The organism is Lederbergia citri (assembly GCF_018343625.1).
In the GTDB taxonomy this organism is placed as follows: domain Bacteria; phylum Bacillota; class Bacilli; order Bacillales; family Bacillaceae_C; genus Lederbergia; species Lederbergia citri.
Genome location: NZ_JAGYPG010000002.1, coordinates 818,980 through 876,650, shown reverse-complemented (window position 1 = coordinate 876,650; position 57,671 = coordinate 818,980). Strand labels below are relative to the sequence as shown.

The 57,671-nt window shown below is 37.0% G+C and carries 67 protein-coding genes (2 of these 67 only partly in view); 46 read left to right on the top strand and 21 right to left on the bottom strand.

All coding sequences use genetic code 11. From position 1 onward, the window contains the following. The 3 genes in view from KHA97_RS12900 to KHA97_RS12890 are tightly spaced (at most 40 nt apart) and all read left to right on the top strand, a layout consistent with a single transcriptional unit that may run on beyond the window. Positions 1-512, top strand: partial view of a LysR family transcriptional regulator gene (locus KHA97_RS12900; protein ID WP_213125127.1) — the 3' portion only. It extends 364 nt beyond the left edge of the window; the window shows 512 of its 876 coding nt (coding positions 365-876); its start codon lies off the left edge, out of view; the stop codon is at positions 510-512. Between the two features lie 32 nt (positions 513-544). Beyond that, positions 545-1,030 carry a GNAT family N-acetyltransferase gene (locus KHA97_RS12895; protein WP_213125773.1) on the top strand — a complete coding sequence of 162 codons (486 nt, stop codon included), beginning with the start codon at positions 545-547 and terminating at the stop codon, positions 1,028-1,030. 40 nt (positions 1,031-1,070) lie between these two features. Beyond that, positions 1,071-1,634, top strand: coding sequence for an AAA family ATPase (locus tag KHA97_RS12890; RefSeq protein ID WP_213125126.1), 564 nt, complete (start codon positions 1,071-1,073; stop codon positions 1,632-1,634). Between the two features lie 120 nt (positions 1,635-1,754). Here the strand turns inward: KHA97_RS12890 and KHA97_RS12885 are convergent, their stop codons facing one another. Further along, positions 1,755-3,032 (bottom strand): YjiH family protein, encoded by a 1,278-nt coding sequence (locus tag KHA97_RS12885; protein WP_213125772.1) that lies wholly within the window; start codon positions 3,030-3,032, stop codon positions 1,755-1,757. Between the two features lie 293 nt (positions 3,033-3,325). Here KHA97_RS12885 and KHA97_RS12880 point away from each other — a divergent pair, with 293 nt between their 5' ends. Both KHA97_RS12880 and KHA97_RS12875 read left to right on the top strand, forming a co-directional pair. Further along, positions 3,326-4,201, top strand: coding sequence for a Cof-type HAD-IIB family hydrolase (locus tag KHA97_RS12880; protein WP_213125125.1), 876 nt, complete (start codon positions 3,326-3,328; stop codon positions 4,199-4,201). 78 nt (positions 4,202-4,279) lie between these two features. Beyond that, positions 4,280-4,693 carry a GNAT family N-acetyltransferase gene (locus KHA97_RS12875; protein WP_213125771.1) on the top strand — a complete coding sequence of 138 codons (414 nt, stop codon included), beginning with the start codon at positions 4,280-4,282 and terminating at the stop codon, positions 4,691-4,693. A gap of 181 nt (positions 4,694-4,874) precedes the next feature. Here the strand turns inward: KHA97_RS12875 and KHA97_RS12870 are convergent, their stop codons facing one another. The 4 genes from KHA97_RS12870 to KHA97_RS24035 form a co-directional block, all read right to left on the bottom strand. Then, positions 4,875-5,168 (bottom strand): hypothetical protein, encoded by a 294-nt coding sequence (locus KHA97_RS12870; protein ID WP_213125124.1) that lies wholly within the window; start codon positions 5,166-5,168, stop codon positions 4,875-4,877. A gap of 149 nt (positions 5,169-5,317) precedes the next feature. Then, positions 5,318-5,974: a GNAT family N-acetyltransferase gene (locus KHA97_RS12865; protein ID WP_233713471.1), complete on the bottom strand. Its 657-nt coding sequence runs from the start codon at positions 5,972-5,974 to the stop codon at positions 5,318-5,320. 81 nt (positions 5,975-6,055) lie between these two features. Next, positions 6,056-6,622 (bottom strand): nucleotidyltransferase family protein, encoded by a 567-nt coding sequence (locus KHA97_RS12860; protein WP_213125123.1) that lies wholly within the window; start codon positions 6,620-6,622, stop codon positions 6,056-6,058. A 358-nt stretch (positions 6,623-6,980) separates the two neighbouring features. Next, a complete protein-coding gene (locus tag KHA97_RS24035; RefSeq protein WP_267912430.1) occupies positions 6,981-7,124 on the bottom strand; it encodes a putative holin-like toxin in 144 nt (47 codons plus the stop codon). 247 nt (positions 7,125-7,371) lie between these two features. On the opposite strand from KHA97_RS24035, the gene KHA97_RS12855 reads away from it, so the two are divergent. The 6 genes from KHA97_RS12855 to KHA97_RS12835 all read left to right on the top strand — a co-directional run bounded on the left by KHA97_RS12855 (position 7,372) and on the right by KHA97_RS12835 (position 14,070). Beyond that, positions 7,372-8,055 (top strand): response regulator transcription factor, encoded by a 684-nt coding sequence (locus KHA97_RS12855; protein WP_213125122.1) that lies wholly within the window; start codon positions 7,372-7,374, stop codon positions 8,053-8,055. A gap of 1 nt (position 8,056) precedes the next feature. Further along, complete coding sequence (locus tag KHA97_RS12850; protein ID WP_213125121.1) at positions 8,057-9,058, top strand: sensor histidine kinase; 1,002 nt, start codon at positions 8,057-8,059, stop codon at positions 9,056-9,058. 91 nt (positions 9,059-9,149) lie between these two features. Then, on the top strand, positions 9,150-9,245 hold the full coding sequence (locus KHA97_RS24640) for a putative holin-like toxin (protein WP_407658021.1): 96 nt from the start codon (positions 9,150-9,152) through the stop codon (positions 9,243-9,245). A gap of 282 nt (positions 9,246-9,527) precedes the next feature. Beyond that, positions 9,528-10,211 carry an ABC transporter ATP-binding protein gene (locus KHA97_RS12845; RefSeq protein ID WP_213125120.1) on the top strand — a complete coding sequence of 228 codons (684 nt, stop codon included), beginning with the start codon at positions 9,528-9,530 and terminating at the stop codon, positions 10,209-10,211. Next, on the top strand, positions 10,208-12,787 hold the full coding sequence (locus KHA97_RS12840) for an ABC transporter permease (RefSeq protein WP_213125119.1): 2,580 nt from the start codon (positions 10,208-10,210) through the stop codon (positions 12,785-12,787). The genes KHA97_RS12845 and KHA97_RS12840 overlap by 4 nt, the downstream gene beginning before the upstream one ends. 56 nt (positions 12,788-12,843) lie before the next feature. Further along, positions 12,844-14,070 (top strand): hypothetical protein, encoded by a 1,227-nt coding sequence (locus KHA97_RS12835; protein WP_213125118.1) that lies wholly within the window; start codon positions 12,844-12,846, stop codon positions 14,068-14,070. Between the two features lie 357 nt (positions 14,071-14,427). Here the strand turns inward: KHA97_RS12835 and bshB2 are convergent, their stop codons facing one another. From bshB2 to pdxK, 3 genes are all read right to left on the bottom strand, one after another. Then, complete coding sequence (gene bshB2 / locus KHA97_RS12830) at positions 14,428-15,111, bottom strand: bacillithiol biosynthesis deacetylase BshB2 (protein ID WP_213125117.1); 684 nt, start codon at positions 15,109-15,111, stop codon at positions 14,428-14,430. A gap of 23 nt (positions 15,112-15,134) precedes the next feature. Further along, positions 15,135-15,482: a YojF family protein gene (locus KHA97_RS12825; RefSeq protein ID WP_213125116.1), complete on the bottom strand. Its 348-nt coding sequence runs from the start codon at positions 15,480-15,482 to the stop codon at positions 15,135-15,137. Positions 15,483-15,593: 111 nt separating this feature from the next. Then, positions 15,594-16,400 carry a pyridoxine/pyridoxal/pyridoxamine kinase gene (gene pdxK, locus KHA97_RS12820; RefSeq protein ID WP_213125115.1) on the bottom strand — a complete coding sequence of 269 codons (807 nt, stop codon included), beginning with the start codon at positions 16,398-16,400 and terminating at the stop codon, positions 15,594-15,596. Positions 16,401-16,773: 373 nt separating this feature from the next. On the opposite strand from pdxK, the gene rsgA reads away from it, so the two are divergent. The 6 genes from rsgA (at position 16,774) to KHA97_RS12790 (ending at position 20,680) form a co-directional block, all read left to right on the top strand. Then, complete coding sequence (gene rsgA / locus KHA97_RS12815; protein ID WP_213125114.1) at positions 16,774-17,829, top strand: ribosome small subunit-dependent GTPase A; 1,056 nt, start codon at positions 16,774-16,776, stop codon at positions 17,827-17,829. 2 nt (positions 17,830-17,831) lie between these two features. After that, complete coding sequence (locus tag KHA97_RS12810) at positions 17,832-18,278, top strand: GNAT family N-acetyltransferase (RefSeq protein WP_233713470.1); 447 nt, start codon at positions 17,832-17,834, stop codon at positions 18,276-18,278. Positions 18,279-18,311: 33 nt separating this feature from the next. Next, complete coding sequence (locus tag KHA97_RS12805) at positions 18,312-19,076, top strand: class I SAM-dependent methyltransferase (RefSeq protein WP_213125113.1); 765 nt, start codon at positions 18,312-18,314, stop codon at positions 19,074-19,076. 152 nt (positions 19,077-19,228) lie between these two features. After that, complete coding sequence (locus tag KHA97_RS12800) at positions 19,229-19,738, top strand: GrpB family protein (protein ID WP_213125112.1); 510 nt, start codon at positions 19,229-19,231, stop codon at positions 19,736-19,738. A gap of 36 nt (positions 19,739-19,774) precedes the next feature. After that, complete coding sequence (locus KHA97_RS12795) at positions 19,775-19,978, top strand: hypothetical protein (RefSeq protein ID WP_213125111.1); 204 nt, start codon at positions 19,775-19,777, stop codon at positions 19,976-19,978. Positions 19,979-20,008: 30 nt separating this feature from the next. Further along, positions 20,009-20,680 (top strand): hypothetical protein, encoded by a 672-nt coding sequence (locus KHA97_RS12790; RefSeq protein WP_213125110.1) that lies wholly within the window; start codon positions 20,009-20,011, stop codon positions 20,678-20,680. 114 nt (positions 20,681-20,794) lie between these two features. Here KHA97_RS12790 and KHA97_RS12785 read toward each other — a convergent pair whose 3' ends face one another. From KHA97_RS12785 to KHA97_RS12770, 4 genes are all read right to left on the bottom strand, one after another. Next, a complete protein-coding gene (locus KHA97_RS12785) occupies positions 20,795-21,184 on the bottom strand; it encodes a tautomerase family protein (RefSeq protein ID WP_213125109.1) in 390 nt (129 codons plus the stop codon). An 82-nt stretch (positions 21,185-21,266) separates the two neighbouring features. Then, positions 21,267-22,049, bottom strand: coding sequence for an ABC transporter permease (locus KHA97_RS12780; RefSeq protein ID WP_213125108.1), 783 nt, complete (start codon positions 22,047-22,049; stop codon positions 21,267-21,269). Between the two features lie 5 nt (positions 22,050-22,054). Next, on the bottom strand, positions 22,055-22,858 hold the full coding sequence (locus tag KHA97_RS12775; protein ID WP_213125107.1) for an ABC transporter permease: 804 nt from the start codon (positions 22,856-22,858) through the stop codon (positions 22,055-22,057). Further along, complete coding sequence (locus KHA97_RS12770) at positions 22,855-23,832, bottom strand: ABC transporter ATP-binding protein (protein ID WP_233713469.1); 978 nt, start codon at positions 23,830-23,832, stop codon at positions 22,855-22,857. Before KHA97_RS12770 ends, KHA97_RS12775 begins: the two co-directional genes overlap by 4 nt. 129 nt (positions 23,833-23,961) lie before the next feature. Between KHA97_RS12770 and KHA97_RS12765 the strand changes: the two genes are divergently transcribed. Beyond that, positions 23,962-24,531: a Uma2 family endonuclease gene (locus KHA97_RS12765; RefSeq protein WP_213125106.1), complete on the top strand. Its 570-nt coding sequence runs from the start codon at positions 23,962-23,964 to the stop codon at positions 24,529-24,531. 40 nt (positions 24,532-24,571) lie between these two features. Here the strand turns inward: KHA97_RS12765 and KHA97_RS12760 are convergent, their stop codons facing one another. Next, positions 24,572-25,147, bottom strand: coding sequence for a YdcF family protein (locus KHA97_RS12760; protein WP_233713468.1), 576 nt, complete (start codon positions 25,145-25,147; stop codon positions 24,572-24,574). 74 nt (positions 25,148-25,221) lie between these two features. Here KHA97_RS12760 and mobA point away from each other — a divergent pair, with 74 nt between their 5' ends. The 5 genes from mobA to KHA97_RS12735 are packed head-to-tail and all read left to right on the top strand — an operon-like array spanning position 25,222 to position 28,327. Next, entirely contained in the window at positions 25,222-25,806 is a 585-nt protein-coding gene (gene mobA / locus KHA97_RS12755) for a molybdenum cofactor guanylyltransferase (protein WP_213125105.1), read from the top strand. Further along, positions 25,803-26,267, top strand: coding sequence for a molybdenum cofactor biosynthesis protein MoaE (locus KHA97_RS12750; RefSeq protein WP_213125104.1), 465 nt, complete (start codon positions 25,803-25,805; stop codon positions 26,265-26,267). Before mobA ends, KHA97_RS12750 begins: the two co-directional genes overlap by 4 nt. Beyond that, positions 26,260-26,493 (top strand): molybdopterin converting factor subunit 1, encoded by a 234-nt coding sequence (gene moaD / locus KHA97_RS12745; RefSeq protein WP_213125103.1) that lies wholly within the window; start codon positions 26,260-26,262, stop codon positions 26,491-26,493. The genes KHA97_RS12750 and moaD overlap by 8 nt, the downstream gene beginning before the upstream one ends. Before the next feature lie 5 nt (positions 26,494-26,498). Further along, positions 26,499-27,515, top strand: coding sequence for a ThiF family adenylyltransferase (locus tag KHA97_RS12740; RefSeq protein ID WP_213125102.1), 1,017 nt, complete (start codon positions 26,499-26,501; stop codon positions 27,513-27,515). A 14-nt stretch (positions 27,516-27,529) separates the two neighbouring features. Then, on the top strand, positions 27,530-28,327 hold the full coding sequence (locus KHA97_RS12735; protein WP_213125101.1) for a YhfC family intramembrane metalloprotease: 798 nt from the start codon (positions 27,530-27,532) through the stop codon (positions 28,325-28,327). 22 nt (positions 28,328-28,349) lie between these two features. On the opposite strand, the gene KHA97_RS12730 is transcribed toward KHA97_RS12735, so the two are convergent. Then, a complete protein-coding gene (locus tag KHA97_RS12730; protein ID WP_213125100.1) occupies positions 28,350-28,676 on the bottom strand; it encodes a general stress protein in 327 nt (108 codons plus the stop codon). A 318-nt stretch (positions 28,677-28,994) separates the two neighbouring features. On the opposite strand from KHA97_RS12730, the gene KHA97_RS12725 reads away from it, so the two are divergent. The 10 genes from KHA97_RS12725 (at position 28,995) to KHA97_RS12680 (ending at position 41,532) form a co-directional block, all read left to right on the top strand. After that, on the top strand, positions 28,995-29,351 hold the full coding sequence (locus tag KHA97_RS12725) for an MFS transporter (RefSeq protein ID WP_213125099.1): 357 nt from the start codon (positions 28,995-28,997) through the stop codon (positions 29,349-29,351). 123 nt (positions 29,352-29,474) lie between these two features. After that, a complete protein-coding gene (locus tag KHA97_RS12720; RefSeq protein WP_213125098.1) occupies positions 29,475-30,638 on the top strand; it encodes a Gfo/Idh/MocA family protein in 1,164 nt (387 codons plus the stop codon). 425 nt (positions 30,639-31,063) lie between these two features. Next, on the top strand, positions 31,064-32,206 hold the full coding sequence (locus tag KHA97_RS12715) for a Gfo/Idh/MocA family protein (RefSeq protein WP_213125097.1): 1,143 nt from the start codon (positions 31,064-31,066) through the stop codon (positions 32,204-32,206). 25 nt (positions 32,207-32,231) lie between these two features. After that, complete coding sequence (locus KHA97_RS12710) at positions 32,232-33,092, top strand: sugar phosphate isomerase/epimerase family protein (protein WP_213125096.1); 861 nt, start codon at positions 32,232-32,234, stop codon at positions 33,090-33,092. A gap of 49 nt (positions 33,093-33,141) precedes the next feature. Then, on the top strand, positions 33,142-34,218 hold the full coding sequence (locus KHA97_RS12705) for a Gfo/Idh/MocA family protein (protein ID WP_213125095.1): 1,077 nt from the start codon (positions 33,142-33,144) through the stop codon (positions 34,216-34,218). A gap of 259 nt (positions 34,219-34,477) precedes the next feature. After that, entirely contained in the window at positions 34,478-35,800 is a 1,323-nt protein-coding gene (locus tag KHA97_RS12700) for an ABC transporter substrate-binding protein (RefSeq protein ID WP_213125094.1), read from the top strand. A 316-nt stretch (positions 35,801-36,116) separates the two neighbouring features. Further along, a complete protein-coding gene (locus KHA97_RS12695; protein WP_233713467.1) occupies positions 36,117-37,085 on the top strand; it encodes a carbohydrate ABC transporter permease in 969 nt (322 codons plus the stop codon). A gap of 18 nt (positions 37,086-37,103) precedes the next feature. Then, positions 37,104-37,937, top strand: coding sequence for a carbohydrate ABC transporter permease (locus KHA97_RS12690; RefSeq protein ID WP_213125093.1), 834 nt, complete (start codon positions 37,104-37,106; stop codon positions 37,935-37,937). Between the two features lie 174 nt (positions 37,938-38,111). Continuing rightward, a complete protein-coding gene (locus KHA97_RS12685; RefSeq protein ID WP_213125092.1) occupies positions 38,112-39,917 on the top strand; it encodes a sensor histidine kinase in 1,806 nt (601 codons plus the stop codon). Continuing rightward, a complete protein-coding gene (locus KHA97_RS12680) occupies positions 39,910-41,532 on the top strand; it encodes a response regulator transcription factor (protein ID WP_213125091.1) in 1,623 nt (540 codons plus the stop codon). Before KHA97_RS12685 ends, KHA97_RS12680 begins: the two co-directional genes overlap by 8 nt. A gap of 99 nt (positions 41,533-41,631) precedes the next feature. Here the strand turns inward: KHA97_RS12680 and KHA97_RS24030 are convergent, their stop codons facing one another. Further along, positions 41,632-41,739 carry a general stress protein gene (locus KHA97_RS24030; RefSeq protein ID WP_233713466.1) on the bottom strand — a complete coding sequence of 36 codons (108 nt, stop codon included), beginning with the start codon at positions 41,737-41,739 and terminating at the stop codon, positions 41,632-41,634. Between the two features lie 319 nt (positions 41,740-42,058). On the opposite strand from KHA97_RS24030, the gene KHA97_RS12670 reads away from it, so the two are divergent. Then, on the top strand, positions 42,059-42,736 hold the full coding sequence (locus tag KHA97_RS12670; protein ID WP_213125090.1) for a uracil-DNA glycosylase: 678 nt from the start codon (positions 42,059-42,061) through the stop codon (positions 42,734-42,736). On the opposite strand, the gene speE is transcribed toward KHA97_RS12670, so the two are convergent. Then, positions 42,726-43,574, bottom strand: coding sequence for a polyamine aminopropyltransferase (speE, locus tag KHA97_RS12665; protein WP_213125089.1), 849 nt, complete (start codon positions 43,572-43,574; stop codon positions 42,726-42,728). The two genes, KHA97_RS12670 and speE, sit on opposite strands and share 11 nt — an antisense overlap. Positions 43,575-43,717: 143 nt before the next feature. Here speE and KHA97_RS12660 point away from each other — a divergent pair, with 143 nt between their 5' ends. The 3 genes from KHA97_RS12660 (at position 43,718) to KHA97_RS12650 (ending at position 45,349) form a co-directional block, all read left to right on the top strand. Continuing rightward, positions 43,718-43,981: a YwdI family protein gene (locus KHA97_RS12660; protein ID WP_213125088.1), complete on the top strand. Its 264-nt coding sequence runs from the start codon at positions 43,718-43,720 to the stop codon at positions 43,979-43,981. Positions 43,982-44,001: 20 nt separating this feature from the next. Further along, complete coding sequence (locus KHA97_RS12655; RefSeq protein ID WP_213125087.1) at positions 44,002-44,373, top strand: DUF423 domain-containing protein; 372 nt, start codon at positions 44,002-44,004, stop codon at positions 44,371-44,373. Between the two features lie 115 nt (positions 44,374-44,488). Continuing rightward, on the top strand, positions 44,489-45,349 hold the full coding sequence (locus tag KHA97_RS12650; RefSeq protein WP_213125086.1) for a sugar phosphate isomerase/epimerase family protein: 861 nt from the start codon (positions 44,489-44,491) through the stop codon (positions 45,347-45,349). 217 nt (positions 45,350-45,566) lie between these two features. Here the strand turns inward: KHA97_RS12650 and gerQ are convergent, their stop codons facing one another. Together gerQ and hemQ are read right to left on the bottom strand one after the other, a co-directional pair. Further along, a complete protein-coding gene (gene gerQ / locus KHA97_RS12645; protein WP_407658036.1) occupies positions 45,567-45,953 on the bottom strand; it encodes a spore coat protein GerQ in 387 nt (128 codons plus the stop codon). A 349-nt stretch (positions 45,954-46,302) separates the two neighbouring features. Then, on the bottom strand, positions 46,303-47,055 hold the full coding sequence (gene hemQ, locus KHA97_RS12640; protein ID WP_213125085.1) for a hydrogen peroxide-dependent heme synthase: 753 nt from the start codon (positions 47,053-47,055) through the stop codon (positions 46,303-46,305). A gap of 230 nt (positions 47,056-47,285) precedes the next feature. On the opposite strand from hemQ, the gene pta reads away from it, so the two are divergent. After that, complete coding sequence (gene pta / locus KHA97_RS12635) at positions 47,286-48,278, top strand: phosphate acetyltransferase (RefSeq protein WP_213125084.1); 993 nt, start codon at positions 47,286-47,288, stop codon at positions 48,276-48,278. Between the two features lie 29 nt (positions 48,279-48,307). After that, entirely contained in the window at positions 48,308-49,144 is an 837-nt protein-coding gene (locus KHA97_RS12630) for a lipoate--protein ligase family protein (protein WP_213125083.1), read from the top strand. A 180-nt stretch (positions 49,145-49,324) separates the two neighbouring features. Here the strand turns inward: KHA97_RS12630 and KHA97_RS12625 are convergent, their stop codons facing one another. Then, entirely contained in the window at positions 49,325-50,062 is a 738-nt protein-coding gene (locus KHA97_RS12625; RefSeq protein ID WP_213125082.1) for an RsfA family transcriptional regulator, read from the bottom strand. Positions 50,063-50,229: 167 nt separating this feature from the next. Here KHA97_RS12625 and KHA97_RS12620 point away from each other — a divergent pair, with 167 nt between their 5' ends. Together KHA97_RS12620 and KHA97_RS12615 are read left to right on the top strand one after the other, a co-directional pair. Further along, positions 50,230-51,534, top strand: a complete 1,305-nt coding sequence (locus tag KHA97_RS12620) for an HD domain-containing protein (RefSeq protein WP_213125081.1) — start codon at positions 50,230-50,232, stop codon at positions 51,532-51,534. 39 nt (positions 51,535-51,573) lie between these two features. After that, positions 51,574-52,083 (top strand): YwgA family protein, encoded by a 510-nt coding sequence (locus KHA97_RS12615; protein ID WP_213125080.1) that lies wholly within the window; start codon positions 51,574-51,576, stop codon positions 52,081-52,083. A 93-nt stretch (positions 52,084-52,176) separates the two neighbouring features. Here the strand turns inward: KHA97_RS12615 and KHA97_RS12610 are convergent, their stop codons facing one another. Next, entirely contained in the window at positions 52,177-52,428 is a 252-nt protein-coding gene (locus KHA97_RS12610; RefSeq protein WP_267912427.1) for a 2-hydroxymuconate tautomerase, read from the bottom strand. A gap of 54 nt (positions 52,429-52,482) precedes the next feature. Between KHA97_RS12610 and KHA97_RS12605 the strand changes: the two genes are divergently transcribed. The 5 genes from KHA97_RS12605 (at position 52,483) to KHA97_RS12585 (ending at position 56,574) form a co-directional block, all read left to right on the top strand. Beyond that, the gene (locus tag KHA97_RS12605; RefSeq protein WP_213125079.1) at positions 52,483-53,136 is read left to right on the top strand and encodes a site-2 protease family protein; all 654 of its coding nucleotides are present in this window, start codon (positions 52,483-52,485) and stop codon (positions 53,134-53,136) included. 29 nt (positions 53,137-53,165) lie between these two features. Then, the gene (locus KHA97_RS12600) at positions 53,166-53,687 is read left to right on the top strand and encodes a YwhD family protein (protein WP_213125078.1); all 522 of its coding nucleotides are present in this window, start codon (positions 53,166-53,168) and stop codon (positions 53,685-53,687) included. Positions 53,688-53,890: 203 nt separating this feature from the next. Then, on the top strand, positions 53,891-54,577 hold the full coding sequence (locus KHA97_RS12595; RefSeq protein ID WP_213125077.1) for a response regulator transcription factor: 687 nt from the start codon (positions 53,891-53,893) through the stop codon (positions 54,575-54,577). Further along, a complete protein-coding gene (locus tag KHA97_RS12590) occupies positions 54,570-55,667 on the top strand; it encodes a sensor histidine kinase (RefSeq protein ID WP_213125076.1) in 1,098 nt (365 codons plus the stop codon). Before KHA97_RS12595 ends, KHA97_RS12590 begins: the two co-directional genes overlap by 8 nt. Positions 55,668-55,737: 70 nt before the next feature. Continuing rightward, on the top strand, positions 55,738-56,574 hold the full coding sequence (locus KHA97_RS12585; RefSeq protein WP_213125764.1) for a M15 family metallopeptidase: 837 nt from the start codon (positions 55,738-55,740) through the stop codon (positions 56,572-56,574). Between the two features lie 137 nt (positions 56,575-56,711). Here the strand turns inward: KHA97_RS12585 and KHA97_RS12580 are convergent, their stop codons facing one another. Beyond that, on the bottom strand, positions 56,712-57,671 hold the final stretch of the coding sequence (locus KHA97_RS12580) for a transglycosylase domain-containing protein (protein WP_213125075.1). 1,041 nt of this gene lie beyond the right edge of the window; the window shows 960 of its 2,001 coding nt (coding positions 1,042-2,001); the start codon falls outside the window, past its right edge; the stop codon is at positions 56,712-56,714.

Sequence of the window (57,671 nt, the reverse complement as noted above, 5' to 3'; positions counted from 1 at the left end):
TATTGATCAACATTGTAAAATCATACGAAATTGGTGATGAAATTAGTTCGGGAAGAGCAGACCTAGGATTAACAAGGATAAAGCCGATGCAAACAAATATTAATTTCCAGATTATACACGAAGAGCCTGTTTTTCTTGTTGGACCAAGCATTCCCACACTAGAATCCAAATATGATGAGATGACTGCACTCCAAAAATACACGTTAATTACACATAATCACCCTGCCTATTGGGATGATCTATTGAATGCTGTAAAAAGGTATTACCCATCAATTCGTACAATGAAAGTGAATCAAATAGAAATTACAAAACAATTTATCGAGCAAGGACTCGGTATATCCTACTTACCAGCTACGATGGTGAAGGAAGAAATAAAAACGAAACGACTATTAGAAATAAAGGCTGATAAAATTTCACCTCCCACTTCATCGACTTATTTTTTAACTAAAGTAGTAACCGAGGAAACGAATGAATTCTTAGGTTTCTTAAAAGAAGCCATTTTAAGGTTTTAATAAATATTTTAGGATCTGAAAGGATGAAAGAAATGGAATATATCATTCGCAAAATGAATGAGGAAGATATAAAGGAAGTTCAAAAGGTTGCAGGAACTAGTTGGAATCATACTTACAAAGACATTATCCCAATCGAGGTTCAGGAAAAGTTCTTGAGATCCGCTTATAGCGATGAAATGATGCAGAGACGTTTAAAACATACTCTTATGTATGTGGTCGTAGTCGATGGGAAAATTGTCGGTTTTGCTAATTTTTCTCGAGTCGACGACAGTGGAATAGCCGAACTTTTTGCAATTTACATATATCCCGAGTACCAAGGAAAGGGAATCGGAACTTCTTTATTAAAAGAGGGGATTAATAACTTAGAAAATGTTAAGGAGATTTATATGAACGTAGAAAAAGATAATAATAACGGAAAAACTTTTTATAACTCAAAAGGTTTTGAAGTTGTCTCGCACGTTGATGAAGATTTTGATGGATATATCCTGAAAACGATTAGGATGGTTTTGAGAGTATAAGTTAAAATGAAAAATTTTGCCCGTGAATGGAGGCATGCCTATGAATCGGTTCGTAATAAACACTGTCGGTAAAACCCATAGCGGAAAAACTACTTTTGCAAAAGCATTAGAACAACAATTACAAAACTCAATTGTCATTGACCAAGATAACCATGCTGAGTTCATAAATACTTATTACAAATCCCTACTACCTAAGAAAGGACCTAATGCAATCAAATCCGCCATCACACAAACAATTGTGGATTATGCTGTTAATAATTCTGATTTTCATATCATTCTTTGTAACTCAAATCGCTCACGTAAAGCTCGTTTAGATCTCCTTATACACTTCCAACACAAAGGTTTTTGTACCATCCTTGTTCATTTCGATATCCCAGAACATGTTCTTCAAGCCCGAGTTGCTAATAGTCAGCGTAGTAAAACTATATTTAGGACTGCTTCAACTTTTGAAGAAGTGCTTACCAGACAGCAGGCTGAGTCTCATAAAAGTGACCTGTCTGCACCAAAAGAAGGAGAAGCGGATTATTTATTCGTCATCCAAAACACGGATGAAGTTGAATTTGTTACTAGCAAGATTGTTGATATGGCTAAAAGTTTAAAGTAGTTCTATTTTTTAATGTCTTACATGATTAATAAAGAATCTTAGTTAAATATAGATAAAGAGATTAATTGAGAAACTAAAATAAACCGCACTCTATTTACAGGAGTGCGGTTAAAAATTAGTCTAAAATATTATATGCGCAATTAAAGTAATAATCGGCAATGTAATGAGTGTCCTTAACAAAAATAGTATAATTAAATCTTTCATTCCAACTGGAATTTTAGATCCGATCAACAAACCGCCAACTTCTGACATATATATTAACTGAGTGACAGATACAGCTGCAATAATGAATCGGGTCATATCCGACTCTATTCCTCCTGCCAAAATGGACGGCAAGAACATGTCGGCAAAACCAACAACCAATGTTTGGGAGGCTGCTCCAGCTTCAGGAATTCTTAACAATTCGAGCAAAGGAATAAAAGGAGTACCGAGCCATTGGAAGAGCGGAGTGTACTCAGCAATGACTAAAGCAATCGTCCCAAGAGCCATGACGATTGGAGCCACACCAATCCACATGTCTAAAATATTTTTACCACCGTCTATAAAAAATGCTTTTACACTACTACTCTTTCTGGCTTGTAGCTGCGCTTGTTCAATTCCATATCCTAATCTTGAATAACCTTCAGGAATCAACTCTGCTGTATTGTCATCTTCTTTTCCGTCTATATAAGTATTCGGCTTTTTTGATAACGGCCAAATCCTTGGAAGAATAATTGCCGCAATAATGCCCGAGAAGGTTACAGCAAAATAATAAGGCACAAAATAATGCATTAAGCCAACTTCTTTTATAACGACGATACTAAACGTAATAGACACAACTGAAAAGGTTGTCCCAACAATAGCCGCTTCTCTTTTCGTATAATGACCATCCTCATATTGCTTGCTCGTGAGCAATACGCCGATTGTTCCATCACCGAGCCAAGATGCAAGTGCATCTATTGAAGAACGACCTGGAAGTTTAAAAACAGGTCTCATAAATTTAGTCATTAACGCCCCGAAAAATTCCAATAATCCAAAATTCAATAATAAGGGTAATAGGAGACCCGCAAATAAAAACACACTGAAAAGAACAGGCAGAAGACTATATAGCAAAGTGCCTCCGGTGTCGTCTGACCAGATCGCCTCAGGACCTATTTTAAAGAATACTAAAATCGCAAAAACAAAGGCCAATATGCGTGCAATCACCCATATGATAGGGATATCAAATAGAGCAGTCAAAAATGGTGATTGTCTAATGAACTTTGGTTTCGCTAATTTCGCAATGATTGTTCCGACGAAGGCCAAAACAATGATGCAGGTCATAATTGCTGGAATTGCGGATCCGAGAATATTTTGCAACGTCTCAGATAAAACAGCGATTGGAATCGTAACCCCTTCTTTAGAAGGAATAGGAATCATAAATAAAAAAATGCCAATTAATGATGGTATCAAAAATAATAAAAAATCCTTTGGAATAATATTGAGTTTCTTCAATGATGTTCACCTTTCGTCTATAAAAATGCAACGTTTCTCATTTTAATACAATTGAGGAGAAATTCCAAATGTATTAAATGGCAATTTCCTAGGGACAGTTCCAAAGGGGACAGGTCTAATTGACCCCGTCCCCATTCTTTGCATTGATACCCTTTTTCAGTTAGAATTAATCGCAATAGAAGAGTACGTAGTTTAGCATAATGGAGGAGTCATGAAAATTGATTAAATGTATTGCAACTGATATGGATGGAACGTTACTAAATGCAAGGCAAGAGGTAAGTGAGGAGAATATTCGCGCCATTCGCGCTGCGGAGGAAAAGGGGATCGATGTCGTTGTCGTAACGGGAAGGGCATATAATGAAGTCCGTTATGTACTTGATAAGACGGGTCTTAAATTGCCGGCCATTTGCGTAAATGGTGGAGAAATCCGTGATGTGGAAGGCAAAGTCAGCTACTCTGTTGGATTGAATGGCCCGACTGCTGCTCAAGTTACTTCAGTATTTGAAGAGTTAAACATCTACTTTGAGCTATACACCGAGGGCGGAACGTACACAACTGATTACGAAAAAGGAATTCAAGTACTCGTTGATATATATCATACAGCGAACCCTTCCCAAGATGTTGAAAAAATCCGCGAATCTGCCGATGAACGATTTCATCAGCGACTCATTCATGTAATCGATGAATTTGAACCTATTTTTGATGCAAAAGACTGCCATGTCTATAAATTCCTTGCCTTTTCATTGGATGAAGAATTACTAATGGAAGCTAGTGAACGTTTGAAGAAAATAGGTGGGTTGGAAGTGACTTCTTCAGGACGAAACAACTTAGAAGTCATGCACCATGAGGCTCAAAAGGGAAGTGCTCTGAGAAGATATGTAGAAGATAAAGGCATATCATTAGAAGACACGATGGCTATGGGAGACAACTACAATGATTTATCAATGTTAAAAATTGTTGGCCATTCAGTAGCGATGGGGAATTCCGAGCAGGAAATAAAAAATATTTGTAGATATGAAACAGATACAAATGATGAAGATGGCGTTGCGAAAGCGATCATGAAGGCTCTTGAGCAAATGGAAACAACTCGATAAAAAGGCGGGGAAAAGTTTGCTGCTTTACAATTGATGTACATCAACTTCTTATAATTACAATATTGGAGTTGATATATGATGATATACAAAACCACTCTCGATGGAATTTCTTCAGATATGTTAAACGGTTTTTTTGTGGATTGGCCTAATCCGCCAAATCCGCAAACTCACCTTAAGCTATTAAAAAACAGTAGTAACGTGGTTATAGCGATAGACGATACTACTAATCAAGTAGTAGGATTTATTACAGCGATTAGTGATGGGGTCCTATCGGCATACATTCCATTTCTAGAAGTATTGCCGGAATACAAAAATAAAGGGATTGGCAAGGAGTTAGTAGGTAAGATGCTTAAAGAATTGAATCACATATATATGATAGATCTGTGTTGTGATGATGATTTAGTCCCCTACTACGAAAAGATTGGAATGTTTAGGACGAATGGTATGATTTTTAGGAATTATAGTAGGCAATCTGGAAGTATAGGTAAATAAAGATAAATATTTTAAAACAATGGTGTTTTAAGTGTTAAAAAGTAAAGAAATAGCTCTCTTATGTTAGTTCAAAGCTAGGGAGAGTTATTTCTTTTTGTTTATAGAAATAACTACGGCGACAACTGACATGATTAGACTTGACAGCATTATTATCAAGACCATTAATTCGTATAGTATATTCTTACTTAATTGATTGTCTATTGGCTTTCAGCTTAAATTCTATATATTCGAGAATGAAAAAGTTAATCCAGCTCAAAATAGGAATATAAAATATGATCAAATAGAACTCAGAATAGCCGAAAATCCTAGCTTCTTCGTCGACCATATAACTCACCCACATTGCTACTACGATAATGACAGTATTTATACTAAATCCAGCTAAATTACCTAACCACTTACGTGTAGTAATTTTAAAAATCCATATCGATATTAAGGAAGATATTAATAAAGAAGCGAAAAGTATGATATACATCAAATGAATCACGCCCTTATAAAGAGTGCTCACGCCATTGGAACTACTACTGCATTACAAGCCTTTTCATAAAACTCGATTGGACCTGCTTCTCCAATAATTGCATATTCATAGCCGATTTCCTTCATATCCTTTAAACAGTGATGTAATAACTAATATCCAATTCCTTTTGTTCGAAGTGAAGTATGTACACCCATTGGTCCAAAATAACCTTTTTTATTTTGATAGACATCAAAAGCTGCAAAACCAACAATAGTATTTCCCTCTTCAAAGGCAACGTAGATAGGAGGATCTTCTTTACACAATCCTTGTTCAATGGTTTGCACCCATTCTTTCGAAAAGTACTTCTTAACGAATTGAATTAGATTTTGATAATCGTCTTTCTTCACTTTTCTAATGAAAGTTGGTTGCATAATTTCGGGAAAGCTATAATGACCAAGGTGCGTAATCATGTCGCGTGATGTGGTTCCAAGAGCCATTATCGTTTTCTTGTCTTTGTCGGATAAATAGGCGTCAACTGTATTTGTAGTCAATAAGGCTTTTATTAGATGTCCCTCGTTAATATAAATTTGGTTGTATCTTTGCATAAAAGTAATTGCCTTATCTATTACCTTTTCAACTTCTTTTGTAACTGGCATTGTAAAAAGCTCACTTTTATTTGGAGGATTTTCAGAGTAAGTGGCTGATCTTAATAAACTTAAATTTATTTCGCATCTTAATGAAATTTCTCCAAGCACACCTGTTTTTTCAAGAAAACAAGCTAGTAATAAATGTTCGGGAGTTAAAGCAATACGATTTGCTTCTTCCATCTCTGCCTCAGCAATGCGAAAAATCCTTTTCACTCTATCCGTAAGTAAAATCTGTTCGCTCTTCAGCTTTATCAACCCCATTCAGAAATAAAATATCTTCAATTTCGTCCAAGTGGATTTCCAATCCTTTTTTCGGATACGTTCTTCATAAAGGGTAGTAAGTTGATTCTCCAAAAAATAAGGAGTGGGTCTAACCTCTAAATGAATCACATCATGAATTCCATGTGGTGCGGTTAATATCAAATGATCGTTAGAATCTAATTTTACTCCTAAAGCTGATGCAGTTTCCGGGAATTTAGATATAGCATCAGTGGAAGATTCATAAGCAAGTACGTTGTTTCCTATATGCATTCTTGCCTCGTTTTTGATCGACCACGGAATGGTTGGATAAAGTACTCGCAAACGCTCCTCGTATCTTTTTTCCGTTTCTTCATTTAGATCACTTGGATCATAATAAATGACATCAATATCTGGAATCTGCGTTCGAATAGTAAATCCATGTAGTTCATCCCAAACTTTTGAACGAACGAATCCTGCGCAAATCCACCAATCTGGTAAATCGAGTGATTTTGCATGATGTAAAATATCCATCATCCAACGATCGTGCTCAATGAGGCGAATGATATCTGATTCGTTGCGAATATACAATTATCCTGCACCTGCCTTATACTATGTTATCTTTACAATTGTTAAGGGTATGAATATAATATAGATATACAGTATAAATTAAACAGGGATGCCAGCTGCAACTGGCATCCCAACATACAGCTACACTGCATGAAGTGCAGCGACCCAAGGAAGAAATAACCCCCTATGCCGGGTCAAAGCAAGGGAGGGTTATTTCTTTTTATATTTGATTAAGAAACTATAGATTTGGAACTATGCGGACAACTTTTATTAAGCTCAATTTCCGTCTAGCTCCAGCGCCTATCGACTAGTAAACTTCCTGTCCTTCTCCCTACGATAAGTCAACATCGACTCGCGTTTTTGGCTCATCGTGTTTCCTTTATCTCAGTCGAAGGCCCTGAAGTTTGTACGTCGATGAACAGGCACTTCCGCTTTTGTTACGAGAAATAACTACGGCGACTACTGATACGATTAGACTTGAGAACATTATCATCAAGACTATTGCTTCGTATAGAGTTACCATCAGCGTCACCTCCTCTCTATGAGGAAGTGGTCGCTGCCCACCCTGCTTATGTAACTGTATTATTTTATTATATCATAGAATTGGAGAACGCTTCCAATTGCTATTTCTGTAGAATCTATCCTCATTAACTCCTTTAATTCAATTTACTTCTCGTCAATTTCACAGACACTGCAGTGATAGTTATTGCACAATCAAACCATATTCCTTACACTTTATACATAATGATTCACGAAAAGGTGATCTACATATGAAGATTTTACTTGTGGAAGATGATAAAACGATCGCATCTGGTCTTGAATATTCGCTTCAGCAGGATCATTTTTCTACAATTTTATGCCATGATGCCACTTCAGCAAAGAAGGTATTAGCTGAACAGCTTGATCAGATTGCTTTATGCTTATTTGATTTGTCTTTGCCAGATGGCAGTGGCTATGAATTGTGCAAAATTGTAAAAGAGAAGGGCGATATTCCGGTCATTTTTTTAACTGCTGTTGATGATGAAGTTAATGTCGTGATGGGACTGGATATGGGGGCGGATGATTATATTACGAAACCATTCCGTATTCGAGAGCTTTTATCGCGAATTAAATCTGTTTTACGGAGATATAACAAGCAAGCACAGTCGAAAACGCTGATTGAACTAGACAATATTAAAATCAATACGCTTGAAGGAAAGGTATATAAAAATGGAGTCGAAATAATTTTAACGGCGTTAGAATATCGTTTATTGCTAATCTTTGCGAACCATATTGGACAAGTTCTTTCCAGAAATCAATTGCTTGAGCAGATTTGGGATGTAGCAGGGGACTTTGTAAATGATAATACATTGACAGTGTACATTAAAAGACTGCGAGAAAAACTTGAGGACGAGCCACAAAATCCAACCATTATTAAAACGGTGCGCGGATTAGGCTATAAGGTTGGCGATTAACATGCTGCGGAATAAAGAAATTCAGATTCTATTATTTATTATGTGCTTAATTAGTGTGGCGGCGATGATTACGGCATTTTTTATATCAATTGCTACCGTTATTCTTGTTTTAGCTATATCCATCTTATTGATTGCTTCCTGTATTATTTTCACTCGTTGGAGATATCGCGAAATCGAAAAGTTGTCTAGTTACTTACGACAAATAAGCAGCGGCGACTATACTCTCGATGTACGGGACAATCACGAAGGTGAACTTAGTATTTTAAAAAGCGATATTTATAAAGTTACAATGATGCTTTCTGAGCAGAGTTCACTTTTACAACAAGATAAAATTCAACTGACCGATGCGATTTCGGACATATCCCATCAATTAAAAACACCATTAACTTCAATGATGGTGATGTCTGATTTATTGAGCGATGCCGAACTTCCAAACGGAAAAAGAATCGAATTCACACACAATATTCGAATTCAGCTCGAGCGAATTGAATGGCTTGTTACTTCATTATTAAAGCTATCGAAAATTGATGCGGGCACAGTTCAATTTAAAAAAGATAAAATCATCGTGTCAAATCTAATTCATGCTGCCATGCAATCGGTCCTCATTCCAATCGATATTAAAGAGCAGACCGTTTCAATAGAAGGTGAAGACTCAGTTTCATATATTGGGGATTTTAATTGGACAGTTGAAGCAATCATTAATATCTTAAAAAACTGTGTGGAACATACAGATCAAGGCGGGACAATTTCGATTTCTTTTACTGAAAATGCATTGTTTACGGAGCTGATGATTGCTGATAACGGAAAAGGAATACCTAAAGAAGATCTACCCCATATTTTTAAACGTTTTTACAAAGGAAAAAATGCAAGTGAAGATAGCGTAGGGATAGGGCTTGCGATGGCGTATAGCATCATTAAAAGTCAAAATGGGGATATCAGTGTTACGAGTGTAAAAGAAAAGGGCACACAGTTTAGAATAAAGTTTTACAAGCATGTCATTTAGTTAATATTTGAAAAATGATATGATTATAGTAGGTATAATATAGGGAAGTTAAGGGTGGAAGGCTTGTACCTCCTAGCAATATCGAAAGGGGGTGAGGCCGTTGACTACTTTTCAAACCATTTATCTCATGATTAGTTTTGCAACACTAATTGTTGCCATACTGTCATTTCATAAAAGGGAAAAGTAAAAACCACCCTTAGCCTACCAAGCTAACCAGGGTGGTTTTACTTCACCTTAGAAAAAGCCTTCCCTTTTAACAGGGAACTATATTGTGCCAGTCGGTAGGGTGTGTCAGCACCTTACCGTCTTTTTTTATTGTATGAGTATCTATTTATACTATACCATAATTTGTGGCAAATAAAACGAATAAATAACTTCTAATGTGACTAAATTGTCATATTCAAAGTCACTTGATAGTCATTTTAGACAGATACACTATAATCAACAGCAAATATATGGAGGGTTTACAATGGAAATTTTAAAAATAGAGAATCTGTCTAAAGTGTATGGAAAAGGTGAGACAGCCGTTAAAGCATTAGATGATGTTTCTTTTTCGGTTAAAAAAGGAGAGTTTGTCGCGATTATCGGTCCATCTGGATCTGGTAAGTCCACGCTTTTGCATTTGCTCGGAGGAGTTGATCGACCGTCGATTGGAAAAGTATTTGTGGAGAATACGGATATTTACAGTCTAAATGAGACGCAGTTAGCGATTTTTAGAAGACGACAAATTGGATTGATCTATCAATTTTACAATCTCATTCCAGTTTTGACGGTGGAAGAAAACATTAACTTACCGATGTTGCTGGACCAACATAAAGTGGATAAAAAGCAATTTGATGATATCGTGAAAAAATTAAATTTAGAAAACCGCTTAAATCATCTCCCGAATCAGCTTTCCGGTGGGCAGCAGCAAAGGGTTTCGATTGGCCGTGCATTAATAAGCAATCCAGCGATTATGCTTGCGGACGAACCGACAGGAAACTTGGACAGTAAAAATAGCGGTGAAATTATCGACTTGTTGAAAATGTTTAATAAAACATATAATCAAACTCTTATTGTTATTACTCATGACGAGAGAATTGCTCTTCAAGCAGACCGTATCATCGCCATTGAAGACGGGAAGGTCAAGAAGGACGAGGTGGTTCGTCCATGAACATTGTCAATAAACTGACGATTAGACATTTGCGGAAAAATAAAAGAAGGACGCTTGTCACGATCATTGGGGTTATCATTTCTGTAGCAATGCTCACAGCCGTTGCAACGATTGGCGTTTCTTTTATGGATTTGATGAAAAGACAGACGATTGCTGATGAAGGAGAATGGCATGTTCTTTATAAGGATATCGACCAAAACCAACTCCAAGCAATAAAAAAAGATGAAGATACGAAAAAGGTAGTCCTCTCAAAAGATCTAGGATATGCCATACTGAAAGGCAGTAAAAATGCAAATAAGCCTTATCTATACATTAAAGAATATAATCAATACGGATTTGAACAATTTCCTATAGAATTAAGCAGCGGGAGATTGCCACAAACAGAGAGTGAAATAGTCATTTCGGATGAGATTATTAATAACGCTAAAGTTGATTATAGAATTGGTGATATCATTACACTGGATGTGGGCAACAGGATTGCAAACGATCCGGAGATACATGGACCGATGGATCAAACTTTTTCATTAATGACAAATGAAAAAGGAGAAATAAATGAAGAGCTTAAAGATAGCTCAACAAAAGAGTTTACGATAGTTGGTACAATAAAACGCCCGACATGGGAAGTACCTTGGGCACCAGGTTATACAGTGATTTCTTATCTTGATGAAGGGCTTCTTAGTAAAGATGAACTTGTAAATGCAACGGTCGTCTTAAACAAAGTTAAAACTTCTTTATTCAAACGTGCAGAAAAATTAGCTGAGAAAAATCAGATAGGAAAAGTTGAATATAATTATAATTTACTTCGCTATTACGGTGTAATCAAAAGTGAAGGTATGCGTACAACGCTTTATTCATTGTCTGCCATCATCATGGTCATCATCATTATTGGATCAGTATCATTAATTTATAATGCTTTCGCGATTTCTGTTGCAGAACGCTCTCGTCATTTAGGGATGCTTTCGAGTGTAGGGGCAACCAAAAAACAAAAACAAAACTCGGTGTTTTTTGAAGGCTTTGTTATCGGGTTGATTAGTATTCCAATTGGGATTGTTTCTGGGCTAGGCGGAATGGGAGTAACGTTTTTATTTATCAATACCATTATTCAAGGGGCATTGGGAGTAAGTGAAAAGTTAAAAGTAACCGTAACGCCAGGTTCGATTCTAGTGGCAATCTTGGTTTCGATTATCACAATATTTATTTCCACGTATATCCCGGCGAGAAGAGCATCCAAAATTTCAGCGATTGACGCTATCCGTCAATCCACTGATGTAAAGCTAACGAGAAAAGCCGTAAAGACATCCAATTTTGTTCGGAAATTATTTGGGATCGAAGCTGAAATCGGTTTGAAAAATTTAAAAAGAAATAAGCGTAGATATCAAGCAACTGTTTTTTCACTCGTTATTAGCATTATGCTTTTCCTATCTGTAGCTTTTTTTACGGCTAATTTAAAAAAATCGTTATCCCTTTCTCAAGATGGACAAAACTATGACATCATGATGGAGGTAGAAAAGGGAAGAGACGACCAGCTAGTTAAATCAATTTTATCGATGGACGAAGTGACAAAATATAATTTGATGTCACCACAATATGGCTTAACATCAATGATAGATAAAGACGCAACGACAGATGTGCTGCGTAAAACTGAAAGTTTTAACGATCAGCTTGTCGATGGAAAATTTCCATATTATATTAATCTTTATTCGTTAGATGATGAAAGCTTAAAAACATATGCAAGAGAATTAGGAGCCGATTATAATGAGCTCCAAAATGGGTTAAATGCCATTGTAATAGATCAGATTAAGTATGAAGATGGTGATGCAGGAAAATATGTCGAAGCGAAAGCGATTCATACGAAGGTTGGGGAAAAGATTGATCTATATTCCAATGATGAAGAGCATGAGAAGCACCAGTATGTAGATAAGATTCAGGTAGCAGCTTTAACGGGTAAACTTCCGATGGGGGCTTATGGAGCGTATCCCGGTAGTTTGGATATAATCGTGTCTGAATCAACGTTAGAGAAATTGGGATTTGTCGGAGATAACTACCGTATGCTGTATTTGAATAGCACGGACCCACTTAAAACCCAGCAGAAAATAGAGGAAATCGAAGATGTAAGGCACTACATTCGAAACGTCTATCAAAGTCGCCAGCAGGATGAGCAAATGGTCATGATTATGTCCGTCTTTACGTATGGATTTATCGTATTGATTACAGCTATTTCGATTGCAAATATCTTGAATACCATTTCGACTAGTATTTCTTTAAGAAAAAGAGAGTTTGCCATGTTGAAATCTGTTGGAATGACACCAAAGGGCTTTAACAAAATGATAAATTACGAAAGTATCTTTTACGGAATAAAGGCATTGATTTATGGTCTCCCTCTGAGTGTCGTATGTATGTTCCTTATCTATAAGGCTTTAGCGAATTCGTTTAGTTATAGTTTTACACTACCGTGGTTAAGCATTTGTTATGTAGTTGTGGCGGTTTTCCTCATCGTCGGTACGTCAATGCTTTACTCAAGCGCCAAAGTTAAGAAGGAAAACATCATTGATGCTCTAAAACAGGAAAGTATATAATAAAGGAAAAGGCTTCTAGAAATAGAGGCCTTTTTTCTATACGAGGGGTGTGCTCATTGATTCATAAATGGGTTGCGGAAATTAAGAAAAATTGGGGATTGGAACATTTCGATTTGAAAAATACCTGGCTTAAAAGGGAAGCTTCGGTTATTAAAACAACGGAATATATATTAGAAATGGAATGGTTTCCTCCAGGTACCGAGATGGAAGATGATTCGAATCCACCTGGAACCGTTTATGCGGAAGTGAATTTGACATACGGATTTTTAACAACATTTATAGTTGTCATGGGTGAAGATTTTAGAGAGAGTCCGCCATTTCTAACTATCACTGGGTTAGATAATGTTGTGTCGTGGATCGAGTTAAATACCGGGTTGAAGTATGATATCGACTTTCGACTACAAAGGAAAGATAAAGATGGTGTCTGCAAGGAATATTTCTTTTCCTCTATTATGAATGGAAGAAAAGTATCGCCTGGAGGTTATATTGAAGTAAAAGTTAATGAACAAGGATGTATCATGTTTTATTCTTTGTCTGGTTTCTTTCATGGCCTTTATCCAGAAATAGAAATTTCTATAGAAATGCCTTTTCATGATTTGGATAAATTCAAGGAAAGACAAGTCATTCTTTTCGGAATGCCGGAAGAGGATGGATATCAGCTTTTATATGGTGTAGACGAAGCGTTTATAGATGCGGTCTCTGAGTCTCTCGTCCTCTATTGGAATAAAGAGGATTCACCTAAGGAAATTTGCATCTCAGATACAATAGTCGGCACAGTGTGGGAGCAATTTTACGAATCGCAGAAGATTTCTGAAGAGGAAATGTCATTAAATATTCCGCATTCGGATTGTCTTCCTATTTCTAAAGACGAAAAATATGAATTCGTAAAAGTAATTTCAAATTATTTAAGAGTACATCGTCCGAATGAAAGTGGAGAGTGGCAGATAGAAAACATTGAGCGCCAGAACGGCCTTTTACATGCAGATGCCGTTCCTATTAATTACGTCGATCGAATTCTGGATAAATTTAAATTTTTATATGATGCTAATGAACGTGTATTACTTCATGTTTTGGATAAACGTAAGATGTTAAGTAAAATGAACGAGATACCTGTATTTGATGTGAAAGTTACGAAAGAAGAAGCGTTGGAGCTGTTCGAAAAAGATCTCTTTTTCGAACCTTATTATTTATACGATTTTGAGAAGAAAGTTTTAATCCCAACTCAGCGGATTGATTGCCATGAATTTGTAAATGCGGTGACAGGGGAAAAGGTTCGGGAATAAAGGTATTAGACCATTCTTATTCGAAGTTTTGTTAAGTACTAAAAATGGCTAATAGACTCGGCGAAATAGCTAATAGAAATGAAAATCAGCTAATAGATTCAGTGAAACGGCTAATAGAAACGGAAATCGGCTAATAGGTTGGATGAAACGGCTAATAGAAACGGGAATCGGCTAATAGGATGGATGAAACAGCTAATAGAATTGGAAATCAGCTAATAGGCTCTCCGAAATGGCTAATAGAATAACCGAAACGTCTATTAGGGATACAAACAAAGACAAAACCCAAAGTATGGAACGAAAACCGTGCACCATTCGTCAATAAATTTTAAAAAACCTGGTTAGAATACCTAACCAGGTTCACAAAACTTTATCATTATCCCAATCGTACGTCCAAAAGCGCTCTTTTTGCCAATGGGCAAGTAAGGCTGGGTCATTGGCGGAAAGTTTTTCTTCCATATCAGCGAGCATCCAAGCGGTTTGGGAAATGTGGGCTTTTAATGCTCCGAGTTTTTGTTCCCAAACGGCACTTACATCATAATGAATGTCCGCTGGGCCGATTTCCGCTTCTGTATTTTTCGAAAAAGCAACGCAGTGCAATTTTGGACGGCTTTCTTTCGGGAGCCTTCTTACTGCACGAACGACGGCTCTTCCTGTCGCCTCATGATCGGGATGGACTGAATATCCTGGATAAAATGAAATCACAAGAGATGGCTTCAGCTCTTCAATTAGTTCGAATACCATATTGGCGAGCTTTTCATCGCTTTCAAACTCAAGCGTTTTATCTCGATATCCCATCATTCGTAAGTCCGTAAGCCCCATTGACTTTGCAGCCGCCTCAAGTTCTGCTTTTCGGATTTTCGGTAATGATTCCCTCGTCGTAAATGGGGGATTTCCTAGGTTCCTGCCCATTTCTCCAAGAGTTAAACACGCATATGTAACGGGTGATCCGTTTTTAATATAACTTGAGATAGTTCCAGAAACCCCAAATGCCTCATCATCTGGGTGCGGGAACACAACTAATACATGGCGTTCTTTCTCCATCGGCACAATCTCCTTTAAAAAACTTATTCGAATGGCTTCTTGCTGATTTCTAATGCCACAGCCAATTTTCCATCATATCCGTGGCCGGCAAGTAGCAGACGTCCTTGCTCATCCAGCTCAAAATGTGTAATTCCTTCCGCATAAATCCAACCTATTGGAAGCTTTAAACCTACACGATATGGGCCGTCTCCAACTATTTTTCCATGTTCGTAGCATACTTGCGCATTGCGAATATATGCTCCTGCTGAAAAAAATGATTCATTATTATGTGCAGCGTATGCGCCATTTGTTGTCTCTAAATGTATGTAAACACTTTCGCCTGCAAAATCGTTTATATGTTGTTGCACCTGTAGTAAATTAACTTTTTCCATTTTCTCGGCCTCCTTCCTTAAGGAACGATAAATATATTTTACTAATAAAATTGCGATTTGTCTCATAAAAAAACACCCTGAAAGAGACTAATTCTCTTCCCGGGCATCTGCTTAAGCTTTTTTATTGTAAGCCCCATGCATAACTGGGCCCACATATTGGTTTAGTTTCCAACCATGTTTAATTGCAGCTGTTACGAATTCCTTTGCAGCAGAAACGGCTTCTTTCACAGATTTTCCGTGCGCCAAGTTTGCTGTGATGGCAGCCGCAAATGTACAGCCTGCACCGTGGTTGTAAGTTGTTTCTAATTTTTCTTTTTCAAGAAGTACAAATTCGTTTCCGTCGTAGAAGAGATCGACCGCTTTATCGTGATTTAAGCCTTTTCCGCCTTTAATAACCACATTTTTTGCTCCAAGTTCATGGATTTTAGCGGCTGCTTCTTTCATATCATCGATCGTTTTAATCGGACCAGTTTTGGCAAGTTGCCATGCTTCGAAAAGGTTTGGCGTTACAACTGTAGCACGCGGTACGAGGAGTTCGCGTAATGCTTCCGTGTTCTCAGGTTGTAACACTTCATCTTCACCTTTACATACCATAACAGGGTCGATGACGACTTTTTCCAATTTGTGCTCATCAATTTTCCGTGCGCCTAGTTCAATAATGTCAACAGATCCGAGCATCCCTGTTTTCATTGCGTCAATGCCGACTGACAAAATAGTTTTCAATTGTTGTTCAACGACAGATACATCAATTGGATAAACACCGTGGCTCCAACCGTTATCTGGATCCATCGTTACGATAGAAGTTAATGCCGTCATCCCATAGACATCATGCTCTTGAAATGTTTTTAAGTCTGCTTGTATACCTGCACCGCCGCTGGAGTCAGAACCAGCGAGAGTCAAAACTTTTTTCATAGCCATAAAGTGTTCCTCCTAGTTTTCCTGGATGTTTATTTTTAGAATATACCAAATTTCATGATATGAAAAGATTTTTAACCTTTACAAAACTGGATGTTACATAGTAAACTAAAAATGTTAAATTACACATGATTTTCCAAGGGAGGAATGTAATATGTCAATTGTAATCAATAATATTCCAAGAAACTTCATAATGCCCGTGGATCATGGTGTCAATTTACGTTAATGATTAAAATCCATTGATTCATCCATTTTCCATGGGCACATATTAGCTCATGGTTTTATATTTTTTACGGGATACGTATGCCCGTTTTGAAAAAACTGAAACCGCGACTTGCGGTTATTTTTTATGCAAAAAATTGGAGGAATTTAAACGATGGATTTAAAAACATTAGGTTGGAATCAACAATTTGAAAATGAATTTGATACTTTTAAACAAGAAGGCTACTCAGTAGGAAGAGTTGCTTTAGAACATAAGCATATGTATAGAGTTTTAACAGAACACGGAGAAGTATTAGCTGAAGTGTCCGGAAAATTTCAATATAATGCTGCGGGTCGGGGAGCTTATCCTGCAGTAGGGGATTGGGTTGTTCTATCCATTAGAAAAGATGAAGGGAAAGCAACGATTCACCACGTTTTACAGAGAAAAAGTAAATTTTCCCGGAATATAGCGGGAGCTACAACAGAAGAACAGATTGTCGCAGCAAACGTCGATACCGTTTTTATCGTAGCTGCTCTGAATGCTGATTTTAATGTGCGAAGAATTGAACGGTATATGTTGATGGCTTGGGAAAGTGGAGCGAATCCAGTCATCATTTTAAGCAAAGCCGATCTTTGCCAAGATATCGACGAAAAAGTCCAAGAAACGGAATCAGTCGCCATCGGAGTTCCATTTCATGTTGTAAGTGCGGAGCGAAGCATTGGACTTGATGCTCTTTCTGATTATATAAAAGAAGGAAATACAGTTGCTCTGCTTGGATCATCCGGTGTTGGCAAATCGACACTTGTAAATGCATTTACTGGAAAAGAAACATTAAAGACTGGCGGTATTCGCGAGGATGATGATCGTGGGCGTCATACAACAACACATCGCGAACTTGTTGTCCTTGAACAAGGTGGTATATTGATCGATACCCCGGGAATGAGGGAATTGCAGCTTTGGGAATCAGATTCAGGACTTAGTCAAGGATTTTCCGACATCGAGGAGCTGGCATCACGTTGTAAATTCAGAGATTGCGGCCACAATGGTGAACCGGGCTGTGCAGTTCACGATGCAATTGAACAAGGGGATTTAGATGCAGAACGATATAAAAGCTATCTTAAACTGCAAAAAGAATTGGCTTATTTAGAAAGAAAAGAAGATAAACAACTTGCTCAAGCTCAAAAAGATAAATGGAAAAAGGTTACGATGGGGCAGAGGAAGAAAAAGTAAATATGATGAACTATAAAATAGAAGTTGTTTTGGAACATAACGTTAAATTTACCTCTTTTCTAAATACAATGATTAGAGATTTTAATAATGAACATTCTTTGCATCATAGAGAAGTAAGGAAAGAAGGTTCGAGACAACCAATAAATATTATTATAACGGACCATGTTGAAAAGTGGATTGGTGGCATAACAGCTGAAGTTTATTGGGGCTGGGTTGAAATAAACAAATTTTGGATTGATGAAGAGTTGAGAGGTAGAGGATTAGGCAAATTATTGCTTGAAGAAACCGAAAAAATTGCAATAAAAAAAGGTGCAAAGAAGGCACTTTTAACGACTTATGAATTTCAAGCACGGTCTTTTTATGAAAAAATGGGATACGAAGTGGTTGGAGAAATCAAAGACTATCCACCAGGAAGCAGTTATTATACATTAGTAAAATTGCTAATTTGAAGAATGAAAGATTTAATGAGACAGGAGAAATAAATGCTAAATAATTCCGAAGAATATAATGATCCATTTTTATACGATAAGGAAAATGATTCTTATAATGAAGATATTTCATTCTTATTAAAATGGGCTGCAAAAAAGCAAGGTCCAATCATTGATTTGGCTTGTGGAACAGGGAGAGCTACAATTCCGTTAGCCAAAGAAGGACACCAACTGATCGGAGTAGACATTCATCCTGGCATGTTGAACGAAGCGAAAAAGAAGGCATCTGAACAGAATCTGCCTATTAAATGGATTGAACAGGATTGTACCAAGTTTGAATTAGATGTTAAAAGTGGAATGATTTTTACAGTCGGGAACTCTTTTCAACATTTCCTTACAAATGAAGAGCAAGATGGACTACTGTCCTCTGTCCATAAGCATTTAGAAGATGAAGGGATCTTTATTTTTGGAACAAGGTTTCCGAGTACCGAGGAATTATTGCAGCCGATCTCGGAGGAGTATTGGAAATCGTATATCGACAGTGAAACCAGGAATAAAGTTGATGTTTATACAATCAGTAACTATGACAGTCTGAACCAGATTCAACGTTACGAAACGATTAGGAAATATAAAAACAGTAACGATGACATCGTAAATGAAAAGAGAACAAATATCAGTTTACGATACGTATTTCCAAAAGAAATGGAAAGAATGTTATCAGCTCATGGATTTAAAGTTCTACATCTTTATAAAGATTGGAACGAAACGCCGATTACGAACGATAGTTATCAAATGATTTATGTTTGTCAAAAAATATAAGATGTTTGTTAGGGAGCCGCTCGGAGTTTAGATAATCCGAGCGGTTTTTGCATTATTAATAATTTTTTGCTGAATGAAAGAAGGACTATACGAAAAAAAGAGGAATAGCTATTGAGAAAGAAGGCAAACGGTATTCCAAAGGGGAGATTTAAATGAAAGTACGACTCTCAGATTTTAGCGAAAATTGGGCTCAAATGTTTCGAGATGAAGTCCAATTCCTAAAATCAATATTTGGCGACGAAATAATTAAATACGAGCATTTTGGGAGTACATCGGTAAAGGGCTTAAAGGCTAAACCTGTAATCGACATGATGTGTATCGTAAAAGACATAGAAAAGATAGAATCGTTTAATGACCAAATGGCTTCCTTTGGATATAACGTCGCAGGAGAGTGGGGGATTCCGGGAAGAAGATTATTCCGGAAAGGCGAGGAAAATAGAACTCATCATATTCACTTTTATCAACAAGATAATCCACATATTAAACGACATTTAATTTTTCGTGATTATCTACGTTCTCATCCACAGGAAGCAGAAAAGTATAGTAATTTCAAAGAACAGTTGGCACGACAATTTGATGACACAAGAGAATATAGCCGGGCAAAAAAAAACTTTGTGAAAGAAATGGAAGAACGTGCTTTGATATGGTTCAATGAAATCTAAATCCATAACTCTCGTATAATTTCAGGAGGAGTTTTTTTGAAAAGATTGATTTGGATTATCCCTAATATTATTTGTTACTTAATGTTTGTGGGCTTGATTCTTTTTATAGTGAAAAATGAGGAAGGATTACTTGAAATTAACGAGTTGTTTATATGGGTCTTAATGAGCGTTGTTCTTTTGCTAATATCAATTTTTGGTAGCTTAAGAATACGGAGATGGATAACAGAAGGGAAAATATAGTGTAAATAAATGTAGGTCGGAGGAATTGGGTTGAAAACTCTCCTTATCAATATCCTTTTTCGTATTCTATTTTATCCTTTACCTAAAATATCGATTAATATGGATGAGGAAAAAGCGTTTAATCATTTATTCGAAACCTCGTGTAAAAAAGCTGATAAATTAATCGAGTACAACCTTGCTATCCCTAAATATAAATTTCTATATTATGTAACGAAAAATAAACGAGTCGTTCTGCATGGTTCTAATGAACAAGAAGTACATGCATTTGAACCCCGTAAACAAACATTGTATAACGGGGAAATGGCGACGGCAATTTTTGCTACTAAGGATCCAATGTGGCCTATTTTCTATGCGGTATTAGATAAAAATAAAATAATTGGAAATATAAGAAACGGATCTGTTTCAGCAAATGGTAATAGTTTTTTTCACTTTTACTCGTTAACCAAGCCTACATTCATAAATGAGCCGTGGACAACAGGAATGATATATTTATTGCCAGAGGGTAGTTTTACGAATGTTAGCAAAGGTGCTATTCAATTTAATGAATGGATTAGTGAAAAAGCCGTATCTCCAATTGCTAAAATGGAAGTTGAACCTAGCGATTTTTATTTTTTAAAGAAGGTGGCGTCTCATCGTTCGGATGAATCGGTCGTTAAAACATGGTTGCTGTATAAAGTCAGAACCTTGATAAAGGGTGCGTAACCCTGTTAAAGCTATTTTTAGGATGTCCAACGTCTTGCTACATCTTATATATATTACTAAAATTGAACATCATATTTTTTAGAAAAGGAGGTCAGTAAATAACCGCCCTATAGCTTACACATTTACCTCGTAATTTAATACTAACTCGTCGCCAGGTAATCCCCTTATCCCCCAATTATGTTTTGGGGTTTCAAAAATAGTAATCTCAAGATCTTGAGGGGATATTTCTAATTCAGTACTAATACGCTTAAATAGTAGCTTTATTAATCGTTTTTTTGCTTCAACCGTTCTACCTTCAAACATACTAATCTCGATTATGGTATATGCTTCAGTTCTTCCATTTGCAAAATAAAAGTCACTTTTATCCATAGGGAAAAAACGATGGAATTTCTTATCGGAAGGATATTCAAGTGCATCAACCATACAAGAATGAATAACACTTGATATGGTTTCCTTAATTGGATTTAGCTGGTCCTTAACCCCATAAATTTTAATTTGCCCCATATCTAAATCTCCTCCATTAATTAATCAATCTTTCATAAAATCAAGGTGAAGGTCACGGATCTGTAACTTTGATGCTATAAACTCACGAACCCGTCGACCTGTAATGCTTCACACCAAACCGCCAAATTAGTAAACAAGGGAGAATAAAAACAATCCCAGCAATAGGAGCCAACATATAGAGAATTGACTCGCCCTCGCTTCGCCCTAACACATACATTAAAGGCAAGTAGTTTACACATCCAAAGGGAATGACGAACGTAAAAAACTTTGTCACCCATTTATGGTAAATATTCAAAGGATATTGTGCCATTTCTCTTCCGCCATCTGTAAAGATATTTACAACTTCAAGCCCTTGAATTGTCCAAAAACAGAGAGTAGCCGCCAGCATGAAGATGCCTGTAAAAATAAATACACCGCTAACAATCATCAAAATAAGGATACAAGCCTTTACAAAACTCCATTCAATCGATAGATTGCTTAATGCCCACGATAGGACAATGACGCTTTGAATCAATCTTCCTAATCTCGTAAATTCAAATTGTGATCCCATGACTTGAATGATGGTCCCTCTAGGTCGTACAAGTAATCGATCAAAATTTCCATTCCTCACAAGGGAAGAAAACGAATCAAATCCTCGCGCGAAACACTCACTAATGGCAAATGCCATATGAATGACAGCAAAACATAAGGCTACTTCAAAAAATGTCCATCCCTTTATTTGTCCGAATCGTTCAAAGAGGAAATATAACCCGGCAAAGACTGATAAAGGAATGAAAAATTGTCCGAACGATAATAACCAAAATGATGTTCGATACTGCATTTGCGACTTAAATAATATATGAAGATACTTAAAATATAAGCTCACACGTCTCACCCTCCTTGAACGACGACTCTTTGCAATGCTTTTTGAAAAGCCAATCTTCCGAGTAAAACAAGAATAACGAGCCATATAATTTGAAATAGAATTCCAATCAAAGCTTCGTCTTGTTGTATATGACCAGAATAAACTCGAAACGGGAAATCAGCTGTAAAACGAAATGGGAGCATATAAGCGATATTTTGCATCCAAGTTGGCATTAATGGTATCGGAATCGTCAGTCCGGCGAAAAACTCTCCGATCACACTAAACATAAGTAAAGAGCCTACTGGTGACATCGTGATGAAGACAGAGATGTATATAAACATGGAGATGGCTACTAGCAGTAATAAACCTAGGATGATAGCTGATATAAATAATAGAAAGGTAGTGAAGTCTGCAGGCAACGTCATTTTATACGGCTGCGGCAATAAAAACGCAACAATGAGAATTGGAAAGCTGCGAAGAATGGCACTCGATAGACGTTGAGCCAACAATTTTGCATACCAAAAACCGTAGATTCCACAAGGTCTACAAAGCTCATAGGCGATATTTCCAGTTGTAATTAAATCAAATAACTCATTATCACGGAACCAAAGCATGATGAAGGCAAGAAATGCTTGCTGAAGCCAGAGGTATGTAATTAATTCTTTTAACGACATCGGCGGAGTTTGCAGAGCATGTTCGTAAAATGCCTCAAAGATCATAATGTACATAAATCCCCAGAAAAATTGAGTCGCTACACCAGCAAGAGCTGCCGTTCGATATTGCATACCGTTTAGAAGCCTTAACTTCAATACAGAGATATATGCACTCATATTTGGTACTCCTTATATAATTGGATAATAATTTCTTCAATTGGCTGCGAATCAATTGAAAGATCCACGATTTCTACCATGCTCGATAATGTAGAAATGACCTCTGAAACCATGGTTTTCTCCGTATCGACACTTAAAACCGCTCTATCGCTAGTTTGAGAGAGTACAGTTACTCCGTAAATGTCAAAAGGTTGTGATGCTTCTCGATAATCTACCGTCATCATTTTATTAGTTCCAAACTTTTTCCTCAGCTCATTCAGTTTTCCATTGTATAGTAAACTACCTTTTCCGATTAATATCACTCGATCGGCAAGCGCCTCAATATCATTCATATCATGGGTTGTAAGTATGACCGTTACACCTTTTTCTTTATTGATCGTTTTGATAAAATTTCTTACTGCAATTTTGGAAAGAGCATCGAGGCCAATGGTCGGTTCATCTAAAAACAATACACTTGGACTATGCAATAAAGAAGCCGCAATTTCACAACGCATTCGCTGTCCCAAGCTCAATTGTCTTACAGGTGTAGAAATAAGGCTTTGTAGTTCAAGTGTCTCGACAAGTAAATCAACATTTGCTTTATATTCTTGCTGCGGAATTTTATAAATATCACGTAAAAGTTCGAACGAATCCGCAACTGGAACATCCCACCAAAGCTGAGACCGCTGACCGAAAACAACTCCGATATTTTTTACATATGAAACTCGTTCTTTCCAAGGGGTATACCCCATAATTGTGCATCCACCGCTATCGGGTACTAAAATACCGCTCATTACCTTAATCGTCGTAGATTTCCCTGCGCCGTTTGGCCCAATGTAACCAACAATTTCCCCAGGTTCAATTGAAAATGAAATATCATTAAGCGCATGAACAATGGTATGCTCACGATAAAAAAGCGCTTTCAATGAATTTGCAAGTCCAGTTGAGCGCTTTGCAACCTTAAATGATTTACTTATGCCTTCAAGCTTAATCAAGAACGTCCCTCCCTTTAAAAACATAATCGGAAGGAAGATGTTACCACTATATAATATAGCTGTCAATCCATTTTTTAAAAATTTGAAAAATATATGATATAATTTTTTTAATAAGAGAGGAGGATAACCATGGCATTTTACCAAAAAAAACAGGTAACTTTAGATGAATATTTACAAATCCGCGAGAATACAGAAGAGTTATTGGAATACATTGATGGATTTATCTATATGTCACCATCCCCATCGACAAGACATCAACGAATATCTAGAAAGCTTCTAGTTCAATTGGACCGTTTTTTAGAAGGGAAATCTTGTGAAGTTTTTTCGGCACCGTTTGATATTGAACTGAAAAATAACAGAATAGATGGAACAAATATTGTGATACCAGATCTTAGCGTTATTTGTGACAAAAATGGATTAACGGATTCCAGATATATCGGAGTTCCAAATCTTATCATAGAAATCCTTAGTCCATCCAATCAATCACATGATCTAATCACCAAATTAAATATATACATGAATTATGGAGTGCAAGAATACTGGATCGTAAATCCAATGCTACAATCTATTACAGTGTACACCCTTAATGATGAAGGTATGTATGAACAGCATGATATGAAAACGGAGATAGGGCAAATTCAATCTGGGTTATTAGATGGATTTAGTGTTGAATTGAAAGAGATTTTTTCTGACATGTAAAAATCGAGTGTTAGTGATAGGCCAACGCTCGATTTTTTAATTACCTTCCAAAGACCGATGTTTTTAAAAGTGCTAGACGCTCACGAGTCGTTAATTTCCATTCTACGACCTTTGGTGTTTTAGCTGCCACTGCATCTGACTCTAAATCTAGTTGTCTAGCAATTTCTCGGGCGCGAGCAAGATGGTAATCGCTCGTAACGATCGTAACAGAATTAACGGAGGCAGGGAGCAATTTCCTAGAAAATTGAATATTTTCATAGGTTGAAGTCGATGCTGTTTCCAGAATCAAACGATCTTCCTCAATACCATTTTCCATGAGATATCGTTTCATTGCTTCCGCTTCAGTAATATCTTCATCAGGGCCTTGTCCCCCGGATAAAATGAATTTTACCTCAGGATGTTTTTTTGCATAATCTAAAGCGGCTTCGAGCCTATAACGCAACGAAAGTGATGGAATCTCTCCATTCACTTTGGCACCCAGAATAATGGCGTATTCATTTTCTCCATTTGCTGCCGGAAGCTTGCCGGCATACATCCAATTTCCAGTTTTGATCCACATCGTTATGCCAAGTATGGCGAAAGGAAGTATACATATTAAGACCCATTTAAATTTCAACGAAACTCACCTCATAATTAAAGAATATCGGACATTTGAATATTAGTAAATCTATTTTTGAAGGAGGCGAAGGAGTGAAAACGATTATTTTAGCTGGTGGGAAATCAAGCCGTATGGGTGAAAATAAAGCATTAATGATAATAGCAGGAAAACGTTTAATTGATAGGATGATAGAGGAGTTTACTCCTGTTTCAGAAAAAGTCTTCGTCATTGCGAATGATGAGCTTTCAAGAATAAATGATGGTGCGATAATTTTAGAAGATTTCGAGCCTTATAAAGGTGAAGGGCCATTAGCGGGAATTTTAACAGGCTTAACAGCTGCAAAAGAGGGCGCATGTTTCGTTGTTGCCTGTGATATGCCGTTTGCCTCCAGCAAATTAGTGAAGCAACTCGAACAAAAACTGACCGATAAGAAGCTTGATGCAGTTGTTCCAGTAGCCGATGGGCAAATCCATCCTCTATTTGCAGTATATAACGCTCGAATTCAGGACCAAGTGATTGCAACTCTTAAGGAGGGTAAAAGAGCAGTAAAATCATTGCTTGATCGTATAGATGTTGAGTATATTGAAATGGGAAAGTCATTGGAATTCTGGAATATGAACACGAAGGAAGATTACGTAGAAGCAAAAAAGATAATTGAAGGGAACGAGACTCATTGAATTGTGTAATTACGAGGGACCCTATCAAGATAGAGGAAATATACGAGAAAGTGGTGAGAAGGGAAGCAGGAGCTGTCACTACTTTTATCGGAACTGTCCGCGAGCTGACACATGGCCGAAAAACTCTTTATTTGGAATACGAAGCATATGAAGCGATGGCGTTAAAAAAGCTAGAGCAAATTGTAGCGGAAATGAAAGAACGCTGGCCAGAAGTGGAAGCAGCGATTTCACATAGAATTGGGCGCTTAGAAATAAGCGATATAGCTGTTGCAATCGCAGTTTCTTCACCCCATCGCCCTGAAGCATATGAAGCAAATCGCTATGCTATTGAGAGAATCAAAGAAATTGTCCCAATTTGGAAAAAGGAACATTGGGAAGATGGAGAGCAGTGGATCGGTAATCAGCAAGGAACGAAAGAGTATGTTGGTGGAAAACCGGAGGAGGCGGATGTAATTGAATAGCATTTTATTGTTTGCCCATTTAAAGGAGCAAGCTGGGAGTGATTCTCTAGCTTTAGATGTTACCGGTAAAACAGTAAAAGATCTTCGTGAGTATTTAGAGACTGAGGCGAAACTAGGTAGCATGGCCGGAATTATGATTGCCATCAATGAAGAATTTGCCACGGACGAAACGGTCATTAACACTGGGGATGTCATTGCACTCATTCCTCCGGTAAGCGGGGGCTAATTAGGATGGATCGATACTCACGGCAAATTTTATTTAAGAAAATTGGGGAATCTGGACAAAAAGAAATTGCCAAAAAGCATGCTCTTATTCTTGGAGTGGGCGCTCTAGGGACCCATACTTCAGAGACACTTGCTCGAGCTGGTATAAAAAAGCTGACAATTATCGACCGGGATTACGTTGAAATGAGCAATCTTCAGCGACAGCATTTGTTTACAGAAGAAGATGCAATCCATAAATGGCCGAAAGCGGAAGCGGCAAAAAATAGATTGCAGCAAATCAATCATGAAGTTGAAATCGAAGCAATCGTCGCACACGCAGATAGTACTCTTTTAGATAATATCGTAGAGGATGTCGACTTGCTTATCGACGGCACTGATAATTTTGAATCACGCTTTTTATCAAACGATCTTGCGCATAAGTATAATATCCCTTATATTTTCGGTTCATGTGTCGGAAGCTACGGAATGGCCTTCACGATTATTCCAGGATCAACACCTTGTTTGCAGTGTTTGTTGAAAAAAATGCCATTACAAGGGCAGACATGTGATACAGTTGGAATTATTGCACCAACCGTTCAAATGGTTACAGCACATCAAAGTGCGGAAGCGTTGAAAATTTTATCTGGAAATAGTGAGGCAGTCCGAAAAACCTTCGTTTCATTCGATCTTTGGGAAAATGAATACGTTTCTTTTAAAGCGGGTGCACTCAAAAGTAAAGATTGTCTATCTTGTGGGGAAAAACGTACATATCCATTTTTACAAGCGGACTTCAATACGAAAGTGGCTGTTTTATGTGGAAGGGATACAGTACAAATTCGCCCTACAAACGGGGAGCTGCTTGTATTGGAACAACTTGCTGATAGGTGGGGTTCCGCCGGATTTGAAGTTGGAGGAAACCCTTTCTTACTTTCAATCGTAAAAGAAGAAACACGAGTTGTCTTTTTTAAAGATGGCCGCGCTCTTGTTCATGGAACAAAGAGCATCGAGGAGGCAAGAAAAATCTATCATTCTTTATTAGGTTAAGGAAGGGGTATCGTATGGTAAGTTCAGCAACCATTGTTTCAATGATTCTTTCTTTTATCATTGCAGTAGGAACACCGATATTTTTACTTATCTTTTTCAAAAAAAGATACAAGATTTCACTGATTGTATTATTGGTCGGAATGGTAACATTTTTTCTGTTCGCCAATGTTTTAGAAGGACTTCTACATAGTTATATCCTCGTTTGGAATAAATCAACGAAACAATTTTTCGAAAATCCTTGGCTTTTCATGCTGTATGGAGGATTAATGGCGGGGATTTTTGAGGAAACAGGAAGATACATTATGATGAAGTTTGCATTGAAAAAATATCGAAAGTGGAAAGATGGTCTGGCATTTGGACTTGGACATGGTGGGATGGAAGCCATTTTATTAGTCGGAATTAACAGCGTCATGATGATCGTTTTTGCTTTTATGATTAACAATGGAACGTTTGACTCATTGTTAATTAATGAACAAGCTCAAGAAGCATTGAGTCCAATTAAAGAACAATTGACAAGTGGGGCTTCTTTTATTATTTTGTTAGGCGGAATTGAACGCTTAAGTGCGCTAGCCATTCATTTAGGGCTTTCCATTCTCGTATTATATGGAATTCGCTGCCGTAAAATTATTTTTCTATTCTTGGCAATCCTTATTCACGCATACTTTGATTTCCCTGCGGCGCTTTATCAGGCAGGTGTAATTAAAAATATATATGTAGTAGAGTTATTGATAGCGATGATAGCTGCTGGTTCTATTTATTGGGTTGTGAAATCAAGAAAACTATTTACTGATGATAAAAGGGCTGCCGATTAAGTGGCAGCCCTTATGAATCGTATTAATGTTCAGTAGATGCGACTATGACTACTTGTCCTTGATCGAGAACTTTTTCATATTGTTCCGCTTCAGCTTCCGTTAAGCCGACTGCTTCGAATTTAGCCCGGAGCTCGTCCCCTCTCTTGCGGAAAACATTGCTCACCGTATCAAGAACACCTAATTCTCCCACTCCTACTGTTCCGGTATCTGTAACGTCCGTCAAATCCTTTGAACGTTCTTCATCATGGGCAAATAAATAAATATCATTGTGCTCAAAGCCCTGTGCAGTCAATTCATTGATGATGTTTTTTGCCTCTAGACCATTCTCGCAAACTCTGACGGTATTCATATATTACATCTCCTTTTCTAGTAAATGAATGGACATTATTTATATAACCGGATAGATTCTAAATGAAACATATAATCATTATCTCCCGTTCATTTTTGTACAGGGGTCAAAATAGCTTGCTTGTTGAATCTCTTCCATTGACTTTATGCCGAAGTGGAGGAAGGTCTTAAGTAAAGATTTCTGATTTTCTCTACACACGAGCTATTGATTTGGAAGAGGTAAAGTATTTTCTGTTTTAGTAAAAATTGTGCATTATTATAAAATGTTTTATACTCTATAATTTTAATATCTGCTGAAGGCCAAACTTTTGCAGTTAAAGTGAATAAAAAGTACCCAATTTTACTTTTCTTAATGATCATTCTTAATGCTAGGCTTATCGGAGTTATGATCGTTCTATTTTTTGCAGTCTCTAGTATAGGAATTGGTGGAACTACAAGCCTTTTATTGGCGATGCAAAATGGCTCACCGCTCGGATTAATCTCCTTTCTATTAGGGTCTATGACAGCTCCTCTAGTAGGATTAGGAAATGAAAATTCCGCTTTACCAATGGGGATAGTGATTGTTGTTTGCCAATTAATAGCACTTTCTTCTTACATATTTTTAATCCACCGGAAAATAAAGCATTCAACTTTTGCAAAAAGTGAAAACTTTTTAGCTTATTCAAGTATTTTATAATATATTTTTCAAGGCATTTTCAGTTAACTTTTTTAGTGAATATAATCATATTCAGGAAATGTTTTGTAAGGAATTAAGATTGTAGACTAGATATATAGTGGTAAATCCTAAGGGGGTTATATGATGAGTGAAGTGAAAATTGGCATTTTAGGAATGGGAAATATGGGATCAGGTCATGCGAAAAATATTTTGGAGAGTAACGCTACAGGAGCTGTACTAGCTGCTGTATGCGATGAAAGGGTTGAACGGCTAAAATGGGTAAAAGAGACATTTGGCGAGAAGATTCAGCTTTTTTCTTCAGTAGAAGACTTCTTTGCAAATGCTAATGTGGATGGAGTAATAATCGCTACTCCACATTTTAATCATCCGAAGCTTGCCATTAAAGCCTTTGAACGTGGTTTACATGTACTTTGTGAAAAACCAGCTGGTGTTTATACGAAAGATGTAAGACAAATGAACGAAGCAGCAAAGAAAAGTGGAAAAGTTTTTAGTATGATGTTTAATCAACGGACGAATCCTCTTTATCAAAAGGTAAGAGAGCTAATTTTGTCCGGCGAGCTTGGTGATATTAAGCGGACAAATTGGATTATTACCGATTGGTACCGTTCCCAAAGCTATTACAATTCTGGAGGCTGGCGTGCGACATGGGCAGGTGAAGGTGGAGGAGTAATGATTAACCAATCCCCACACCAGCTTGATCTTTGGCAATGGACAACCGGTTTAATGCCAAAGCGAGTTAGAGCATTTTGCGGCTTTGGAAAATACCATGACATTGAAGTTGAAGATGATGTAACGGCATACGTAGAATATGAAAATGGAGCAACAGGCTTGTTTATTACTTCTACTGGTGAAACTCCTGGAACAAATCGTTTTGAGATTACTGGTGACCGAGGAAAAATTGTTGTAGAAGATAATAAATTAACATTCTGGAAACTGCTTCAATCTGAACGTCAATTCAATCGTGAGTATCAAGGTGGGTTCGGTGAACCAGAATGTTGGAAAATTGATATCCCTGTAAAAGGTGAAGGAACCCATCATTTAGGTATTTTAAATAATTGGGTAGATGCGATTTTAAATGGTATAGAACTTCTAGCTCCTGGAGAAGAAGGTATTAATAGTCTAGCGATTACGAATGCCGTTTATCTATCGAGCTGGACAGATAACTGGGTCGAAATGCCAATTGATGAAGACCTATATTATCAAAAGCTTCAGGAAAAAATAAAGGAATCCACATTTGTAAAACCAGAAATAGAAATTAAAACATTGAATATGAGCGTGACTTTTTAATAAGACGGGAGCGAATTTTTTAAAAGATAATAAAGTATATTATTTGGGGTTTGCCACGGTCATTTGAGCCGTGGTATTTTCATTTAATGGAGACAAAAATTTTTAACGGTATTTTTTTAGACAAACACTAACATTGAGAAGCATTCAACGGTGCTAAAACTCACCTTAGAGTTAAAAATGGAGTTTAAAATAGAGAGTATAACTTAAGGAATCTTGATTTTTCCCAAGTGTGGTCTATTTATATGAAAGAGGTAAAATATTTTCTGTTTGAGTAAAAATTGTGCATTATTTTATAATGTTTTTTTTTCTATAATTTAAGTATCTATTGAAGGTGTATTCGTTATGCTAGTTTAGTTGAAAGCGCTTTATATTAGGAACCAGGAATTATAGCTACATTTTAAATAAAGATAGAGGAGTTGAGGTAAGTGGAGAAAGTAAAATTAGGGATTATCGGTCTTGGGCAACAAGGTGGTGCATATGCGGGTTTTATAAAAGAGGGACGTGTATCCAATATAGAAATTGGTGCTATTTGCGACAATCATCCAGAAAAGCGTCAAAAAGCGAAGGAAGAATATCCAGATATACCTTTTTACGAAGATTATGTCGAAATGTTGGAGAGTGGTGATGTAGATGCGATTGTCACATGTGTACCACATTATCTTCACCCTGAAATAGGAATAGAAGCATTAAAGCGCAATATACATACACTTCTTGAAAAACCTGCAGGCGTGTATGCTAAGCAGGTGAAAGAGATCAATGAATTTTCAAAAACAAAACCGGAATTAACTTACGCCATTATGTTTAATCAGAGAACAAATGAACTTTATCAAAAAATAAAAGAAATCATTGATAATGGAGAAATTGGTGCTATTCGCCGTACTAATTGGATTATTACTACGTGGTGGCGTCCGCAAGGTTACTATGACCAAGGATCTTGGAGAGCAACTTGGGATGGCGAAGGCGGGGGAGTACTAGTTAACCAGGCGCCACATCAAATCGATTTATTGCAATGGATATGCGGAATGCCGGAAAAAGTATATACGAAAGCACAATACGGATATCAACGCAATATTCCTGTGGAAGATGATGTCACAACCATTTTGGATTATGGAAATGGGGCAACAGGTGTATTTATCACTTGTACACATGATGTAATGGGGACAGATCGTTTAGAAATTCATGGGGACAAAGGAAAAATTGTTGTTGATGACAGTAAGAAAGTGACGATTAAACGACTACTCAAGCCAGAAAAAGAAATGAGCGCTACGATGACCATGCATGATGTCATGAAACTGTATCAGGGTGATGGACCGGGTGCGATCTATGAAGAAGAAGTGCTAGAATTTGCGAGTGTCTGGGGTGCACAGCATATAGCGGTACTTGAGAATTTTGCTGCGAATATCCTTAATGGAACTCCGTTAATTGCTCCAGGAACTGATGGAATATACGGCGTAGAATTAGCAAATGCGATGCATCTATCAAGCTGGTTAAATCGAGAAGTTACACTTCCAATTGACGAGGAATTGTATTTAGAAGAATTAAATAAAAGGAGACAACAGGAAAAATAAAATTCTAATAATGGAGGTTCTTACCGTGGTAAAAGGAAAAATAGGCGTTCAAATGATGATGTTGAAAGACAAAGTGGCCGAATTGGGTGCATACGAAACAATGCTCAAAGTTCATGAGCTCGGCTATCAATCAGTTGAAGTTTCGCAAATTCCGATGACTAAAGAAAATGTGAAAGAATTAAAACGTGCGAGTGACGATTTTAATATAGACATAACTGCTATCAGCGCGCCACTTGAACCGATGATGCCGGGGCAGCAACAAGAAAATTTAACAGATGATTTTGAAAAAATCGTTTCGGATTGCAGAGCATTAGATTGTCAATTTATCCGGATTGGAATGCTCCCATTCACAATCATGGGTGACAAGGAAAAAATCATGAATTTTATCCAGAGTGCAGAAGAGATGGCCCATAAATTACAAGAGTATGATATCGAATTATATTATCATACTCATCATATTGAGTTTCAACGCTATGACGGAAAATTTCTTTTAGATCTGATGAAAGAAAATACGATAAAGCTCGGTTTTGAGTTAGATGTTCACTGGATCCATCGTGCGGGAGTAGATCCAGTCGATTTTATTAAACAATATAAAGATCGCGTAAAGTTGATCCATTTGAAAGATTATCGAATTGGAGATTTACATTTAACAGACGAAGATTTCAAGGATATGAAAAACTTTTTCTTTAAGTTTACTAATCTCATAGAATTCGCTGAAGTCGGTGCAGGAAATCTAAATATGAAAGCAATTATTGAAGCGAGCATCATCGCCGGGGCAAAACATTTCTTAGTGGAACAAGATGATACGTACGGAAGGGATCCATTCGATTGTTTAAGAGACTCCGCAAATAATTTAAAAGAAATGGGATATGCTGATTGGTTTTGATACAATAAAGTTGTCAGAAAATAAATTACATGTGAGAGTGATTTAAACCATGAGTAATCGAGATGGAATGAATTACGCGCCAAAAGGAAAACCTAATCCAGTTGTAAAAGAAGGAGAATTTATTTTTGCAGCGATTGCTTTAGATCATGGACATATTTACGGCCAATGCAATGGATTGATTGAAGCAGGCGCAACATTGAAATGGGTATATGATCCTGATCAAGCTAAGGTAGAACAATTTTTAAAAACTTATCCACAAGCTAAACAGGCGAACAATATCGATGAGATTTTAGAAGATAAGGAAGTAAAACTTGTGGCAGCAGCGGCTGTACCATCTGAGAGAAGTCCTTTAGGTAATCGTGTCATGCGAGCGGGGAAAGACTATTTTACGGACAAAACTCCATTTACAACATTGGAGCAATTGAAAGAAACAAAAAGAGTTGTTCAGGAAACTGGAAAAAAATATATGGTTTATTACAGTGAGCGTCTTCATGTAGAAAGTGCCGTATTTGCTGGTCAACTAATTGAAAAAGGTGCCATAGGAAGAGTCATCCAAGTGACAGGCTTCGGTCCTCATCGGTTAAATGCGCCTAGTCGACCAGATTGGTTTTTCAAGAAAGAAAAGTACGGCGGTATTTTATGCGATATAGGGAGCCATCAGATCGAGCAGTTTCTGTTCTATTCGGGCGCTAAAGATGCGAAAGTATTACATAGTAAAGTCGCAAACTACGATAATCCGGAATATCCAGAACTTGAAGATTATGGAGATGCCACATTAGTAGGGGACAACGGGGCCACTCAATATTTCCGTGTCGATTGGTTTACACCTGATGGATTGAGCACATGGGGAGATGGGCGGACGTTTATCGTCGGTACAAAAGGAACAATTGAAATTAGAAAGTACGTTGATTTGACACGGGAAAATGGTGGCAATCATCTTTATCTCGTTAATCAAGAAGGGGAAAAATACTTTGATCTTAAAGGCAAAGTTGGATATCCATTCTTCGGGGAGTTGATCAAAGATTGCATCCATCGTACAGAAAACGCAATGACACAAGCGCATGCATTTAAAGCGGCGGAATTGTGTTTGGTGGCTCAGGAAAAAGCAATTAACGTTACGGAGTAGAATTTATTTTTTTTTAGGAGAGGCTGTTCACATTGACAGTTTTGAATAACTGTTTTTGGATAGCTTCTTTTTTATTTTTCTGTATCGAAATCTACCAATTCTAATAGAGAAGAGAACGAATTTTCAATAAAGGTAAAAATTTTTCTATTTGAGTAAAAATTGTGCATTACTCTGAAAAATAATTACAGCTATACTCAGATAAAGAATGTAAACGCATTCATTTACGACTTCTAAACAGAAAAAAAGGAGGAAAATATCGATGAAAAAATTCGGATTACTTTGTTTTATTGGGCTGATGATATTGGTGTTGGCAGCTTGTTCTGGTGGGGGAAGTAAAGAGGCCGAATCCGCTGGAAAAAAATCCGGGAAAAGCAAAGATGAAATCACTTTAAAATTTGTTCACTGGATTAATGAAGAAAATGGCAAGTGGGAAAAGGTCATTAAAAAATATGAAGAAGAACATCCAGGTATAAAAATTGAATCGATGCCCTTAGTAGAAAACATGACACACGCCGATTATGTCAAGCAGCTAGATTTAATGGCATCTGCAGGAGAGCAAATCGATATACTAATGTTTAGTAATATAAATGATTTAGTCAAACGTGTTGATGCTGGGTTGGTAGCCCCTATCGATCAGTTTCTTAATGATGAAGGAATCGACATTGATGAAGTCTATAATAATAGCTATCCGGCCATTGAAGGAAAATATTATGGATTACCGATGAAAAATGTTACGAACTTGGTCATGATGAATAAAAATCATTTAGATGAAGCGGGATTAGACATCCCAAAAGAATGGACATGGGAAGATTATGCGGAATATGCAAAAAAATTAACGACAGATGATCATTATGGTTCTTATTTGCACATATGGCATAATTTTCAATCCTCTTTAAAATTAATTAGCAAAGCGGATAATACGATTATTTTAAAAGAGGACGGTTCCTCCAATGCGGACGATCCAATGTTAAAGGCTTCTCTTGAACTGCGGAATCAATTAGAGAATATTGATAAGAGTTCAGTCCCTCTCAGTGAAATATTGTCACAGAATATGAATTATCGCCAACAATTTTTTAGTCAGTCTGTAAGTATGATACCCATTTCTAGTTTTATGATCACTGAATGGGGACAATTTACGCCTGATTTCGAGATTGCATGGGCACCTTGGCCACAAAATGAGCCAGGTGACAACTATGCGAATATGGGTGGGGATATAATTAGCATCGCAGAAAATTCAGAGTACAAACAAGAAGCATATGATTTTATTCGCTGGATGACAACAGAAGGTATAGTGGCGCAAGAGGTTTGGACACCATCATGGAAGAATGCCGATTTAGACAGTGTTCTTGAAACTTTGGTTAAAAATACTGCTAACCCAGAAGCTGTTGATCTTCCATCTTTATCGCATGCTTTAACATCTGTCCAGCCAAGTAAATCATTTGCGCCAGCAACATATATTACGGAAGTTCTAACTGAATTTGATGCACAAGTAGAACTTTATCTATTAGGTGAACAGGATATCGATACAACCATGAAAAATATCATAGATAAAACAGAGTCCATTGTGAAAGCCAACAAATAACTAAGAAAAGCGGAAGCGCCTTGCTCATCGACGTACAGGCCCACAGGATGTGGGTCCGTCTACGAAGACATAAGGACGTGGCGATTTTAGTCGACGTTCTTCTTCCGGTCTTTGACTTACGCAAAAGAAAAGGACAAGAAGTTTGCTAGTCGATAGGCGTTGGAGCTACAACGAGAGGCTTATTTTAGAAATTAATACTTTTAAACACTTATACTATTAATTTTCTAAGGGAAGTGTATGGATTAAATTCTATACACTTCTTCTCCTAAACAAACTAGAACGGCCAAAGGCTACTTACAAAAAAGAAGGTGAAAAAATGGCAAGCGAAATGAAAAGTCATATGACAGAAACTACCATCATGAAACATAAAGTGAAAAAAAAGGTTAAAAAACGAAATGGAGACCCCTTTAGTGGATGGAAAGAAAATGTATCTGGATATTTGTTTATTGCACCAATGTTTATAGGGACGTCCGTATTGGTTTTATTTCCAATCATTTCTTCACTTATTTTAAGTTTTACAGACTGGAATTTTGTTTCAGGGTATAAAAAAGCAAGTTGGATTGGTTTTGACAATTTTACTGCTTTATTAACCAACAGTATATTTTTAAAAGCATTACAGAATAATTTAATTTTAGTGTTGGCAATTCCCATTACACTGTTTATTTCGTTGTCATTAGCTGTTGTGATTAATAATTTCATATATTTTAAAGACGTATTTAAAGTCATTTTTTTTATGCCGTTTATCTCTAGTGTTGTTGCAGTAGCGGTGGTGTTTCAGGTTTTATTCCATCCAACAAAGGGGCCGATTAATCAAATATTAATGAAGTTAGGGGTGGAAAATCCGCCAGGGTGGATTGCGGATGTAACCTTTTCCCTACCATCGGTTATGATCATTATGATTTGGACAGGTATCGGCTTTAATTTAATTATTTATTTGGCTGGCTTGCAAAATATTCCACAGGAACTGTATGAGGCGGCAGAAATTGATGGAGCATCAGCATGGTATCAATTTACTAAAATAACGATTCCTTTAGTGTCGCCAACAACATTTTTATTACTAGTAACGGGAGTAATTTCTAGCTTTAAAGTGTTTGATTTAATTATTGTTTTAACAGGGGGTGGGCCTGCAAATTCAACAATAACCCCAGTTGTATATTTATATCAACAAGCATTTCTTGAGTTGAAAACAGGCTACGCATCAGCCATTGCATTAGTAATGTTTATTATTATTCTAGCAATCACTTACATTCAATTTTTAGGGCAGAAAAAATGGGTGAATTATTAAGAGGGAGGGAGAAGTACAATGACAGCAAGTTTAGATGTGAGAAAAATAATCATTACAGCCATCATGACAATTCTTGGGGTTGCGTTTTTGCTTCCTTTCCTATGGATGATATCCTCCTCCTTAAAAATCGAGAAAGAAGTATTAACTTTCCCAATCCAATGGATTCCGCACACATGGAATGCTATTGAAAATTATACAATCGTTTGGACTGGCTCGATGCCATTTCTCTTATTATATTGGAACTCGATTAAAGTAACCGTATTAACAACTTTAACCTCAGTCACGGTCTCTTGCCTTGCAGCCTACGGATTTGCAAAAATAAATTTTAAAGGTCGCGACTTGTTATTTTTCATCATATTGGCAACCTTTATGATTCCACCACAAACATTATTAGTTACTCAATTTTTATTGTATCGGTGGATTGGTTTATACGATACTCATTTAGGCTTAATTTTATTAAATAGCTTTAGTGTATTCGGTACGTTCATGCTACGCCAATTTTATTTAGGAATTAATAATGAAATTATCGAATCTGCAAGGATGGACGGAGCGGGACATTTTCGGATATTTGCATCTATTGCCTTACCACTTGTTCGGCCAGCAATAGCAACCTATGCGATTTTACGATTTATTTGGACTTGGAATGATTTTCAAAACCCATTAATTTTCTTAAGAACAAAAGCATTATATACAATTCAACTAGGAGTCAATAGTTTTGCTGATGAACATGGAAGTGTTTATTCTTTAATGATGGCAGCATCTGTATCAGCGATCGTTCCGCTATTAATCATTTTCATCATCGGCCAAAAGAATGTCATTGAAGGTATCCAGTTGGGGGGAGTGAAGGGGTAACAATAAACCGTTTGAATCTGTTATGTTGGCGGGCTGGCACATTACATTGCCATTAAACCCGCCTGCTTGCCTTGAAAATAGACTTTCCCAACTGCTATCTATGCTTCCCCTCTAATTTTTGAATTTTGTTATAATTAAGGTATTCTACCTGCCTTTTTGAAAGGGGATACATTTTTGCGGAAACTATTACATATGCTTCATAGTTTATCCCTACGTAGTCGCCTCATCATAGCCGTCATTATTTGTATATTATTACCTTGGATGGGTACCTATGTTGTATCCAATTACATCACGAAAGATCTTTTGGAAAAACGTGCGGTTGAAGAATCTCGGAATTCACTGCGAATGATTGAACTTAGTGTGAACAATATTTTGGACGATATTATGTATACTTCCAATTATATTCAGTTTAATACGGAGTTTAATCGGTTGTTAAAATCATATCAAGCGCTAAATCTTCACTCTTTCGAGAATAAAAACAAATTAGCTCTCCATCATACAGAAGTGACTAAGGCACTGGCCGGGATAACAGATTTACTATCTCCTACTTATATCACGATTCTTTTTGAGAATAACTTATTTTATACCAATTACTCAACCCTTGAATACGATCCTCGTGAATTTTACGAAGAACCATGGTTTGATCAATTAAAGGATTTAAACTTCTATAAATCTTTTTGGCTTGGAGCACATAAAAACTATATTGCTAAAGATAGTAATTTAACGCCATATTTAATCACGATTGGAAGAAAGATAGAAAGCTCTGGTGAATTAAAAGCTTATGTCATTATAAGTTTAGACGAAAGTCGAATTAGTCATTTATTTGAAGCTTTTCAATCTGAGATTCCTACTCATTTTTTCCTTACTGATGAAAATGGAGTTATTTTCTCAAGTGAGGATAAATCAAAAATTGGAGAAAAACTACCCTTTCAAGTAAAACAGAATCAATATAATGTTATTGATTTTAATAATGAACAACATTTATTAGTCACATATCCATTATCTTATGCAAATTGGCGCTTAGTCAGTTTAGTGCCTTATCACGACACCATTGGCGCAATTAACAATGTCAGTAGAACAACTATATTAATTCAAGGTGTTTTTTTATTAATCTTTCTTTTAGGTCTGATTGTGTTAGTGAGAGAAATTACAAAACCAGTTTTGAAACTAAATAAAGTGACAAAATCAGTAGAGGAAGGGGATTTAAGAGCGCGTGCCAATATATTTGGAAATAACGATTTGGCGCATTTAGGTCAATCATTTGACCATATGCTGGATACAGTAGAAACGATGATTGAACAAGTTCGAATTCAAGAAGAACAAAAGCGGAATGCCGAACTTGAGATGTTACAAGCGCAAATTAATCCACACTTTCTATTCAATACACTAAATGCCATTCGCCTAAAAATTAAACTGTCTGGAGATCAAGATAGTGCAGCCCTTATTTATTCTTTATCTGCGTTGCTGCGGATGACAATCAATCGAAACAACGCGTTTATCACTTTGGAAGATGAGCTGATGGTCGTCAAACATTATGTTGATTTAATGAATTTTAGACACAAGTATAATGCTGAACTAGATATCTTTATTGATGAGGAAGTAAAAAAATTAAAGGTACCGAGGTTTTTCTTGCAGCCAGTTATTGAAAATTCTATTATCCATGGGTACAAACAAAAAAATGGCATTATAAAAATAGCGGCAGAACAATCACAAGAATTGTTAACGCTTACTGTAGCTGATGATGGTGTTGGCATACCGCAAAAGAGGTTGCTAGAGTTACGAAAACGAATATATGAAAATCAAGCTTCGACTAGTAATAAATATAAAGCTTCCTTTACAGGGATTGGTGTGCAAAATGTGTATCAACGATTAAAACTCATCTATGGGGACGCTTTTCATCTGAATGTGAAGAGTGAACAACATATCGGAACATCCTTTACTTTCGAGATTCCAATAAGGAAGGAGAATGAACTTGTATAATGTCGTACTAGTAGATGATGATGTGATGGTGACGGAATTTTTACATGCGGCAATCCCTTGGAATGATTACAATTTTCAAGTGGTAGATAGCTTCCAAGATGGGACTGAAGCGCTGGAATTTTTAGAGGAAAATACTGTTGACCTGCTCATTACTGATATAGGGATGCCCTTTATGAATGGAATAGATCTGTTGGAAAATGTATCAAAAAGAAAGATAGATTCAATCAATGTCATTATCTCTTGTCATGATGAATTCCATTTAGCTCAGAAGGCTTTAAAGCTAGGAACCTACGATTATATTTTAAAAGAATCTATGGAAGAGGACATGATTATCAAGTTAATTAAAAGAATCAAAACAAAGCTGGACAATGAAAAAACCACTAAGCATCAACAAATCAAGGCGAAACAGTTATTGCAAGAGAATAATATGGCACTAAAATCCAAATTTATGGAAGAATTACTATTGGATAACTTGGGCCCGACTGCTGAATGGTGGGAAAAACAAGAAGAATTGCTGGATATGAATTTTTCAGGTGAGAGATATACTGCTGTATTATGCTTTATCGATCAATATCATAAAGCAATCAAAAAATATGAAAAAGAAACGTTGCTATATTTCAGCATTCAGAATATTTTAGAAGAAATTATTCTCCCCATGCCATTCCATGTAGAAGAATTTTATTTAAAAGGGAAATTCTTTTTATTATTTTCATCAAAAAAATTAGGTCAAACTGAAACGGAAAATTTGATTGAAAAAATACTGTTCGAATTTTATAACAAGCTCGAAACTTATTTAAAAATCACGCTTACTACATTAATTGGTGAAGGAAACCAGTTGCATGAGGGGTTAGTTAAGTCTATCCAAACATTATACAACCATATGGAGCAACGTTTTTATTATGAACATCACTCTTTTCAAAAGTTTGAATTGGTTTCATACACAGAGCAATCGATCTTTCATGGATATAATGAAACTCAAGATTATTTGAGGCAGTTAATTTTAAAAAAGGATCAAGAAGAAGCCAAAAAATATATCGGTGAAAAAATAAAAAAAATCAAACAGCACCAATATCACCCTTCCGTTGTAAAAGATTGGGCTACAAAATTAGTGCTAGATTTAAGACTATCCTTCAAGTCGTTAGGCCGACTTGAACATCAGGAAGATGTATCATCGACAAATAAATTAATACAACCAGTTGAAACATTTAAAGAATTAGAAATGGTCATGAATGAGATCGTCCTTAAAATGATTGAATATGCAGACATCATCGAATCCTCCCCTAAAAATGAAGAAGTATTTAAAGCACAGCGATTCGTACACGAACACATAAATAAAAAAATTTCCTTAACAGAAGTAGCTAACCATTTACACCTAAACGCCAGCTATTTTAGCAGAGTGTTCAAAAAAGAAACAGGCGAAAACTTCATCGAATTTGTAACCCGAATTAAAATGGAAAAGGCAAAAGAAATGTTAAACAATACAACAAAACCTGTAGAACAAATTGCCTACGATTTAGGTTTTGATAATAAAAGTTATTTTTTCAGGACTTTTAAGAAACAGTTTGGGGTAACACCGTGTGATTATAAGTATAGTGGGTCTGTTTTAATTAATTGACGCTTAATAAGTGGTAAGAACTATGTTCATTTTAAATGTTAAATACTTCCCATTTTATGCCTTATGAAAACATGAAAGCTGTTATACTTAGTCAAGACCCTAATCATGGTCATCGAGTACTTTTTTATATTGTTCCGCTTCTGCTTCGCTTAAGCCAACTGATTCGAATTTAGGGCGAAGCTCTTCCCCTTCTTTTTCTGAATACATTGGTTACCGCACCAAAAACTCCTAATTCTCCCATTCCTGCTGTTCCGGTACGTGAAACGTCCGTCAAATCCCTTCGCACTTTCTTCATCATGGACAAATAAATAAATATCATCGTGATTAAAGCCTTGGGCAGTATATTCATTGATTGTTTTTTGCCTCTAGACCATTCTCGTAAACTCTGACGGTATTCATATATTACATCTCCTTTTCTAGTAAATGAATGGACAGTATTTATATAACTGGATACATTTTAAATGAAACATGAATTACGAAAAAGTGGGTAAAGAAAAAGAGGAAACCACTGAAAGGAAGATACATCATGGGCATTGTCTTTAAAAATGATTGGGCTCCGCTATTAGAATCGGAGTTTCAAAAACCCTATTTTAAAAAACTACGTGAATTTTTAATGGAGGAGTATTTAAAACTAACTGTATATCCAGATCAGAACGATATCTTTAATGCTCTTCATTACACACCCTATGAACATGTGAAAGCTGTTATTCTTGGTCAAGATCCTTATCACGGGCCAGGTCAAGCGCACGGGCTTAGTTTTTCGGTTAAACCTGAAGTTCGAATTCCTCCGTCTTTGCGGAATATATTTAAAGAATTAAAAAATGATATGGGGTGCGATGTTCCAAATAACGGTTATTTAGTAAAGTGGGCAGAACAAGGTGTCCTCATGCTAAATACAATTTTGACTGTTAGAGCGGGGCAGGCATTTTCACATCGCGGAAAAGGATGGGAGACGTTTACCGATAAAGTCATATCCTTGCTCAATGAAAGAGAGAAGCCAGTCGTTTTTATTCTTTGGGGGCGTCCTGCGCAAGAGAAAATTGCGCTTATTAATACGAAAAAACATAAAATTATCCAATCCCCACATCCAAGTCCGTTTGCTGCAAGGAAGGGCTTCTTTGGCAGCTGTCCTTTTTCAAAAACGAATGAAATTTTGCAGGGATTAGGTGAAACGCCAATTGATTGGCAAATTCCTAATATATAATTTTCTTGGCAAGAAATTGTGGTAGCTTAAAACTGCTGACCATCATATCCTTATTGAAATATTTTGTATTTACGTCAACTAGCGACTCGCAGCTTATGTTAATTGGAGATTTTGAACCAATTGTAAAACTCCAAAAACCACCTGGATACGTAGGGACAACTGCATAATAAACATCTGCATGTGCAAATAACTCTTGAAAGTTATTGAATGTATTTCTAGTAATATTTGCTTGGAACAAGGGTGATTGGCTTTGACAAACTAAAATGCCATCATCCTTTAACTTCCTTTTAAGATGTTGATAAAATTCGAATTCAAATAATTGTTCAGCTGGACCTTCGGGGTCAGAAGAATCTACGATAATGACATCGTATGTTTGTTCAGTTTTTTTAACGAACTCAATTCCATCAGTAAAAATAAATGATACACGAGGGTCGGAAAGATTTCCTGAGACTTCTTGCAAATGCTTTCTACATGCATTGACGACAAGCTCATCAATTTCGACCATATGAATGTCTTTGACGGATACGTGCTTCGTTACTTCTTTCGCGGCACCGCAATCTCCTCCGCCAATAATCAATACTTTTTCAGGATTTTTATGTATAAAGAGAGGGACGTGGGTGATCATTTCATTATAAATATGACCATCTAGAGCAGTCGTTTGAACAACACCGTCCAAAACTAACATCCGCCCAAAATCATAGGAATCCGCAATCATGACATGCTGAAAGGTCGATTTTTCTGAAAAGATGATTTCTTTTAGACGATAGCTAACCGTTAAATTTCCTCGATCCTGCTCGATTAGCCAATAATCTGAATCTATTTTCTGAAGCCATTCCATGAATGATCACGCCTTTCCATATGTAATTTAATTTTTGATTTTTATCATAAAAATGCCTATGCTGTTATTGTAGCAAATGAAAAATGCTAAATCGAAAAAGTGAATGGCGTATCATTTGGAAATGGATGACTGGAGTGGGCGAAATGAATATTTCATATAAAACATTGCTTGAAAAAATGGAAATTGAAATAAAGAAAGCTCGTGAAGCGAATGGAGAGCAGGAGCTAAAAGGGCATTTATATGCAGTAAAAGCCCTCGCTGAATTAGCGTTAGAAGGAGAAGACAGCCGTGGCTATTCACCCCAAAAAAGCATTCCTCCAGAAAAAGTTCAAACTATTTCTATCCCTCGACAAGAACGAGTTAAAATGGATGACGGAGCGAATGGAGACTCTCTGTTTGATTTCTAAATACTATGAGGTGATTCATAATGAAAATTTTTATTATTATCGGAGCTATTAACGCTTTTTTAGCCGTAGCCTTAGGAGCTTTTGGTGCTCATGGATTGGAAGGGAAACTAGAACCAAAATATTTGGAAGTTTGGAAAACAGGGGTTACATACCAAATGTTCCATGCTCTTGGCTTAATAGCCATTGGAATAATCGGCAGAAATATACCCGTTTCCTCACTTTTATCTTGGTCCGGCTGGACGATGCTTATTGGAATTATCCTTTTTTCAGGAAGCTTATACATATTGAGTACGTCAGGAATAAAGATTTTAGGAGCGATTACACCGTTTGGCGGTATTGCTTTTCTTATATCATGGGTCCTTCTCATTGTTTTTGCGGTAAAGCATCTTTAATAATTAAAAATGAAGCACCATGCTCATAGAAAGAGCAGGGTGCTTTATTTATGAAGGGAATTCGCTCCCTTTTATAGAAATGATAAGTAAGACACTATAAAGCAGGTGATCCATTGTGGAAATTGGCATGTATACTATTGAAATACAGCGACCTACAACAAGGGAGTTGTTTACAGCGATTAAAGATGCAGGATTCTCACAAGTTCAATTCGATTTTTCTTCAGTTTGTGATGAACAGATGCCTTTGAGGTTTGAGCCGGGTCTATTACAAGAGATTCAAAGACAAGCTGAGCGGAATCGAGTAGAAATCGTCGCAGTGAATGGAACGTTCAATATGATTCATCCATCTGTACTGGAGAGAGAAGATGGATACAAACGATTCGCTTCTGTAGCCGAAGCCAGTCGGGAGTTAAATTGTGAATTTGTTACACTTTGTACTGGTAGCAGGAATACGAAAAGCATGTGGGCATGGCATGAAGATAACCTAAATCCTGAAGCGTGGGAGGATCTCTTAGCTTCCACTGATAAAGTATTAGAGCAAGCGGAGTGTTACAATTTAATTCTAGGGATCGAATGTGAGCCGAATAACTGTATCAATTCTCCCGTGTTGGCCCGTAAGCTATTGGATACGTTTAAGACACCACGTTTAAAAATCATAATGGATGTCGCAAATCTGTTTCAAAAAGGACAAGCGTATAAAGAAAATGTGAGACCTATTATGGATGAAGCATTTGATTTGCTTGGAAATGACATTTATCTTGCTCACGGAAAAGATATTAAGGAGGGTGAAGATCTAAATCCTACTTATGCCGGGAACGGGATTGTGGATTTCGAATATTTTTTAGAGAAGTTGGACGAAGTGAAATATACGGGTGGGATGCTTCTGCATGGAATTCCTAATGAACACTTTTTTTCCGACAGTGTGACTTTTATAAATGATATAATTTCAAAACATAAAAAGCGCCTTGATATTTAGAAATATTAAGGCGTTTTCGCATATATTTGTCCCGTTCCAGGGCCCATCGACTAGCAAACTTCTTGTTATCTTCCCTGCGATAAGTCAACATCGATTCGTTCTGTTGCACTCATCGTGTTTCCTTTATCTCAGTCAGAGACCGAAAAAGGAACGTCTACTAAAACGCCACGTCCTTTGGGCCTGTACGTCGTTAAACAGGCGCTTTCGCATTTCTCTATTATCTCGGAGGTGCAGATGCAAGAGGTCCGGCACCAAACGGATACTGATATTCAATCGGCTCGTCAAATGTTACATAATCGATATAAACCATTGGAATTAAGTATCTCTTTCCGGTTTGAGGATCACTTAAAATAAGGTGGTCTCTACCTGCAGCTTCAATGATTCCATTAAAAATTTTTGCATTCCATTCGGGATTATGTTCAAAAGTACTGTGAACATGAACAAGCTTGCCTTTGTTGAGACGAAGAATATTCTCAATGTAGGATTCCTCTATAGGCAGCATGCCCGGTACATTGACTCCGCCTTTTGCAGGAATGCCAGTTGGAACTTGCATCGGTTGCTGATAAAACCCTGCTGGAAATTGTGCTTGTTGCGGAAATGGCATTTGCTGCCTTTGATTTTGAGGTGGATAATATCCGGCCATATTTTGATATGGATTTGACAAATTACTCCCTCCTTAAAAATCCGGGTGCCTTTTCCTTATTGGCAACCTTGTAGCAGAAATATATGTAGGGTAGGAATAATGATAAAAGCACCAATTTTATTCACTCTTTCATAACTATGCAATTAAGAGGGCTAGTATGCAGTACTTCATTCTTGAAAATTTGTAGATAAAGAGAAGGTTCTACGGAGATTTATTGATCCTGTAACGGAAATCCACACATCTATGTTTAAGAATACGAAATAAAAAAACAGTCTTCTTTCCCTAATCAGAAAAGAAGACTGTGATGCTCTTATTTTACATATAAAAATTTCTCTAAATCATCATCTTCCAAGATATTTCCTACGAAGAAGGCGCCGAATTCCCCGTAACGGGCACTTACTTCGTCAAATCTCATTTCATATACAATCTTTTTAAACTGCAAAGCCTCATCTGAGAATAATGTAACGCCCCATTCATAGTCGTCAAATCCGACAGACCCACAAATCAACTGCTTAATGATTCCGGCATATTTTCGGCCAATCATTCCATGACTGTGCATTAACTCTTTTCTTTCTTCCATCGTAAGCATGTACCAGTTGTCATTTCCTTCACGACGCTTGTCCATTGGGTAAAAGCAAACATGCTTCGTTTTCGGTAAAATCGGATATAAACGTCCACGAACATAAGGATTTTGATATGGATCCTCATTTGATTCTTTTGCTAGATAATTGCTCAATTCCACAACGGAAACATAGGAATATGTAGGAATGGTATATTCAGCAATCGTTAATTTATTGAATTCATTTTCAAGTTCATTCAATTCTTCCAATGTCGGACGCAAAATCATTAGCATGAAATCAGCTTTTTGACCAACAATGGTATAGAGAGCATGACTGCCTTCTTTTCGATCTTGAACAGCATTAAGTTTATCTAGATATTGAGAAAATTCATGAATGGCCGCTTGGCGTTCATCGCTTGAAAGTCGTTTCCATGAAGCCCAATCCATCGTTCTAAAATCATGCAGTGTATACCAACCATCTAGTGTTTGTGCTGGTTCACTCATTTGGATCAACTCCTATTCTATTCGTTTGTGATTCATTCTAGCCTTCTAGCTACTAGAATAAACTATATCATAATTTACAGACAGCTTCTCTTATTAGGGCTCTATGTAAAAATATTGTCAGAAATACACACCATTTTATTATCTTTCTAGCGAGAATGGGTATATGCTTAGTGAGAGGATTATGATTGAAAGTCATATAGGATATACTACTTTATCAGGAGGAAAATTCCATGGCTGACTTGAATAATGACTTATTTGAAATTTTAAAGGAGAAGGCACGAGGATGGGATCGGAAAATTGTTTTTCCAGAAGCTTTGGACCCAAGAGTGCTTGCTGCTGCAGGTAGACTTGCTGCAGAAGAAGTATTGACTCCAGTTTTTATTGGAAACATGGAGAGGATTCAGGAAAAAGCAGATGAAATAAATGTTTCACTTGATCGTATGGAAATATATGATCCAGCTAAATATGTTGCAATTGATGAAATGGTAGCATCTTTTGTAGAAAGGCGAAAAGGAAAGGCGACCGAATCGGAAGCACAAAATTTACTACTTAGTGAAAATTACTTTGGAACAATGCTGGTGTATATGAATAAAGCACATGGATTAGTTAGTGGAGCTGTACATTCCACTGCAGATACAGTTCGCCCAGCCTTACAAATCATCAAAATGAAGCCTGGGCTAGGTAAAACTTCTGGTGTGTTTATTATGGTAAAAGGTGATGAGCGGTATGTGTTTGCTGATTGTGCCATCAATATTGCCCCAGATGCCCAAGATTTAGCAGAAATAGCAGTCGAAAGTGCAAAAACAGCGACTATGTTTGATATAGAGCCGCGTGTTGCGATGCTTAGCTTTTCTACAAAAGGATCCGCGGTGTCCGAAGAAACGAAGAAGGTCGAAACAGCATTGCAATTGGCACGAGATCTGAACCCTGAATTAATCATTGATGGAGAATTTCAATTCGATGCTGCAATTGTTCCATCTGTTGCGAAGAAAAAGGCACCGAATTCTCCGATTCAAGGTGATGCCAATGTCTTTATTTTTCCAAGTTTGGAAGCAGGAAATATCGGATATAAAATCGCTCAACGGCTTGGAGGATTTGAAGCAATAGGACCAATATTGCAAGGGCTAAATTCACCTGTAAATGACCTTTCGCGCGGATGTAGTGAAGATGATGTGTACAATCTAGCACTCGTTACTGCGGTTCAATCTCTTGAAAAAAATTAATCGTGCGAGTTTGAAGGAGTATTACGTACATGTCAGGAAGCAACCAGCTTTTACAGCAAAAAGAATGGAGAATTATCGACCAATCAAGTGTGAACCCTCAATTTCACGCGATGCAATCTTTCGCGATTGACGACACCCTTTGCATGTCAGTTGGAAGTGGATATTCTCCACCGACAGCGCGAGCGTGGGTTCACACTAACACTCTAGTATTAGGAATACAAGATACGAAACTTCCTGCTTTGCAAAAAGGTCTTGATTTTCTAGCTTTGAAAAATTATGAGGGCATTGTTCGTAATTCAGGCGGACTTGCTGTCGTTCTTGACGAAGGGGTCCTGAACCTTACTCTCATTTTCCCGGATACAGAAAAGGGAATTGATATCAATCGTGGCTATGATTCTATGTATGATCTCATTCGCCTTATGTTCAACGACTTTTCCCAAACAATTGAAGCTTATGAAATCGTTGGCTCTTATTGTCCGGGAAGTTATGATTTAAGCATTGATGGGAAAAAATTTGCGGGCATTTCCCAGCGTCGCATCCGCAAAGGGGTTGCCGTTCAAATTTATCTTTGTGTAACCGGAAGTGGACAGGAACGTGCTAAATTAGTCCGTGATTTTTATACATATGCAAAATTCAATGAACCATCAAAATACCATTTTCCAGATGTGCGTCCTGAAGTGATGGCATCTTTGTCGGAGTTATTAAAGGTGGATTTATCCATTCAAGATGTAATGCTTCGATTTCTTCAAGCGTTGCAAGGGTTAGCTGGAAAATTGTATTCTAGTTCATTACAAGGTCAAGAACTTGAATGGTTTCAATCATACTACGAGCGGATGATTGAGAGGAATAGCAAAATAAAGCCGTGAGTCCATACTCACGGCTTTATTTTTATTGTCTAGCTCCAGCGCCTATCGACTAGTGGATTTCTCCTTCCCTTCCTACGATAAGTCAACATCGATTCGTCCTATCGGACTCATCGTGTTTCCTTTATCTCGTCAGGGAATACGAAATCCATACGATGGGTCAGGCGCTTCTGCTTTTCTGTGTTACTCAGCTAATTTCTCTAAATTCCCGTTTCTATCCATTTTAAAGGTTGTAGCAGGACTTTCTTCATCAAATAAAACGAGCTTGCGAGCACGGTTTAAGATTTTCATCAGTGTTTCGTAGTCTTCTTGCATTGTTTCGGAATTATCCTCTAGCTTAGATACTTGCTTTTTCAATGAATCATTTTCTTTGCGTAATTCGGTAAGTTCCCTTTTTAATCTCTGATTCTCGCTTCTTAAAATATCTAAATGAATCTCGGAACTTTGAAACGTCTGTAGATATGAAATTACTTTTTCCATGTTCAATTCACCAGATTGTACCATTGTAGGTACTGGCAATAAATTAGTTAATGGAGCAAGTTCGGAAATCGTATTTTCTTCTCCCATTTCATCATTGAACATTTCTACTGAATCTACTTGTCCTAATGAGCTTTCTAGTTGGCTCTCATTAAGGAGAGTGATCGGCGGTTGGTAAAGTAGTTTCTTCTTGCCGCCTTGTTCTTTTCCAAGCATTCTTTGACGTTGTTTTCGTTGTTTTTTAGCTAAATCAAGCGCTTTTTCATATTGATGACGTACAACAGCGTTCCATCTAAAACCACATGCGGCTGATGTTCGATTCAGTTTATCACCGACTTCTTCAAACGCATTTAGCTGCGTACTGCCTTCACGTACATGTCTGAGCACTGTTTCAGCCAAAAGCAAATCATTTTCTTCCGTCCACGCATCTTGACGTGTTTTCATTCATTTCAACTCCCATTAATTATCTTTTAATTCCGGTAATAATAGGATGGACAACAAAGCCAATTTATATACCAAAATGTCAATAAATTAATAGAAACTTATGCGCTTTATAAAAAAATCCAAAACCGATATAATATAAACATGATAGATAGGAAGAGGGTTTGTAGATGCAGCATTCCAATGTAAAATTAAGCGAGGAAAAAGTTTTCAAAGACCCTGTTCATCGTTATGCCCATGTCCGAGATAAAATCATTTGGGATTTAATCGGGACGAAGGAATTTCAACGACTTCGGAGAATCAAACAGCTTGGAACTACATATTTGACGTTTCATGGTGCAGAGCATAGCCGTTTTAATCATTCGCTCGGTGTTTACGAAATCGTTAGGCGAATTGTGGATGATGTTTTTAAGGGGAGACCTGAATGGAATGAAAATGAAAGACTTCTCTCTCTTTGTGCTGCTCTTTTACACGATCTAGGACACGGTCCGTTTTCGCATTCATTTGAAAAAGTGTACCATACAGACCACGAGTTTTTTACAAGACAAATCATTCTTGGAGATACTGAGGTGAATGCAGTTCTTCAGCGTGTCGGCCCTGACTTTCCACAAAAGGTGGCGGATGTCGTTGGCAAGACGTACGAAGATAAACTTGTTGTCAGTTTAATATCGAGTCAAATTGACGCAGACCGAATGGATTACCTACAGCGTGATGCGTATTTTACGGGTGTCAGCTACGGTCATTTTGACATGGAGCGTATTTTACGCGTAATGAGGCCTCTTGAAGATCAAGTCGTCTTTAAGTTCACGGGGATGCATGCGGTAGAAGATTATATTATGAGCCGCTATCAAATGTATTGGCAAGTTTATTTTCATCCAGTAACGAGGAGCGCGGAAGTCATCCTGACAAAAATTTTGCAGCGCGCCAAAGCTTTATACGAAAACTCGTATACTTTTAAGTATGAGCCTACACATTTTATTTCCCTGTTTGAGGAAAAAGTGACATTAGAAGATTATTTAAAATTAGATGAAGCTGTTATTTTATATTATTTTCAAATGTGGGAGGACGAAGAGGACTATATTCTCAGCGATTTATGCAATCGATTTATGAATCGCAATCTACTGAAATATGTAGAGTTCGATCCCGCAAAAGAATATAAATTATTGGGTACATTGGATGAGCTGTTTCGGAAAGCTGAGATTGATCCTGACTATTATTTAGCGGTCGATTCTTCTTCGGATTTGCCTTATGATTTTTACCGCCCTGGCGAAGAGGAAGAACGTCTGCCGATTCATTTGTTAATGCCGAATGGTGAATTACGTGAATTATCTAGGGAATCCACGATTGTACAAGCGATTTCTGGAAAAAGACGGACAGATCATAAATTGTATTACCCGGAGGATTTCCTCTTAGACCAATCGAAACATGGAAAAACCAAACAGCAAATATTATCCATCCTAAAGAAACATGGATGAATCATTACCGAAAAATGAAGCAGGAGTTGAACGTTTGTCATGCTGAATGACCATCTACGATTAATGAATATATTTGCTGTGTCTGGAGAAATAATCGGTCGTAAAAAGCTCCAAAAGATCGTGTATATTGCGAAGAAATTAAATTTTCCTTTTCAAGAAAAGTTTGAATTTCATTTTTACGGACCATATTCTGAGGAATTGACATTACGTGTCGAGGAATTATGTAATTTCGGCTTTATAGATGAAGTGAAGGAAGAGAAGAACGGATATGTTCATTATAAGTATAGGGTGACGGAAGCGGGGCAGGAATTTTTAGAGGCATATGAAATCGATCTGCCAAATTTGAAGGAATGCTTGTGCAAAATGAATGAGAAAAATGCTCGCTTTCTTGAACTCGTGTCAACGGTTTTATACTTTGACTCATTGGCAAAACCTGAAGTGGAAGAAAAAATTCACGTATTAAAAAGTGAACAATCGTATTCTATGGAAGAAATTGAAGAAGCATATGCATATATTGAGGATTTGAAAAAAATGACTGTTGCGGGATAAGGTTTTAGATGGGGCATCGGCGTAATATGAGTGTGCCGATGCCCTTAAGTTTCTATTGTCCAGCGCTATAACTAGCAAGGCGCTTACGCTTTACTATTCGTCGCTTAATCTTTTTCCGCCAACAGCATAATGGCTTTTGCTCATTTCTTCAATGAAAACAACAACTTTGTCTGTTGAGGCTCCGGTTGTTTCAACTACAGCAGCCGTTACTTTTTCCACTAATGCTTTTTTCTGTTCTTCCGTTCGTCCTTCTAGCATTTTTACAGTTACGTAAGGCATGTTAAAATTCCTCCTAGTCAATATGTACTCAAGGAAAAGTGTATGCTTTTTTAATAAACGAATCAATAATATTAATTTGTTATAATGTTTTTAATAGAGTCTCAAAAAGGAGTTGAATATGTGGAGCGTTTTCTTAGATTCCCTTTGGAACAAATTCCGTTAATTGCAGCCGTATTATTGATAGCTTTTACAGTGCATGAATTTGCACATGCATATACAGCATATAAATTAGGTGACTCAACCGCGAAAAACCAAGGAAGATTGACGTTGAATCCTATTCACCATTTGGATCCGATTGGTACATTGCTCATTTTTATCGCTGGTTTTGGTTGGGCACGCCCTGTTCCGGTGAATAGATATCATTTTAAAAATCCACGTCTTGGTGGAATTTTAGTGTCTTTAATGGGACCAGTCAGTAATTTTTTGCTTGCTTTCATTGGAATGGGAGTTTTATATATACTAATTGTAACCGGAGTGGCCGGGTCTTTGCCTCCGTTAGTAATGAAGTTCTTTGATTTATTTGTATATTTTAATGTGTTGTTATTTGTTTTTAACTTACTGCCGCTTCCACCATTAGATGGATACAGGATTTTAGAAGACCTTTTACCGCCATCGGTAAGAGCTAAAATGACTCAGTATGAGCAATTTGGTTCATTAATATTTATCGTTCTAGTCATAACTCCGTTAGGGGCATATACGATTTATCCGATTATTCGTACGGTAGTGCCCTTTTTTATTGAAAGTCTTCAGAATGTGTTTGCGATGTTTCTATAAGGAAAAGCTAAGTGTAAGGAGGTATTTTTGTGGAACAAGGGAAGAAAAAACTAGAATTTAATATTATTAAAAATGACCCAACAGATGGCCATAAAGGTTTCGGAATCGGTACACTCAGTTTAGAAAATGTGACGCCGATTATGATAGATGTAGAAGAAGGTGAAGTGTGGATTGAACTGCAGGCGATGCATGCCAGGAGCAAAACAGAACGAGGAGTACGATACTTAAAAACGCTTGATGAGCTTTTGACTAGTTATCCGAAGGAAGATACAAAGAAATATTGGATCATTTGGGTTGCAGTCGATCGTAAGCAAGAAGGACCTTATTATGCAGGGGTCACTGCGTGTGAATTATATATTAATCGTCCTGCACGCAGAGGCTTTAAATCGATGCCGGAGCATGTAAATCACATGGATAAGGCGATGAAAGGACAAATTATTGTTCATAATATGGATGAAGAATCAAGGAAAAAACTTGGAATCTTTTTAAAGGAACATGATCCAGAAATATGGGAGCGTTCGAGTGAAAAACTGAAGGAAGAACTTTCGTGAGTAGATTTAAATTATGAACAATCTATGACAATTTCTAATTATTATAGTGCGCGCTTGCCGATTGTAAGGAAAAAAAGTAAACTTACATATAGTTTGCACTATATTGCGAACTAGGACAAATAGGTCTGGCTATGTAGCTGGACACGAAACCTGAGGCCGCACACCTCAGGTTTTTTTCGATTTATATCGTAGGTGGTGGAATAATGATAACAATACTCATAGCAGATGATGAAAAAGAGATTGCTGATTTAGTAGGGTTTCATTTGGAGAAAGAAGGTTATCAGATCATCAAAGTTCACGATGGAATGGAAGCGCTTCAGGCTATTCAAACCCGAAACATCGATTTAGCGATATTAGATATTATGATGCCAAAGATGGATGGTTATGAAGTCATTCGCCAAGTTCGTGAGCAACATGCTCTACCCGTTATTTTTTTAAGCGCTAAAACTTCAGATTTAGACAAAATTACAGGCCTAGTTATGGGTGCTGACGACTATATGTCCAAGCCGTTCAACCCGATGGAATTGGTCGCAAGAGTCAATGCTCAGCTTCGCCGCTCGAAGCTTTTACAGCAAGCAAACGGGAAAAGTCATGAACTGGAAGTTGCAGGACTAGTCATAAATGCTGATGAACGTACCGTAAAGCTATATGGAGAAACAATAGAGTTAACACCAAAAGAGTTTGATATTTTATATTTGTTAGCAAGTTATCCGAAAAAGGTTTATAGTGTAGAGAACATTTTCGAACACGTGTGGGGCGAAGATTATTATGAAGGCAGCAATACGGTCATGGTACATATTCGGGGCTTGAGAAAAAAATTAAAAGAAGATCAGCATAAAAATAAGTTTATTAAAACCGTTTGGGGAGTAGGGTATTCATTCAATGGGTAAAATGTTGCGCAGCTTTCGAACTCAGATGATCATCCGTTTATGCATTAGCATGTTATTGGCTGGTGCTATTACATTCGGTTTCTATAAACTTCTCCAATTTTATTATCAAACATCTAACGTGCAAATGGGGGATCCATTAGCAGATCTTCGAAGAACAATAGCTAGGATCGGAGATATTAATGTTTTCTTAATTATTTTTATTCCACTTGCGATTTTATTTTTCTTTTTACTTACAAAGTCTTATGGGTCACATTTTGAAAAAATTTCAACCGGTATTCATCAGCTTGCAAATGGAGACTTTCAAAGCCGTGTTCATATTTCAACGAATGATGAATTTCGATTAATTGCAGAAGATATAAATAAAGCTGCACAGGAATTAAAGGAATCTTTACAAAGAGAAAATCTTGCAGTTAGCAGTAAAGAACAGCTTATTGTTAACTTAGCCCATGATTTAAGGACTCCGCTTACGTCCGTTTTAGGGTATTTAGAATTGCTCATGAAGGATCAACATATATCAGAAGATCAAATGAAGCACTTTCTAACGATTGCGCATACTAAATCATTGCGTTTGGAAAAACTGATCGATGAATTATTTGAAATCTCTCGCCTGAATTATGGGATGCTTAAAATGGAAAAGGATTCTATTAATATCGGGGAACTGCTCATACAACTAAATGAAGAATTTTATCCGAGCTTAGAAAAATACAATTTAATTGCTAGAGTGGAAATGGCCCAGAACCTTCATATTTTTGGAGACGGCGAAATGCTGGCAAGGGTTTTCGAAAATTTAATTTCAAACGCAATCCGATACGGTTCAGAAGGAAAATATTTTGATATAAAAGGTTATCTTGATCAAAATGACGTTGTTGTAGACGTTGTAAACTACGGAAGCTACATTCCTGAAGAAGAATTGACCCATATTTTTGATGTGTTTTATACTGGCGACCGTTCACGATCATTACATCGTAACAGCACAGGCCTAGGATTATTCATTGCTAAAAATATTATCGAACAGCATGAAGGAACAATTACAGCATACAGCGATCCAATTCAAACAAAATTTGAAGTTCGGCTTCCTTTAAAATCTTAATAAAAACTTTATCTTTTCTTCCTTTTTTCTTTATTAGTCTTTCCTATCATGAAGATGGAGGGAAGATATGATGAAAAAGATAAAGTGGATCTTATTGTTAGTGATATTGGCGCTATTATTCGGTTATAAATTTAATGATCTGAGTCCGAAGATTAACATTTCGGAAGAAAAAACTGGGAATACATCATATATTACTATTGAGAATGACCAAATTTATTACGGAAATCTGTTACTGGTGAATCAAGATAACCCTGTCCAGGATATTGGTGTGAAGCGGGATATTATAAATTTAATTGAACACCAAAATCAAATCGGATACCAATTGCTTGATCATAATATAAAAATATCCGAGCAAGTGGCAGAGCGTTTTTCAGCGATGGTTAATGCGGCTAAAAAAGATCATGTGGACCATTTTATGATTAATAGTGGTTTTCGTAGTTTTGAAGAACAAAACCAGCTTTATGAAGAGATGGGTTCTGCATATGCTTTGCCAGCGGGATTTAGTGAACATAATTTGGGGTTGGCACTTGATGTGGGCTCGACGCTACATAAAATGGAAGAAGCAGAAGAGGGAAAATGGCTCGAGAAAAATTCTTGGAAATATGGATTTATTTTACGTTATCCAAAAGATAAGACAGCCATTACAGGGATTCAGTATGAGCCTTGGCATTTTCGGTATGTGGGATTACCACACAGTGCCATTATGTACGAAAAAAATCTCACTCTTGAACAATACTTAGATTATGTAAAAAAGAAGAAATCCATTTCTGTTCATTATGAAGGAAAAAAATATTATATTTCCTATTATGATTTCAAAGGTGAAGTTTCCCAAAAAATAGCGGTTACTAGTAACTATGAAATATCAGGAGATAATAAAAGCGGAATTATCGTAACAGGGACGGAATAGTCGAGTTTAGTAGTATTTTTTATATTGGCAGAATAAAAAGGCATTGGCCAACCAACGCCTTTTTTGTTTATTTTAAACGATTTTTTTACTTCTTTTTCTTTTTTTCTAGCTCTGTAAAACCATATTTCATTTAAACATTAATTTGGACCCGTTAACAGGTGATCGGTACAAGCTTCTTCTGGTTCTGTTCCTTTTTCAAAATACATGATTCTGAAGACTGGGCATAAGTTCGTAGCCAATTTTCCATTCGATGGATCGATAGGAACGGCTGTTACGCCGGCTGGTGGCCTGAATGTATGAATTTTTTCCGGTTGTCCTTCAATCGATCGCTCCATGAAACGGATCCACATATTTTTGGCCAAAACTTTATCTGCGGTTAACGTGATTTCATTTCCTTGGTCATAGCCCGTCCAAACGACTGCTGCAAGCCCTGGTGTAAAGCCACCCATCCAGCTATCCGATTTTGTCGATCCAGATTTCCCTGCATACACTCTACTCATTTGGTTTGCAATTGACGCACCCGTTACGGTCGCATAACCGTTCAACTTCGGATCAAACATCCCTGTCATCATTTGACTCATAATAAAAGCGAGTTCTGGCTTTAAAACTTGCTCTTCTTGTTGCTCGACCTCATAAATAACTTTACCGCGATAATCGACTACCTTTTGAATAAAGATAGGCTCTACCTTTTTCCCTCCATTTGCCAGCATACTATAGGCATTCAGCAATTCCACCACTTTTACTCCGGAAGTTCCGAGTGCAAGGGAGGGAACGGCTGTCATTTTTGACTCAATCCCAAATTTGTTAGCCGTATCGACTAACACTCTTTCTCCAAGAAATAGATGGGTTTTCACAGCGTACACATTGTCGGAAACGGCTAAAGCTTGCGCCATTGTTACCTCGCCATTCGCATACTGATTATTAAAATTATGTGGAGTATATACGGAAGCTCCATCAAGTTTAAATGTCGTTGGTTCACTGCGTATCAATGTTGACGGTGTGAAGCCGTGCTCAAGTGCAGCGTAATAAAGAAGCGGCTTAATGGTAGAACCAGGTTGCCGAATGGCTTGTGTTGCTCGGTTAAATGGACTTTCATC

What these genes read in the sequence shown, in the direction of transcription:
- KHA97_RS12670 (WP_213125090.1), top strand. Translation starts at nt 42,059, where the DNA reads ATGGGCATTGTCTTTAAAAATGATTGGGCTCCGCTATTAGAATCGGAG.
- rsgA (WP_213125114.1), top strand. Translation starts at nt 16,774, where the DNA reads ATGGATTTAAAAACATTAGGTTGGAATCAACAATTTGAAAATGAATTT.
- KHA97_RS12810 (WP_233713470.1), top strand. Translation starts at nt 17,832, where the DNA reads ATGATGAACTATAAAATAGAAGTTGTTTTGGAACATAACGTTAAATTT.
- KHA97_RS12805 (WP_213125113.1), top strand. Translation starts at nt 18,312, where the DNA reads ATGCTAAATAATTCCGAAGAATATAATGATCCATTTTTATACGATAAG.
- KHA97_RS12895 (WP_213125773.1), top strand. Translation starts at nt 545, where the DNA reads ATGGAATATATCATTCGCAAAATGAATGAGGAAGATATAAAGGAAGTT.
- KHA97_RS12850 (WP_213125121.1), top strand. Translation starts at nt 8,057, where the DNA reads ATGCTGCGGAATAAAGAAATTCAGATTCTATTATTTATTATGTGCTTA.
- KHA97_RS12800 (WP_213125112.1), top strand. Translation starts at nt 19,229, where the DNA reads ATGAAAGTACGACTCTCAGATTTTAGCGAAAATTGGGCTCAAATGTTT.
- KHA97_RS12890 (WP_213125126.1), top strand. Translation starts at nt 1,071, where the DNA reads ATGAATCGGTTCGTAATAAACACTGTCGGTAAAACCCATAGCGGAAAA.
- KHA97_RS12700 (WP_213125094.1), top strand. Translation starts at nt 34,478, where the DNA reads ATGAAAAAATTCGGATTACTTTGTTTTATTGGGCTGATGATATTGGTG.
- pdxK (WP_213125115.1), bottom strand. Translation starts at nt 16,400, where the DNA reads ATGGCTATGAAAAAAGTTTTGACTCTCGCTGGTTCTGACTCCAGCGGC.
- KHA97_RS12630 (WP_213125083.1), top strand. Translation starts at nt 48,308, where the DNA reads ATGTCAGGAAGCAACCAGCTTTTACAGCAAAAAGAATGGAGAATTATC.
- KHA97_RS12865 (WP_233713471.1), bottom strand. Translation starts at nt 5,974, where the DNA reads ATGGAAGAAGCAAATCGTATTGCTTTAACTCCCGAACATTTATTACTA.
- KHA97_RS12615 (WP_213125080.1), top strand. Translation starts at nt 51,574, where the DNA reads ATGCTGAATGACCATCTACGATTAATGAATATATTTGCTGTGTCTGGA.
- KHA97_RS12735 (WP_213125101.1), top strand. Translation starts at nt 27,530, where the DNA reads ATGGTAAGTTCAGCAACCATTGTTTCAATGATTCTTTCTTTTATCATT.
- KHA97_RS12845 (WP_213125120.1), top strand. Translation starts at nt 9,528, where the DNA reads ATGGAAATTTTAAAAATAGAGAATCTGTCTAAAGTGTATGGAAAAGGT.
- KHA97_RS24030 (WP_233713466.1), bottom strand. Translation starts at nt 41,739, where the DNA reads ATGTATTCAGAAAAAGAAGGGGAAGAGCTTCGCCCTAAATTCGAATCA.
- KHA97_RS12730 (WP_213125100.1), bottom strand. Translation starts at nt 28,676, where the DNA reads ATGAATACCGTCAGAGTTTGCGAGAATGGTCTAGAGGCAAAAAACATC.
- KHA97_RS12855 (WP_213125122.1), top strand. Translation starts at nt 7,372, where the DNA reads ATGAAGATTTTACTTGTGGAAGATGATAAAACGATCGCATCTGGTCTT.
- KHA97_RS12775 (WP_213125107.1), bottom strand. Translation starts at nt 22,858, where the DNA reads ATGAGTGCATATATCTCTGTATTGAAGTTAAGGCTTCTAAACGGTATG.
- KHA97_RS12740 (WP_213125102.1), top strand. Translation starts at nt 26,499, where the DNA reads ATGGATCGATACTCACGGCAAATTTTATTTAAGAAAATTGGGGAATCT.
- KHA97_RS12840 (WP_213125119.1), top strand. Translation starts at nt 10,208, where the DNA reads ATGAACATTGTCAATAAACTGACGATTAGACATTTGCGGAAAAATAAA.
- KHA97_RS12705 (WP_213125095.1), top strand. Translation starts at nt 33,142, where the DNA reads ATGAGTAATCGAGATGGAATGAATTACGCGCCAAAAGGAAAACCTAAT.
- KHA97_RS12690 (WP_213125093.1), top strand. Translation starts at nt 37,104, where the DNA reads ATGACAGCAAGTTTAGATGTGAGAAAAATAATCATTACAGCCATCATG.
- KHA97_RS12765 (WP_213125106.1), top strand. Translation starts at nt 23,962, where the DNA reads ATGGCATTTTACCAAAAAAAACAGGTAACTTTAGATGAATATTTACAA.
- speE (WP_213125089.1), bottom strand. Translation starts at nt 43,574, where the DNA reads ATGGAATGGCTTCAGAAAATAGATTCAGATTATTGGCTAATCGAGCAG.
- gerQ (WP_407658036.1), bottom strand. Translation starts at nt 45,953, where the DNA reads ATGCCATTTCCGCAACAAGCACAATTTCCAGCAGGGTTTTATCAGCAA.
- KHA97_RS12660 (WP_213125088.1), top strand. Translation starts at nt 43,718, where the DNA reads ATGAATATTTCATATAAAACATTGCTTGAAAAAATGGAAATTGAAATA.
- KHA97_RS12595 (WP_213125077.1), top strand. Translation starts at nt 53,891, where the DNA reads ATGATAACAATACTCATAGCAGATGATGAAAAAGAGATTGCTGATTTA.
- KHA97_RS12825 (WP_213125116.1), bottom strand. Translation starts at nt 15,482, where the DNA reads ATGGAAAAAGTTAATTTACTACAGGTGCAACAACATATAAACGATTTT.
- KHA97_RS12655 (WP_213125087.1), top strand. Translation starts at nt 44,002, where the DNA reads ATGAAAATTTTTATTATTATCGGAGCTATTAACGCTTTTTTAGCCGTA.
- KHA97_RS12625 (WP_213125082.1), bottom strand. Translation starts at nt 50,062, where the DNA reads ATGAAAACACGTCAAGATGCGTGGACGGAAGAAAATGATTTGCTTTTG.
- KHA97_RS12885 (WP_213125772.1), bottom strand. Translation starts at nt 3,032, where the DNA reads ATGATTCCTATTCCTTCTAAAGAAGGGGTTACGATTCCAATCGCTGTT.
- pta (WP_213125084.1), top strand. Translation starts at nt 47,286, where the DNA reads ATGGCTGACTTGAATAATGACTTATTTGAAATTTTAAAGGAGAAGGCA.
- KHA97_RS12875 (WP_213125771.1), top strand. Translation starts at nt 4,280, where the DNA reads ATGATATACAAAACCACTCTCGATGGAATTTCTTCAGATATGTTAAAC.
- bshB2 (WP_213125117.1), bottom strand. Translation starts at nt 15,111, where the DNA reads ATGGAGAAAGAACGCCATGTATTAGTTGTGTTCCCGCACCCAGATGAT.
- KHA97_RS12695 (WP_233713467.1), top strand. Translation starts at nt 36,117, where the DNA reads ATGGCAAGCGAAATGAAAAGTCATATGACAGAAACTACCATCATGAAA.
- KHA97_RS12620 (WP_213125081.1), top strand. Translation starts at nt 50,230, where the DNA reads ATGCAGCATTCCAATGTAAAATTAAGCGAGGAAAAAGTTTTCAAAGAC.
- KHA97_RS24035 (WP_267912430.1), bottom strand. Translation starts at nt 7,124, where the DNA reads ATGGTAACTCTATACGAAGCAATAGTCTTGATGATAATGTTCTCAAGT.
- KHA97_RS12785 (WP_213125109.1), bottom strand. Translation starts at nt 21,184, where the DNA reads ATGGGGCAAATTAAAATTTATGGGGTTAAGGACCAGCTAAATCCAATT.
- hemQ (WP_213125085.1), bottom strand. Translation starts at nt 47,055, where the DNA reads ATGAGTGAACCAGCACAAACACTAGATGGTTGGTATACACTGCATGAT.
- KHA97_RS12720 (WP_213125098.1), top strand. Translation starts at nt 29,475, where the DNA reads ATGAGTGAAGTGAAAATTGGCATTTTAGGAATGGGAAATATGGGATCA.
- KHA97_RS12590 (WP_213125076.1), top strand. Translation starts at nt 54,570, where the DNA reads ATGGGTAAAATGTTGCGCAGCTTTCGAACTCAGATGATCATCCGTTTA.
- KHA97_RS12585 (WP_213125764.1), top strand. Translation starts at nt 55,738, where the DNA reads ATGAAAAAGATAAAGTGGATCTTATTGTTAGTGATATTGGCGCTATTA.